Annotated in this window: 46 protein-coding genes; 31 read left to right on the top strand and 15 right to left on the bottom strand. The window is 68.3% G+C overall.

Going from position 1 to position 50,499, the window contains the following annotated elements; translation table 11 throughout:
- Positions 1–10 precede the first annotated feature (10 nt).
- Both ACKOQ4_RS04240 and ACKOQ4_RS04235 read right to left on the bottom strand, forming a co-directional pair.
- The gene (locus ACKOQ4_RS04240) at positions 11–499 is read right to left on the bottom strand and encodes a CAP domain-containing protein (protein WP_526289143.1); all 489 of its coding nucleotides are present in this window, start codon (positions 497–499) and stop codon (positions 11–13) included.
- The gene (locus ACKOQ4_RS04235) at positions 496–819 is read right to left on the bottom strand and encodes a DUF732 domain-containing protein (protein ID WP_526289153.1); all 324 of its coding nucleotides are present in this window, start codon (positions 817–819) and stop codon (positions 496–498) included. The genes ACKOQ4_RS04240 and ACKOQ4_RS04235 overlap by 4 nt, the downstream gene beginning before the upstream one ends.
- Before the next feature lie 178 nt (positions 820–997).
- Between ACKOQ4_RS04235 and ACKOQ4_RS04230 the strand changes: the two genes are divergently transcribed.
- The 16 genes from ACKOQ4_RS04230 to ACKOQ4_RS04155 all read left to right on the top strand — a co-directional run bounded on the left by ACKOQ4_RS04230 (position 998) and on the right by ACKOQ4_RS04155 (position 18,463).
- Positions 998–2,122 (top strand): LuxR C-terminal-related transcriptional regulator, encoded by a 1,125-nt coding sequence (locus tag ACKOQ4_RS04230; protein WP_526289141.1) that lies wholly within the window; start codon positions 998–1,000, stop codon positions 2,120–2,122.
- Positions 2,123–2,254: 132 nt separating this feature from the next.
- Positions 2,255–2,656 carry an SCP2 sterol-binding domain-containing protein gene (locus tag ACKOQ4_RS04225; protein WP_526289139.1) on the top strand — a complete coding sequence of 134 codons (402 nt, stop codon included), beginning with the start codon at positions 2,255–2,257 and terminating at the stop codon, positions 2,654–2,656.
- A complete protein-coding gene (locus ACKOQ4_RS04220) occupies positions 2,649–3,707 on the top strand; it encodes an alcohol dehydrogenase catalytic domain-containing protein (protein ID WP_526289137.1) in 1,059 nt (352 codons plus the stop codon). The genes ACKOQ4_RS04225 and ACKOQ4_RS04220 overlap by 8 nt, the downstream gene beginning before the upstream one ends.
- Before the next feature lies 1 nt (position 3,708).
- On the top strand, positions 3,709–5,217 hold the full coding sequence (locus ACKOQ4_RS04215) for an aldehyde dehydrogenase family protein (RefSeq protein ID WP_526289135.1): 1,509 nt from the start codon (positions 3,709–3,711) through the stop codon (positions 5,215–5,217).
- A 36-nt stretch (positions 5,218–5,253) separates the two neighbouring features.
- Complete coding sequence (locus ACKOQ4_RS04210) at positions 5,254–6,597, top strand: cytochrome P450 (RefSeq protein ID WP_526289133.1); 1,344 nt, start codon at positions 5,254–5,256, stop codon at positions 6,595–6,597.
- Positions 6,597–7,376 carry an MlaE family ABC transporter permease gene (locus ACKOQ4_RS04205; protein WP_526289151.1) on the top strand — a complete coding sequence of 260 codons (780 nt, stop codon included), beginning with the start codon at positions 6,597–6,599 and terminating at the stop codon, positions 7,374–7,376. Before ACKOQ4_RS04210 ends, ACKOQ4_RS04205 begins: the two co-directional genes overlap by 1 nt.
- A 61-nt stretch (positions 7,377–7,437) precedes the next feature.
- Complete coding sequence (locus ACKOQ4_RS04200; protein WP_526289149.1) at positions 7,438–8,247, top strand: MlaE family ABC transporter permease; 810 nt, start codon at positions 7,438–7,440, stop codon at positions 8,245–8,247.
- Positions 8,248–8,263: 16 nt separating this feature from the next.
- The gene (locus tag ACKOQ4_RS04195; protein WP_526289131.1) at positions 8,264–9,616 is read left to right on the top strand and encodes an MCE family protein; all 1,353 of its coding nucleotides are present in this window, start codon (positions 8,264–8,266) and stop codon (positions 9,614–9,616) included.
- A complete protein-coding gene (locus ACKOQ4_RS04190) occupies positions 9,613–10,644 on the top strand; it encodes an MCE family protein (RefSeq protein ID WP_526289129.1) in 1,032 nt (343 codons plus the stop codon). The genes ACKOQ4_RS04195 and ACKOQ4_RS04190 overlap by 4 nt, the downstream gene beginning before the upstream one ends.
- On the top strand, positions 10,641–11,975 hold the full coding sequence (locus ACKOQ4_RS04185; RefSeq protein ID WP_526289127.1) for an MCE family protein: 1,335 nt from the start codon (positions 10,641–10,643) through the stop codon (positions 11,973–11,975). Before ACKOQ4_RS04190 ends, ACKOQ4_RS04185 begins: the two co-directional genes overlap by 4 nt.
- Positions 11,976–11,998: 23 nt before the next feature.
- Positions 11,999–13,237, top strand: coding sequence for an MCE family protein (locus tag ACKOQ4_RS04180; protein WP_526289147.1), 1,239 nt, complete (start codon positions 11,999–12,001; stop codon positions 13,235–13,237).
- On the top strand, positions 13,234–14,382 hold the full coding sequence (locus ACKOQ4_RS04175; protein ID WP_526289125.1) for a virulence factor Mce family protein: 1,149 nt from the start codon (positions 13,234–13,236) through the stop codon (positions 14,380–14,382). Before ACKOQ4_RS04180 ends, ACKOQ4_RS04175 begins: the two co-directional genes overlap by 4 nt.
- A gap of 1 nt (position 14,383) precedes the next feature.
- Positions 14,384–15,826, top strand: a complete 1,443-nt coding sequence (locus ACKOQ4_RS04170; protein WP_526289123.1) for an MCE family protein — start codon at positions 14,384–14,386, stop codon at positions 15,824–15,826.
- A 35-nt stretch (positions 15,827–15,861) separates the two neighbouring features.
- On the top strand, positions 15,862–17,403 hold the full coding sequence (locus ACKOQ4_RS04165; protein WP_526289145.1) for an AMP-binding protein: 1,542 nt from the start codon (positions 15,862–15,864) through the stop codon (positions 17,401–17,403).
- Complete coding sequence (locus ACKOQ4_RS04160) at positions 17,400–17,921, top strand: Rv1363c family protein (protein WP_526289121.1); 522 nt, start codon at positions 17,400–17,402, stop codon at positions 17,919–17,921. Before ACKOQ4_RS04165 ends, ACKOQ4_RS04160 begins: the two co-directional genes overlap by 4 nt.
- A complete protein-coding gene (locus tag ACKOQ4_RS04155; protein ID WP_526289119.1) occupies positions 17,918–18,463 on the top strand; it encodes an Rv1363c family protein in 546 nt (181 codons plus the stop codon). The genes ACKOQ4_RS04160 and ACKOQ4_RS04155 overlap by 4 nt, the downstream gene beginning before the upstream one ends.
- 10 nt (positions 18,464–18,473) lie before the next feature.
- Here ACKOQ4_RS04155 and ACKOQ4_RS04150 read toward each other — a convergent pair whose 3' ends face one another.
- The 3 genes from ACKOQ4_RS04150 to ACKOQ4_RS04140 are packed head-to-tail and all read right to left on the bottom strand — an operon-like array spanning position 18,474 to position 21,036.
- The gene (locus ACKOQ4_RS04150) at positions 18,474–19,325 is read right to left on the bottom strand and encodes a class I SAM-dependent methyltransferase (protein ID WP_526289117.1); all 852 of its coding nucleotides are present in this window, start codon (positions 19,323–19,325) and stop codon (positions 18,474–18,476) included.
- Positions 19,326–19,341: 16 nt separating this feature from the next.
- Positions 19,342–20,262: an alpha/beta fold hydrolase gene (locus ACKOQ4_RS04145; RefSeq protein ID WP_526289115.1), complete on the bottom strand. Its 921-nt coding sequence runs from the start codon at positions 20,260–20,262 to the stop codon at positions 19,342–19,344.
- Positions 20,263–20,277: 15 nt separating this feature from the next.
- Positions 20,278–21,036 (bottom strand): glycosyltransferase family protein, encoded by a 759-nt coding sequence (locus tag ACKOQ4_RS04140; protein WP_526289113.1) that lies wholly within the window; start codon positions 21,034–21,036, stop codon positions 20,278–20,280.
- 119 nt (positions 21,037–21,155) lie between these two features.
- Here ACKOQ4_RS04140 and ACKOQ4_RS04135 point away from each other — a divergent pair, with 119 nt between their 5' ends.
- The 3 genes from ACKOQ4_RS04135 to ACKOQ4_RS04125 are packed head-to-tail and all read left to right on the top strand — an operon-like array spanning position 21,156 to position 25,155.
- Positions 21,156–22,919 (top strand): amidase, encoded by a 1,764-nt coding sequence (locus tag ACKOQ4_RS04135; protein WP_526289111.1) that lies wholly within the window; start codon positions 21,156–21,158, stop codon positions 22,917–22,919.
- Positions 22,920–22,927: 8 nt separating this feature from the next.
- The gene (locus tag ACKOQ4_RS04130; RefSeq protein ID WP_526289109.1) at positions 22,928–23,956 is read left to right on the top strand and encodes an agmatine deiminase family protein; all 1,029 of its coding nucleotides are present in this window, start codon (positions 22,928–22,930) and stop codon (positions 23,954–23,956) included.
- 20 nt (positions 23,957–23,976) lie between these two features.
- On the top strand, positions 23,977–25,155 hold the full coding sequence (locus tag ACKOQ4_RS04125; protein ID WP_526289107.1) for an alpha/beta hydrolase: 1,179 nt from the start codon (positions 23,977–23,979) through the stop codon (positions 25,153–25,155).
- Here ACKOQ4_RS04125 and ACKOQ4_RS04120 read toward each other — a convergent pair.
- Complete coding sequence (locus ACKOQ4_RS04120) at positions 25,152–25,535, bottom strand: DUF1330 domain-containing protein (RefSeq protein WP_526289105.1); 384 nt, start codon at positions 25,533–25,535, stop codon at positions 25,152–25,154. The two genes, ACKOQ4_RS04125 and ACKOQ4_RS04120, sit on opposite strands and share 4 nt — an antisense overlap.
- Positions 25,536–25,547: 12 nt before the next feature.
- Positions 25,548–26,918, bottom strand: a complete 1,371-nt coding sequence (locus ACKOQ4_RS04115) for an amino acid permease (RefSeq protein WP_526289103.1) — start codon at positions 26,916–26,918, stop codon at positions 25,548–25,550.
- Positions 26,919–27,062: 144 nt separating this feature from the next.
- Here ACKOQ4_RS04115 and ACKOQ4_RS04110 point away from each other — a divergent pair, with 144 nt between their 5' ends.
- The 6 genes from ACKOQ4_RS04110 to ACKOQ4_RS04085 all read left to right on the top strand — a co-directional run bounded on the left by ACKOQ4_RS04110 (position 27,063) and on the right by ACKOQ4_RS04085 (position 31,501).
- Positions 27,063–27,926: a universal stress protein gene (locus tag ACKOQ4_RS04110; protein WP_526289101.1), complete on the top strand. Its 864-nt coding sequence runs from the start codon at positions 27,063–27,065 to the stop codon at positions 27,924–27,926.
- Between the two features lie 96 nt (positions 27,927–28,022).
- On the top strand, positions 28,023–29,111 hold the full coding sequence (locus tag ACKOQ4_RS04105) for an alpha/beta fold hydrolase (RefSeq protein WP_526289099.1): 1,089 nt from the start codon (positions 28,023–28,025) through the stop codon (positions 29,109–29,111).
- Between the two features lie 4 nt (positions 29,112–29,115).
- Positions 29,116–29,835, top strand: a complete 720-nt coding sequence (locus ACKOQ4_RS04100) for a glycosyltransferase (protein WP_526289097.1) — start codon at positions 29,116–29,118, stop codon at positions 29,833–29,835.
- A 24-nt stretch (positions 29,836–29,859) separates the two neighbouring features.
- The gene (locus ACKOQ4_RS04095) at positions 29,860–30,378 is read left to right on the top strand and encodes a hypothetical protein (RefSeq protein WP_526289095.1); all 519 of its coding nucleotides are present in this window, start codon (positions 29,860–29,862) and stop codon (positions 30,376–30,378) included.
- A 147-nt stretch (positions 30,379–30,525) separates the two neighbouring features.
- Positions 30,526–30,726, top strand: coding sequence for a hypothetical protein (locus ACKOQ4_RS04090; protein WP_526289093.1), 201 nt, complete (start codon positions 30,526–30,528; stop codon positions 30,724–30,726).
- Between the two features lie 46 nt (positions 30,727–30,772).
- Entirely contained in the window at positions 30,773–31,501 is a 729-nt protein-coding gene (locus tag ACKOQ4_RS04085; RefSeq protein WP_526289090.1) for a carbonic anhydrase, read from the top strand.
- Positions 31,502–31,512: 11 nt separating this feature from the next.
- On the opposite strand, the gene ACKOQ4_RS04080 is transcribed toward ACKOQ4_RS04085, so the two are convergent.
- The 5 genes from ACKOQ4_RS04080 to ACKOQ4_RS04060 form a co-directional block, all read right to left on the bottom strand.
- The gene (locus tag ACKOQ4_RS04080; protein WP_526289088.1) at positions 31,513–32,022 is read right to left on the bottom strand and encodes an SET domain-containing protein; all 510 of its coding nucleotides are present in this window, start codon (positions 32,020–32,022) and stop codon (positions 31,513–31,515) included.
- A gap of 71 nt (positions 32,023–32,093) precedes the next feature.
- Positions 32,094–33,563, bottom strand: coding sequence for a DUF1254 domain-containing protein (locus ACKOQ4_RS04075; RefSeq protein WP_526289086.1), 1,470 nt, complete (start codon positions 33,561–33,563; stop codon positions 32,094–32,096).
- 36 nt (positions 33,564–33,599) lie between these two features.
- The gene (locus tag ACKOQ4_RS04070; protein ID WP_526289084.1) at positions 33,600–34,292 is read right to left on the bottom strand and encodes a peptidoglycan recognition protein family protein; all 693 of its coding nucleotides are present in this window, start codon (positions 34,290–34,292) and stop codon (positions 33,600–33,602) included.
- Between the two features lie 2 nt (positions 34,293–34,294).
- On the bottom strand, positions 34,295–35,569 hold the full coding sequence (locus ACKOQ4_RS04065; RefSeq protein WP_526289082.1) for an oxygenase MpaB family protein: 1,275 nt from the start codon (positions 35,567–35,569) through the stop codon (positions 34,295–34,297).
- Positions 35,569–36,030 carry a hypothetical protein gene (locus tag ACKOQ4_RS04060; protein ID WP_526289080.1) on the bottom strand — a complete coding sequence of 154 codons (462 nt, stop codon included), beginning with the start codon at positions 36,028–36,030 and terminating at the stop codon, positions 35,569–35,571. Before ACKOQ4_RS04060 ends, ACKOQ4_RS04065 begins: the two co-directional genes overlap by 1 nt.
- 153 nt (positions 36,031–36,183) lie before the next feature.
- Between ACKOQ4_RS04060 and ACKOQ4_RS04055 the strand changes: the two genes are divergently transcribed.
- The gene (locus tag ACKOQ4_RS04055) at positions 36,184–37,032 is read left to right on the top strand and encodes a DUF3097 family protein (RefSeq protein ID WP_526289078.1); all 849 of its coding nucleotides are present in this window, start codon (positions 36,184–36,186) and stop codon (positions 37,030–37,032) included.
- On the opposite strand, the gene ACKOQ4_RS04050 is transcribed toward ACKOQ4_RS04055, so the two are convergent.
- From ACKOQ4_RS04050 to ACKOQ4_RS04040, 3 genes are all read right to left on the bottom strand, one after another.
- Complete coding sequence (locus tag ACKOQ4_RS04050) at positions 37,029–38,465, bottom strand: aldehyde dehydrogenase family protein (RefSeq protein WP_526289076.1); 1,437 nt, start codon at positions 38,463–38,465, stop codon at positions 37,029–37,031. The two genes, ACKOQ4_RS04055 and ACKOQ4_RS04050, sit on opposite strands and share 4 nt — an antisense overlap.
- A gap of 8 nt (positions 38,466–38,473) precedes the next feature.
- On the bottom strand, positions 38,474–40,444 hold the full coding sequence (locus tag ACKOQ4_RS04045) for an FAD-dependent oxidoreductase (RefSeq protein WP_526289074.1): 1,971 nt from the start codon (positions 40,442–40,444) through the stop codon (positions 38,474–38,476).
- 129 nt (positions 40,445–40,573) lie between these two features.
- Positions 40,574–41,806, bottom strand: coding sequence for a PucR family transcriptional regulator (locus ACKOQ4_RS04040; RefSeq protein WP_526289072.1), 1,233 nt, complete (start codon positions 41,804–41,806; stop codon positions 40,574–40,576).
- Between the two features lie 130 nt (positions 41,807–41,936).
- Here ACKOQ4_RS04040 and ACKOQ4_RS04035 point away from each other — a divergent pair, with 130 nt between their 5' ends.
- From ACKOQ4_RS04035 to ACKOQ4_RS04015, 5 genes are all read left to right on the top strand, one after another.
- Positions 41,937–43,298 carry a WS/DGAT/MGAT family O-acyltransferase gene (locus tag ACKOQ4_RS04035; protein ID WP_526289070.1) on the top strand — a complete coding sequence of 454 codons (1,362 nt, stop codon included), beginning with the start codon at positions 41,937–41,939 and terminating at the stop codon, positions 43,296–43,298.
- Between the two features lie 46 nt (positions 43,299–43,344).
- The gene (locus ACKOQ4_RS04030; RefSeq protein ID WP_526289068.1) at positions 43,345–45,870 is read left to right on the top strand and encodes an arylsulfatase; all 2,526 of its coding nucleotides are present in this window, start codon (positions 43,345–43,347) and stop codon (positions 45,868–45,870) included.
- 19 nt (positions 45,871–45,889) lie between these two features.
- Complete coding sequence (locus ACKOQ4_RS04025) at positions 45,890–46,591, top strand: thioesterase II family protein (RefSeq protein WP_526289066.1); 702 nt, start codon at positions 45,890–45,892, stop codon at positions 46,589–46,591.
- A gap of 153 nt (positions 46,592–46,744) precedes the next feature.
- Positions 46,745–48,454: a fatty-acid--AMP ligase gene (locus ACKOQ4_RS04020; RefSeq protein WP_526289064.1), complete on the top strand. Its 1,710-nt coding sequence runs from the start codon at positions 46,745–46,747 to the stop codon at positions 48,452–48,454.
- Positions 48,451–50,499, top strand: a 2,049-nt coding sequence (locus ACKOQ4_RS04015) for a type I polyketide synthase (RefSeq protein WP_526289062.1), incomplete at its 3' end; no start/stop codon positions are given. The genes ACKOQ4_RS04020 and ACKOQ4_RS04015, both read left to right, overlap by 4 nt.

Here is a 50,499-nt window from a genome sequence, read left to right as displayed (position 1 = left end):
GCCGGGCGCGTCAGGCCGGCTGGCCGTAGACGGCCACCACCACCGATCGGTCCAGGCTGTTCTCCGACCAAACCCCGATGGCGGTGTTGCGGCAGTCGGACATGATCGCGAACGCCCGTGGGTCGTTGTACCACTGGTTGATGACGTCGACGTTGTTGATCGCCAGCGCCGGATTGATCGCCACGGTCTGGCTGACCACACCGCGGAATCCCGCAGCGGCGGCGCGGCTTTGGGGCGTCGAGCCGTCAGAGCCCAGGTCGCCGTCCAGGGCGCGGTTGGCGAGAACGTCGCGGGCCTGCCACTGCGCGGCCACGCCCAGGGCGATGTTGGGCTTGATGTCGGTCGTACAACCCGCCTGATGCTGGATGGTGTACACGTTGGCCACCACGCCGTTGTTGAGTCGTGAGTTGTCGGCGCCGGCCGGAGCCGCGGCCGCGGCCGACGCGGTGAGGATCCCCGCCAGCGCGAGCGTGCCGGTGCGGAGTGGCACGTGGCTCATCCCGCGGCACTCCGCCCGGCTGTGTAGTGCGCGGCGGACTGGCGCAACTGCCAGATCAGTGCCGGGCACAGTTCGTTGACGGCCTGGTTGATCAGATAGGCCGCCTGGTAGTCGTCGTCGGTCCCGAAGTCCGCCTTCACCGTGGCGATCCCCGCGGTGTAGGAGATGCCCGCACCCACCCGGTCGCAGATGCCCTGACCGTAGGCCAGCGCGGCGTCGGCACTGGGAAAGCCGTACCCGGGCCGCACGGTCACGTTGACGAGGTAGGCGACCGCGTCGGCGTGGGCGACGGTCGGTGCGCTGAGCACGCCCGCGACCATGACCGCCACCGCGGGCTTGGCCACTCGGAGCAAGGCGCGCCTCCTGATCTCGGGTCCGGTGACATCACACCCCGGATCGGACCGCCGGGAAAGCCCCCTGCGGGAGGTTTCGCTGACCCGATGGGGATATCGGCGATCCATTGGTGCAGCTAGACGCAGCCCCGGTATCGTTTCAGGGATGGGGCTTGGGCCTGGTCCGGAGCAGGAGGCGTCGCCGGGAGACGCCGCCGGGGACCGCCTGCGCGACGTGCTCGACGGGCTGCGGTCAATCGCCGAGCCCACCTCCCCGGCCTGGCGGCCCAAGCTGGCCGACGCCAAGGCCATCGTCGACGGAGCCTGGTCGGCGCTCGCCGAAGCCCTGGACGACAAACCGCAAGCCGGAGCGGTGCTGGATCTGCTGCGCCGGTTGAGCCTCGCCGACGACGCCATGGTCCGGGCGACGAAACGGCCCCGTCTGCTCGGTGACGTGCTCGGCATGCTGGAAGCGGCCCCCTCGACGGTGGCCGAACTGGTCAAGCTCGCGCCGCAGTTGCCCTGCCGCCTCGGCTTCGACCGCGCGATTCTGTCGCACGTGGTCGACGGGGTCTGGATCTCGGAAGTCGTGTACGTCGTCGACGATCCGAAGTGGGCCGACGAGATCAACCGGATCGGCCAGGAACACCCGCAACCCCTGGTGCCGGGTCTGCACGAGACGGAGATCGTGCGCCGCCGCGAAGCGATGATCGTCACCGATGTGCAGCACGATGCCAACGTGCACCGCCGGATCGCCGACGCGTCGCGCTCGCGGTCCTACGTCGGTGCCCCGATCATGTCCGGCAACCACGTGGTGGGGCTGCTGCACAGCGACTGCTATGTCCAGGGCCGCGACCCCGACGCGGAGGATTGCGAGACCTTGGCCACCTACGCGAGAGGTCTGCAGATCGCGCTGACCCGGGCCCATCTCGCCGAGCAGCTGCACAGCGTCGGTTCCACGCTCCGCGGGATGGCCAACGACTGTCAGGAGGGTGCCGCCGCGGTGAGCGGACTGACCGTCTGGCCGTCGCGCAGTGTCGGAAGCGCCGACTTCACCCTCGCCGCGCGCGCGACCAAGCAGGCGGTCCACTCGGTGCGTGACGTGCTGACCGGCCGGGAATCACAGATCCTGGAGCTGATGGCCGAGGGGATGAGCAACGGCCGGATCGCCACCCAGCTGGTGATCTCCGAGGGGACCGTCAAACAGCACGTCAAGCGCATTCTGCGCAAACTGCGGGCCGGCAACCGGGTCGAGGCCGTCTCCATGCTGTACCAGTCCGACCGCGCCTGAACCCCGACGGCGTCCTGAGGGGATCAATCCGTATTCCCTAAGGGGTATTCCTGGCCGGTGCTGGACGTCAGTGCCGGTTTCTGATGCTTGCATGGCCCTAACTGTCATCGAACGCCCCGGGAGTGGACCACAATGGGATTCTTCAAAGACCCCGCCGAACTGGACGAATACATCGGCGGCGTGTTCCGCGACGCCGGTGAGCATCCCGAGTCGGGACCGAAACTCAAAGCCGCCAACATCGTCATGCGGGTGCTCTACAACGACCCCGACTGCGAGATGACCCTCGTCTTCCGCGACGACTACCAGGTGATCCCCGGCCCGACCGACGTCAAGCCCGACGTCACCCTGCTGATGCGCGGCGACACCGCCGACCAGTTCTGGCGCGGGGACTACAACCTGGCCCTCGGGCTGGCCAAGGGACAGGTCAAGGCCAAGGGGCCGGTCAACAAGATCCTCAAGCTGGTGCCCCTGACCAAGCCGCTGTTCCCGATGTACCGCGACAAGGTCGCCGCCAAGGACGCCGCGGGTGGCTGACACGATGCGGGCCGCGGTGCTGCGCGGCCCGCACCAGGTCGAGGTCGCCGAGGTCCCCAGACCGGGGATCTCGAGTCCGACCGACATCCTGCTACGGGTCGAGATGACCGCTATCTGCGGCACCGACCTGCACCCCTACGAGGGACGCCTGGAACTCGAGCCCGACATCATTCTCGGTCACGAGTTCATCGGCACGGTCACCGACGCCGGCGACGCGGTCACCCAGTTCACCGACGGGGACCGAGTGGTCAGCAGCTGCGTTGTCAGCTGCGGCGCCTGCTACCAGTGCCGGCGCCATCAGCCCGGGAACTGCGCGGGCTCAAGGATTTTCGGTCTGGGCCTGGCGCTGGGCGACCTCGACGGCGGACAGGCCGAGTACGTCGTCGTCCCGACCGCCGATCTGAGCGCCCGGAAGATTCCCGACGGCAGCGCCGCCGGCGACGAGGACATCCTGTTCGCCGGCGACATCATGACAACCGGCTACGAATCGGTGGCACGAGCGATGCGCCCGGGAGACACCGTGGCGATCGTCGGGGCCGGGCCCGTCGGGTTGTGCGCGGCGATGGCCGCCGCCGCCCTGGGCGCCGGCCAGGTCATCGTGGTCGACAAGGTGGCCGCCCGGCTCGCCGAGGCCGCCAGGTACGGCGCGGTGCCGGTCAACGCCTCCGAGACCGACCCGGCCGACGCCGTGCTCGACCTCACCGACTGGCGAGGCGCGGACGTCGTCGTCGACGCCGTCGGCCACGAGTCCGCGCTGGTGTCGGCCATCTCCCTGGTCCGTGCCGCCGGAATCCTTTCCATCCCGGGCGTCTACACCGAGGACGCGATCACCATCCCGTTCGGGGAGCTGTACCTCAAGGGCGTCACCGTCCAGATGGGTGTCGCCCACATCACCGAATACATCGACGAGGTCATCGCGCTGATGGCGGCCGGCAAGTTGCGTCCGGGCGGCATCGTCTCGCACCGGATGGGACTGTCCGAGGCGGCCGAGGCCTACAAGCTGTTCGCCTCCCACCAGGCCACCAAGGTCGTGCTGGACCCGAGGAAGTGACATGACCAGTGTTGACGTGCGCCACCACCTGATGCTCATCGGGGGTCACGATGTGGACTCCGGCAGTCGGTTTCAGATCATCGACCCCGGTGACGAGACCGTCGTGGCCACCGTGGCCAAGGGCGACGCCAGCCATATCGACGCGGCCGTGGCCGCGGCCAAAGCGGCGTTCGAAGCCGGGGACTGGTCGCGGCGCACACCCCAGGAGCGGGCCGCGGTGATGCGCCGTATCGCCGCGGCGGCCAACGACGTCGCCGATGAACTCGTGGAACTGGAGATGGCGGCCAACGGTGCCACCGTCCGCCAGGCCACCGGCTTCCACATCGGTTATGCGCTGGCGCATTTCAGCTACTTCGCCGACCTGGCCGAGACCTACGCCTGGCAGCGCCCGGCGCCCATCGCGACCTTCCCGGCGCTGAGCCAGAGCGTCGTGCACCGCGAGCCGATCGGGGTCGTCGGCGCCATCGCTCCGTGGAACTTCCCGCTGCTGCTGACTTTGTGGAAGGTCGGGCCCGCGCTGGCCGCCGGGAACAGTGTCGTGGTCAAACCCGACGAGCACACCCCGCTGTCGATCCTGGAGTTCGCCCGCATCGCCGAGCGCAGCGGTCTGCCCCCAGGTGTGCTCAACGTGGTACCCGGCGACGGACCCGACGCCGGCGCACGGCTGGCCAGCCACCCCGACGTGGGCAAGATCGCGTTCACCGGTTCGACTGCGGTGGGCCGCGAGATCATGCGACTGGCCTCGGGCACCGTCAAACAGGTCACCCTCGAACTCGGCGGCAAGGGCCCCTCGATCGTCCTTGACGACGCCGACCTGGACATGGCCGCCGACGGTGTCCTCTACGGCTGCTTCGTCTACTCCGGCCAGGTGTGCGAATCGGGCACCCGCGCACTGGTTCCCGCCGATCTCCACGATGAGTTCGTCGCCCGTCTGGTGCAGCGGGCCTCGACCATCCGGCTGGGCGCCACCCGTGACTGGGACACCGACATGGGTCCGGTGATCGACGCCAACCAGCAGGCCCGCATCGCCGACTACGTGCGCGGCGCGGTGGGGGAGGGCGCCGCGGTGGCTCTGGGCGGAAACACCCTGCCCGGCCCGGGTTTCTGGGTGGAGCCGACGATCCTGACCGGCGTGCGCAACGATATGACCATCGCCCGGGAAGAGGTCTTCGGTCCGGTTCTGGTGGTGATCCCGTACCGCGACGACGACGAAGCCGTGGCGATCGCCAACGACAGCGAGTACGGACTGGCCGCGAGCATCTGGACCACCGACAACTCCCGCGCCCTGGACATGGCCGACAGGATCCAGGCCGGCAGCGTCTGGATCAACGATTCCCACCAGATCAACTGCCAGGTTCCCTTCGGCGGCTACAAGCAGAGCGGGGTGGGCCGTGAACTGGGCCCCGACGCCCTCGACGCCTACACCGAGGTCAAGACCGTCCACCTGGATCTGTCCGGTGGCCGCGCGGCCAAGCCCTACGACATCCTGCTCAGCCACGCCGACGACTGAGCCCCGACTGAGCCGACCGACAAGCGAGGAACCACCATGACGACTTTCGAAGACGCCGACCTCTCCTTCGACGACGACAGCGACGTCGACCTGGCGCCCACCAACGAGGTCGCGGCCACCCGCAGCTTCGATCCGCTCAACGTCTCCAGCGACGCCTTCTGGGACCTCGATCTGCCCGAACGGGAACCGGTCTTCGCCGAACTGCGCCGGGACCGCCCGATCAGCTGGCAACCCCCGATCGAGACCGCCGTCATGCCCGACCCGGACGACCTCGGATTCTGGGCTGCGGTGCGGCACAAGGACATCGTCGAGGTGAGCCAGAACGCCGACGTGTTCGTGTCCCGCTACGGGGTCATGTTCGACACCCTGCCGCCGGTCTTCCTGCAGATGGCGATGTCCTTCCTGGCGATGGACAACCCGCAGCACCAGAAGGTCCGCCGGCTGGTGAGTTCGGCCTTCACCGCTCGCCAGATCGCCCGCATCGAGCACGACATCGCGACGCGGGCCCAGCGGATCGTCGCGGCGGCTGCTGAAAAGGCCGCAGACGGGGCTGAGGTCGACTTCGTCACCGACATCTCCAAGGACCTCCCCGTGGAGATGTTCGGCGACATGTTCGGCGTGCCCGCGGACCTGCGCGCGGCCTATTCGCACGCCGCCGACGAGACCCAGGCGTGGGCCGATCCGGAACTGCTCGCCGGGCGAGACCCGGCCGAGGTACAGGTCGAGGCGGCGCTGGCGATCCACGACATGACCGAGGAACTCCTCGCGCTGCGCCGCGCCAACCCCACCGAGGACCTGCTGAGCAGCCTGGTGCACGCCGAAGTCGACGGCGAACAGCTCACCGACTTCGAGATCGGCGCCACCATGGTGCTGTTCTCGGTCGCCGCAACCGACACCACCCGGCACACCTCGAGCTTCGCGGCCAAGGCGCTCAACGACTTCCCCGATCAGCGGGCCTGGTTGTGGGAGGACTTCGAGGGCCGGATCGCCAAGTCGGTCGAGGAGTTCCTGCGCTGGGGATCGGTGGTGCAGAACTTCCGTCGGACCTGCGTCCGGGAGTACGAGCTCGGCGGTCAGAAGATCCTGCCCGGCGACAAGGTCGTGATGATGTACTCATCCGGCAACCGCGACGAGACGGTGTTCGACAAGCCGGGTGAGTTCATCCTGGCGCGCGAGAAGAACCCGCACATGGCCTTCGGGGGCGGAGGCATCCACTTCTGCCTCGGCGCTCAGTTGGCCCGGACGATGCTCAAGACCCTCTTCCGCGAACTGCATTCGCAGATGCCGAACTTCAGCACCGGCGAGCCCACACTGGTCCGGACCAACTTCATCCGGGGCGTCGTCACCATGCCGTTCGACCCGGGTGGTCCGCCGTGGTGATGTCGCTTCCGGCCTACGCGGCACCGCTGTTCCGGCCGGTGCGGTCCATCGGCTACTTCATCGGCATGTCACTGGACGTGCTGGTCGGGATTTTCACGACGAAACTCGCGTGGCGGGAGTACCTGTCGCAGTCCTGGTTCGTCGCACGGGTCTCGTTCCTGCCCGCCGTGCTGATGATGATTCCCTACTCGCTGATCAACACCTTCATCTTCAACATCCTGCTCACCGAATTCGGGGCGGCGGACTTCTCCGGCGCCGGGGCGGCGTTCTTCAATGTCAACCAGATCGGGCCGCTGGTGACCGTCCTGGTGACCGCCGGCGCCAGTGCCACCGCGATGTGCGCGGATCTGGGCGCCCGGACGATCCGGGAGGAACTAGACGCTCAACGCGTGATGGGGATCGATCCGATCCAATCCCTGGTGATCCCGCGCGTGCTGGCCGCGACCACCGTGTCGGTGGCGCTCATGGGCCTGGTCGTCATGGTCGGCATGGTCGCCTCATTCCTGTTCTGCGTACACGCCCTGCACGTCTCGCCCGGGGTGTTCGTGGCGGGCATGACCGTCGTCACCGGACTGGGCGACGTGATCGTTTCGCTGGTCAAGGCGTTCCTGTTCGGATTGGGGGCGGGGCTGATCGCCTGCTACAAGGGGATATCGGTGGGGGGCGGACCGGCCGGCGTCGGAAACGCGGTCAACGAGACCGTGGTCTTCGCGTTCATGTTGCTGTTCACCATCAACATCATCGTCACCGCCGTCGGCGTTCAGTTCACCCTCAAATGAGGCGGCGATGACCGAGACGACGGCTGCGGTTCCCCCGCAGCAAGACGCACGCCTGTCGCGCATGAAGAAGAAGATCGTCGCCGAGTGGCTGCGGATCGGTGACCAGACCCGCTTCTACTTCCTCACGCTGGCGGCGATTCCTGATGCCGCGATCCACTACCGCAGCGAGGTGCTGCGGCTGATCGCTCAAATGGGTTTGGGCAGCGGGGCTCTGGCGACCATCGGCGGGACGATCGTGATCGTCGGATTCATGACGACGAGCACCGGCGCGGTGGTCGCCGCCCAGGGATATACCCAGTTCCAGTCCATCGGGGTGGAGGCGCTGACCGGCTTCGCCTCCGCCTTCTTCATACCGCGGCTCATCGTTCCCGGAACCGCCCAGGTCACCCTCACCGCCACCGTCGGCGCGGGCGCCACCGCCCAGATCGGTGCGATGCGGATCAACGAGGAAGTCGACGCCCTGGAAGTCATCGGCATCCGCAGCGTGACGTACCTGGCGGCAACCCGCGTGCTCGCCGGAACCATCGTCGTCATCCCGCTCTACGCCGTCGCACTGATCATGGGGTTCACCGCGGCCCGGGTGGGAACCACCCTGATCTACGGCCAGGCCGCCGGGGTCTACGACCACTACTTCGACACCTTCCTCAACACCACGGACCTGGCCTGGTCGTTCTTCCAGACCATCGTGATGATCGTCGTGGTCATGCTGGTCTCCACCTACTACGGCTACAACGCATCCGGCGGCCCGGCCGGGGTGGGAGAGGCCGTCGGCCGCGCGGTGCGCGCCTCCATGGTGGTCGGGGCCTTCGTCCTGGTGGCCGTCACGCTGGCCGTCTACGGTCAGTCCGGCAACTTCCGCCTCGCCGGATAGCTGCCCGGATAGCCGTATGGAGTCCCACCGAGTCGACCACCGCATACCGACCAAGTTCTGGCCGCTGTTCCTCATCGCACTCGTGGCGGTCTTCGTCTTCGCCACCGCGACCGCGTTCCTCGGAACGTTCCGGTCGGCGGTGCCGGTGACGCTGACCGCCGATCGCTCCGGTCTGGTGCTGGAGACCGGTGCCAAAGTCAAGCTGCGCGGCGTCGACGTCGGCCGGGTGCGCGAAATCGAGGGCGGCCAGGGCGCTGCCCGCATGTTGCTGGACATCGACACCGACCAGGTCCGCTACATCCCCGCCAACATCGGGGCGCGGATCAACGTCACCACCGTCTTCGGAGCCAAGTTCGTCGACCTGGTCTACCCGGACGACCCCCGGGCCGAGCGCCTGTCCGCAGGCGCGGTCCTGCAGGCCACCAACGTGACCACCGAGGTCAACACCGTCTTCGAGAACGTCGTCGATCTGCTCGACATGGTCGACCCGATGAAACTCAACGCGGTTCTGGCCGCGGTCGCCGAGGCGGTGCGCGGCCGGGGCGAGCGGATCGGGTCGGCGACCACCGCGCTGAACGACGTCCTGACCGCGCTCAACTCCCGCAACGACGTCTTCCGCGACGACGTGCGGTCCCTGCGGAGCCTCAGCGACACCTACAGCGCCGCCGCCCAGGACATCCTGAGCATCCTCGACTCGGCGGCCACCGTCAGCACCACCGTGGTCAGCAGTCGCAACGAACTGGACAGCCTGCTGCTCAACACGATCGGCGTGTCCCGGGAGGGAACCGCCCTGCTCGGATCGAGCCGGGAGAACATCGTCGCGGCCATCAACAGCCTCGAGCCGACCACCCGGCTGCTGCAGACCTACAGTCCGTCCTACACCTGCCTGCTGCAGGGCGCGCAATGGGTGGTCGACCACTCCGACCCCGTATTCGGAGGCGACGGCAGGACCTTCGTCGTCGACGTGACCCTGCTGCCGGGCAACGACCCGTATGTGTTCCCCGACAACCTGCCCGTCGTGGCGGCCAGGGGCGGACCGGGCGGCAGGCCCGGGTGCGGTTCGCTACCCGACGCGACCAAGAACTTCCCGGTCCGCCAACTGATCACCAACACCGGGTGGGGGACCGGACTGGACATCCGCCCCAACCCCGGCATCGGCCACCCCTGCTGGGCGGACTACTTCCCCGTCACGCGGGCGGTCCCCGAGGGGCCGAGCATCCGGCAGTGCCTGCCCGGCCCGGCGGTCGGACCGGAGCCCTATCCGGGTTCGCCCCCGTACGGCGCCGCACTGTACGGGCCGGGGGGTCAACCGCTGTGGCCAGGCGTCCCGCCGGCGCTCCCGCCCGACGGTGGGACGAGTCCGCCGTGAGCCGCAACCTGCGCGGCACCGCCGTGCGACTGGGCCTCTTCCTCACCGTCTGCGCGCTGGCGCTGGCGGCCACCATGATCGTGTTCGGACAGGCCCGCTTCGCGCGGGATGCCAGGGCCTACAACGCTGAGTTCAGCGATGTCTCCGGTCTGCGGGAAGGAAACATGGTCCGTGTCGCCGGCGTGGAGGTCGGCAAGGTCACCCGTATCGCCGTCAACGACGACTCGACCGTGCACGTGGAATTCACCGCCGCCGCGGCCGCGGTGATCACCGAGGGAACCCGCGCCGAAGTCCGCTATGACGACCTGATCGGCGGCCGCTTCATGGCGTTCGTGGACGGGCCCGGTGGCACCGCGGTGCTCAACCCGGGGCAGACCATCCCGCGCTCCCGCCCCCAGCCCGCGCTGGATCTGGACTCCGTCACCGGCGGCTTCCGTCCGCTGTTCCGCGCGCTGGAACCCGAGCAGGTCAACGACCTGAGCGGACAGCTGCTCCAGGCGCTGCAGGGCGAGGGCCCCACGATCGCGTCGTTCCTCAGCCGGGCGGCGGCGGTGAGCAACACCCTGGCCGACCGGGACGCGCTGATCGGGCAGGTCGTCGACAACCTCAACGCGCTGCTGGGGACGCTGGGCTCGCAGAGCGATCAGCTCGACAAGGCGGTGACGTCGCTGTCGGACCTGGTTCGCGGACTGGCCGAGCGCAGGACCGACATCACCAACGCCGTGGCCTACACCAACGCGGCTAGCCGAACCGTCGCCGACCTGCTCGGCCAGGCCCGGGAGCCGGCACGCACGGCGGTCAGTCAGGCCGGCCGGGTCAGCGACATCGTCCTGGCCGACCGGGAATACCTCGACACGCTGCTGGAGACGCTGCCGGAGAAGTACCGGATGCTCGGCCGGCAGGGCATCTACGGCGACTACTTCAGTTTCTACTTCTGCGACATCGTGCTGAAGCTGAACGGCAAGGGCGGGCAGCCGGTCTTCGTCAAGGTGGCCGGGCAGAGCTCGGGACGGTGCGCACCGAAATGAGGCTGAAGAAGACCTTCTCGGAGCGAAACCCGTTGGTGCTGGGCGCCGTCGGGATCCTGGTGATCCTGGGGCTGGTGGCCGCCGCTCTGGGCAACCAGAAGCTGCCGTTCCTCAACGACAGAAAGAGCTACACCGCCTACTTCGCCGACGCGGGCGGGCTTTTCGAAGGCGCGATCGTCCAGGTCTCGGGTTACCCGGTGGGCAAGGTGTCGGGCATCGCCCTCGACGACACCGGCGTCCTGGTCACCTTCACCGTGCCGAAGAACATTCGGCTCGGCCAGAGCACACGCGCCGCGATCAGGACCAAGGGACTGTTGGGCACCAAGGAACTCGACGTCATGCCCAACGGGGAAGGTCGGCTCGGCGGCGCCATCCCGATGGACCGTACCCAGTCGCCCTATCAGCTGCCGGATGCGTTGGGGGAGTTGGCCACAACGATCAGCGGGGTGAACACCGGCCAGCTGTCGGAATCCCTGGCGGCACTCGCCCAAACCTTCGCCGACACCCCGCCCCAGCTGCGCAGCGCGGTGCAGGGTGTGGCCCGCTTCGCCGACACCCTCAACACGCGTGACGCCCAGTTGCGCACGCTGCTCGACAACGCGGCCAAGGCCACCGGGGTGCTGGCCAAGCGCACCGACCGGATCGTCACCCTGGTCCGCGACACCAATGCCCTCCTGGCCGCGCTGCGGACCCAGAGCGCGGCGCTCGATGAGATCACCGGGAACATCTCGGCCGTCGCGGGACAGCTGAAGCAGTTCATCGCGACCAACCGCGAGCAGCTCAAGCCGACCCTGGACAAGCTCAACGACGTTCTGGCGATCGTCGACACCCGCAGGGAACGGATCGCGCAGGCAATCAAGGGCCTGAACAACTACGCGATGGCGATGGGGGAGACCGTCTCGTCGGGACCGTTCTTCAAGGCCTATGTGGTGAACCTGCTTCCGGGCCAGTTCGTCCAGCCTTTCGTCGACGCCGCTTTCTCCGACCTCGGACTCGACCCGGCCACGATGCTGCCCTCGCAACTGGCCGACCCGCAGACCGGACAGCCCGGGACGCCGCCGCTCCCGGTTCCCTATCCGCGCACCGGCCAGGGCGGGGACCCGCGCCTGACGCTGCCGGACGCGATCACCGGCAACTCCGATCCGCACCTTCCCGTGCAGTACCCGGGCCGCTACCCTTACCGCCCCGAGCCGCCGGCACCCGCCCCCGGCGGACCGCCGCCCGGGCCGCCGGTGCCGTCGCCGGGCCAGGCGTCCACGCCGCTGCCCTCACCATCGCCGGTGTTCGTGCCGGCCCCCGGTGAGCCCGCACCGCAGGGGGAGCGCCCGTGACGGCGCCGACGGGCAGATCGCGCATGCTGATCGCGACGGTGCTCGCGTTGACGCTGCTGGGCGGGCTGGTCACGCTCAACCGCTTCGCCGAGCGGTCCGACCGCACGACCGTGGTCGGGTATTTCGACAACAGCACCGGGCTGTTCGTCGGTGACGACGTCCGCATCCGCGGGGTCAGCGTCGGCAAGGTCGCCAAGATCCAGCCCGAGGCGCTGCGGACGAAGATCACGTTCTGGTTCGAGCGCAGGTACAAGGTGCCCGCCGACGCCGGGGCCGTCATCCTGTCGCCCCAACTGGTGACCGGCCGTGCCGTCCAGCTCACTCCGCCGTACTCCGGCGGCCCGATCATGGTCAGCGGCGCCGTCATCGGTCAGGACCGCACCGCGGTTCCGGTGGAGTGGGACGACGTCCGCGCCCAACTCGAGCGGCTGACCGACCTGCTGCAGCCCAACGCGCCGGGCGGGGTCAGCTCGCTGGGCGCCCTGATCAACTCGACCGCGGGCAACCTGGCCGGACAGGGCGCCGGCATCCGCGACGCCATCGTCAAGCTGTCCACGACGGTGTCGGTGCTCAACGACCACAGCGCCGACGTGTTCGGCACGATCCGCAACCTGTCCACCCTGGTGTCGGGGTTGCGCGACAGCAGCGATTTACTCGCCGCCCTCAACATCAACCTCGCCGAGGTCTCGGCGCTGCTGGCCGACGACCCGAGTAAGGTCAGCCGGGCGGTCGAGGATCTCAACGGGGTCGTCGGCGACGTGCAGAGCTTCGTCGCCGAGAACCGCGAGCCGATCGGAACGGCGTCGGACAGACTCCGGTCCATCAGCGACGCGGTCGCCGGCAGTCTCGATGACATCAAGCAGTTGCTGCACGTCGCACCGAACGTCGCGGTGAACTTCAACAACATCTACGAGCCCGCGAACGGCTCGCTGACGGGGGCGCTGCAGGTCAACAACTTCGCCAACCCCATCTCGTTCCTGTGCGGCGCGATCGAGGCGGCCTCGCGGATGGGCGCGGAGCAGGCCTCGAAGCTCTGCGTGCAATACCTGGCACCGATCGTGAAGAACCGTCAGTACAACTTTCCGCCGCTGGGAGAGAACCTCTTCGTGGGGGCCCAGGCCAGACCCAACGAGGTCACCTACAGCGAGGACTGGATGCGGCCTGATTTCGTTCCGCCGCAGCCGAACCCGGCTGCGGCGGTCGCCGTCGACCCGGCGTCGGGTCTGTCCGGCCTGATGACGCAACCCGGGAGCGGCTCATGACACGCGTAAGGTTCGCGGCGGTCTTGGTCACGGCGGCGATGGTGAGCACGGTGTCGGGCTGTGGCTGGCAGGGCCTGAACTCGCTGCCACTGCCCGGCACCGAGGGGAACGGTCCGGGATCCTTCGAGATTCGTGCCCAGATGCCCGACGTCAGCAACATCCAGCCCAATTCGCGGGTCCGCGTCGGCGACGTGACCGTCGGGCACGTCTCGAAAATCGAGTTGGAGGGCTCTCACGCGCTGGTGACCATGCAGCTCAACGGCGACGTCGAACTGCCGGCCAACGCCACCGCGAAGATCGGCTTGACGACCATCTTCGGTTCGCTGCACATCGAACTGGCCGCTCCGGCCGACCAGGCGCCGCAGGGCAGGCTGGGTAACGGCGCACTGATACCGCTGTCCCGTACCACCGCGTCGCCGACCCCCGAGCAGACCCTGGCGGCGCTTTCGCTGGTGCTCAACGGCGGGGGCATCGGTCAGGCCGGTGACATCACCGAGGCCTTCAGCACCGCATTCCGCGGCCGGGAACAGGATCTGCGCAGTCTCATCGAGCAGTCCGAGACCTTCACCGCCAATGTCGATGAGCAGAGCGGGGACATCATCGCCGCCACCGAGAGTCTGAACAATCTGGTCGGGAAGTTCGCCGCGCAACAACCGGTGCTCGACCGGGCGATCCAGACCATTCCCGACGCACTCGCGGTACTCGACGGCCAGCAGAGCAATCTGGTGGAGGCGGCCGACCAACTCAGCCAGTTCGGCGCCCTGACCACCGACACCGTCAACCGGAGCAAGGAGAACCTGGTCAAGGAACTGCAGCAGACCGGACCGGTGCTCGAGTCGTTGGCGAATGCCGGACCCGCGCTGACCCGCTCACTCGGCCTGCTGCCGACCTATCCCTTCCCCAACGCCAACATCGACAAGTGGCAGCGGGGCGATTCGGCCAATCTCACCGCCGTCATCGACCTGACCCTGAGCCGGCTGGACGCCGGGCTCTTCACCGGGACGCGCTGGGAGTGCAACCTGACCCAGCTGGAGTTGCAGTGGGGTCGCACCATCGGGCAATTCCCCAGCCCATGCCTGGACGGGCGGGCCTCGGCGCCGGCCAACCCGCTCACCGCGCCCTACCGCTGGGATCAGGGGCCCTGAGGTGCTACTGAACCGCCAGGCCCGCATCCAGCTGGTCATCTTCACGGTGATCGCTCTGATAGCGCTGACCGTGATGGGCCTGCGCTACATGAAGCTGCCCGTGAAGCTGTTCGGGGTCGGTCATTACATGGTGACGATGGAGTTGCCGAGCACCGGGGGACTCTACGAGACCAGCAACGTCACCTACCGCGGCTCGGAGGTCGGGCGGGTGCGGGCGGTGCGCCTGACCGACTCCGGTGTCGTCGCCGAGCTGTTGCTGAAGTCGGGGATCGACATTCCCAGTGACCTCAGGGCCGAGGTGCACAGCCAGTCTGCGATCGGGGAGCAGTACGTCGAACTGCTCCCGCGCACCGACACCGCGCCGCCACTGAGGGACGGCGACGTCATCCCGGTCGAGGACACCTCGGTGCCGCGGGACATCAACACCGTCCTCGACGCGGTCCGGACCGGCCTTCAGGCCATACCCCGCGGCAACCTCAAGACGGTGATCGACGAGTCCTACACCGCGGTAGGCGGTTTGGGTCCGCAGCTGTCGACCATCGTCGACGGCGCCACCAGACTGTCGTTGGACGCCCGGGAAAACCTCGACCCGCTGCTGGCGCTGATCGACAACTCCCGACCGGTGATGGAAGCGCAGATCCGCACTTCGCAGTCGATCAGCGCATGGGCGGCTCAGGTCGCCTCCGTCACGCGGCAGCTCAAGGACCACGACGAGGCGGTCGCGGGCATCATCCGAAGCGGAGGCCCGGCGCTCGACGAGGCCCGCCGACTGCTCGCCCGGCTGCAGCCGACCCTGCCGGTCCTGATGGCCAACCTGGTCAGCGTCGGTCAGGTGGGGCTGGCCTACCGCAACGACATCGAACAGCTGCTGGTGCTCTTCCCGCAACTGGTCGCCATCGAACAGGGCTCGATGCTGGCCAACGTCAACACCAATCAGGACTACCGCGGCGCCTATCTGAGCTTCAATCTCAATCTCAACCTGCCACCCACCTGTACGACCGGCTTCCTCCCGGCCCAGCAGACCCGACCGCAGGCGCTCCAGGACTACCCCGAACGCGCCCCCGGCGATCTCTACTGCCGGATCCCGCAGGAGGCGCAGTTCAACGTCCGCGGGGCCCGCAACATCCCGTGTGAGACCCGGCCCGGGAAACGCGCAGCGACGGTGAAGCTGTGCGAGAGCGACGAACCCTACGTGCCGCTCAACGACGGCTTCAACTGGAAAGGCGACCCCAACGCCACCGTGACCGGGCAGGACGTCCCGCACCTACCGCCGGGTTCCCCGCCGCAAGCCCCGCCGCCGCCGCCGATTGCCGGGGTGCTGTACGACCCGGCCACCGGGGGCTACGTCGGCCCGGACGGGCGGCAGTACACCCAGTCGGACCTGGCCCGCACCGCGCCGGCCGGGAAAAGCTGGCAGTCGATGCTGCTGCCCCCGGGAAACTGATCGACACGAGTGACACTGATGTGAGAGAGGCACTGATGTACCCAGGTCTGCACGCCCGCGCCACACCGGACAAGCCGGCAGTCATCCTCGCTGAGACCGGCGAGGTCGTGACCTACCGGCAACTCGATGACAATTCCGCCGCCCTGGCCAGGGTGCTGCACGATGCCGGCCTGCGGCCCGGCGATGTGGTGGCGGTGCTGTCCGACAACGGCGCGTCGGTGTTCGACGTGTACTGGGCGGCGCACCGGTCCGGCCTCTACATCACCGCGGTCAACCATCACCTGACCGCCGCCGAGGCGTCCTACATCATCAACGACTCCGGCGCTCGCGCCCTGGTCGTGTCGGCGGCGCTGGCCGAGCTCGCCGTCGACGTGGCCGGACGGCTCGAGTCCACCGCGGCGCTACTGGCCTTCGGCGGGGATGTTCCGGGTTTCACCTGCTATGAGGATGCGCTGGCCTCCGCGGGACGACCGCTGACGGAGCAGCCCTGCGGTGCGGTCATGCTCTACTCCTCGGGCACGACCGGTTTTCCCAAGGGTGTCAAACCACCGCTGCCGCAACGCAATGTCGACGAACCCGGCGACCCGATCGCCGTCATCGCCGGCAAGCTCTACGGGCTGGGGCCGACCGACGTCTATCTCTCGCCGGCGCCGATCTATCACGCGGCACCGCTTCGGTGGTGCGGGATGATCCAGGCGCTCGGCGGCACCGTCGTGCTGATGAAGAGGTTCGATGCCGAGGCGACCCTTAAATACATCGAGCAGTACCGGGTGACAGCGGCCCAGATGGTGCCGACGATGTTCGTCCGCCTGCTCAAACTCGATGACGACGTCTGCGACCGTTACGACCTGTCGAGTCTGCGGGTCCTCATTCACGCCGCCGCGCCCTGCCCGGTGGAGGTGAAGCAGGCGATGATCGAATGGGTCGGGCCGGTGCTCTACGAGTACTACAGCTCCACGGAGGCGCACGGCATGACGTTCATCGACTCCACCGACTGGCTCAGCCACCCGGGCTCGGTGGGTCGCAGTGTCCTGGGCGTGCTGCATATCTGCGACGACGACGGCAACGAGTTGCCGACCGGCGAGATCGGCACCGTCTACTTCGAGCGGGACCTGCTGCCGTTCGAATACCACAACGATCCGGAGAAGACCGCCGAGGCGCGGCATCCCGTGCACCCGACCTGGACGACTGTGGGTGACCTCGGCTACGCCGATGCCGACGGGTACCTCTACCTGGCCGACCGCAAGTCGTTCATGATCATCTCCGGCGGGGTCAACATCTACCCTCAGGAGGTGGAGAACGCCATGATCCTGCACCCCGCCGTCCAGGACGTCGCGGTGATCGGCGTGCCGAACCAGGAGATGGGCGAGGAGGTCAAAGCCGTCGTGCAACTCGTGCCGGGGCAGGCCGGATCGGACTCTCTGGCAACCGAACTCATCGACTATGTCCGCGACCGGATCGCCCACTTCAAGGCTCCGCGCTCGGTGGACTTCGTCGAGGAACTGCCCCGCACCCCCACCGGGAAACTCGTGAAGAACAAGCTCAAGGAACAGTTCCGGACCGGGGCGGCCCAGTGAGCGAACCGGTGGAGCCCGCAGACGCCGCGCCCGGACCAGCGGCGCGGCGCCTCGGGATGGTCACCGCCCTCGGTTTCGTGGCCGCCCTGGCCGTGCTGTGCGGATGGCTGGGGTGGCGGGCCGGTGAGGATCGCCGGGATGACCAGATGCGGGCGCAGATAGTCCAGGTGGCCAGACAGGGCGCGGTTAATCTCACGACGATCGACTACGAGCACGCCGAGAGCGACGTGCAACGCATCATCGACTCGACGACCGGTGCGTTCCGCGACGATTTCCAATCGAGATCCGCGCCCTTCGTCGACGTCGTGAAGAAGGCGAAGTCCAAGTCGGTCGGCACGGTCACCGAGGCCGGACTGGAGTCACTCAGCGGTCAACAGGGCACCGTCCTGGTGTCGGTCACCGTCAACACGACCAGTGACGGCAAGCCCGAGGAGCAACCCCGGTACTGGCGGATGCGGATGACCGTCGATCATCGGGCTGACGGGGCCAAGGTGTCGAACGTGGACTTCGTGCCGTGAGTGCCGAGGACCTTCTCGAATCGGCGGAGCCGACCGTTGTCGCCGGGTCTGCGAGCGCCGGCGAGCGTCGGCGGAGACTGGTCTTCGTCGGCCTTCCGGTTCTCGCCCTGGCCCTTGGCGGCTTGGCGGGGTTCCTCGGTTGGCAGAACGCATCCCACCGCGCGGCGGGCATCGCCGCCGCGGAGTCTGTGACAGCGGCCCGGGAAGCCGCGACGGCCATGCTCAGCTATCGCACCGAGAGCGTCGAGCAGGACCTCAACGCCGCTCGGGACCGCCTCACCGGGTCATTCCTGGATGAGTACACCAAGCTGGTGAACGACGTCGTCATACCGGGCTCCAAGGAGAAGAAGATCTCCGCGGTCGCACAGGTGCCGGCCGCGGCGTCGGTGTCTGCCGGACCGGACCATGCCGTGGCTCTGGTCTTCGTCGATCAGAAGGTCACCATAGGCGCGGACGCGCCCACCGACACCGCCTCCAGCGTGCGGGTGACACTGGACAGAATCGGTGGGCGCTGGCTGGTGTCCGGCTTCGAACCGGTGTAGCCGGTCGGTCCTACTGCTCGGGCTTGCAGGCCCGGATCACGGCCGCATGCGAACATCCCGCGGGGTGACCCGAGATGATGTAGGGATCCCAGAAGCCCGGATCCGGGCCGGGTGGCGCTGAGAGGTTCTCGATTGTAAGTCCGGTGAGTCCCGCGGCTTCCACAGCGGCCGACCAGGAATGGACGTCGTGGAAATAGTCCTCGACCGTCAGTTCGCCCCCGGGGGTGACGAACGTGGTCCGGATCTTCGTGAACGCGGGAACCACGCCCGTGTGGCCGTCCGGCAGGACGAATCTCTTGATGACCCCGTACTGGTCGCAGCGGGGAAAGGGCGCAAGGTCGAGCGCGGGGTGAGCGTCGATGACGATCAGTCGACCCCCCGGATTCAGGAACGCCGCGGCCGCCCGCAGCATCGCGTCGAGTTCGTCCTGGGTCGCGGCATGGCTGGTCACGAACCCCATCACGGCCACATCGAAGCTGCCGAGCAGATCCGCAACGGCGTCCGCACCTGCGGCCCAGTCGCCGTCTCCCGCACCGAGCGCAACGAGATCGCCGAAGTAGAACCGGCAGTCCTCCGAGCCCGCCGCCGCTCGGGCGAGCGCCAGTTGGTCACGGCTGCGGTCGACGCCGACGGTGATCGCCGCTTCCGGCATTGATGCGATCTGGCGGGTCCGTGTGCCGGGTCCGCAGCCCAGATCCACGATCCGCAACCCTGAGCGTCCCGAGACCGCCTGCTCCACTGCCGCCATCGCGTTCCAGTCGTCGGCTACGGAGGTCGAGGCGGGCATGGCGCGGAATGCGGCGTATATGTCAGCCGCCGCGACGGTGTATCCCGCGGCGTCTTCGACGATCTCGTTGGTCATGGACCGAGTACCCGTGTCACTTCAGAAACACCTCCACCGTCTCGGCGAACTTCTGATGCTGCTGGAACAGGAAGGCGTGGCCGCCGTCGAAGAACGCCAGCCAGGAGAACGGGATCTGGCCGGCGATGATCACCGAGTTCACCGGCTTGTCGATGATGTCGTAACGCCCGTCGGTCAGCAGCACCGGATTCTTGATGTTCTTCAGCTCGTTGAAGTTCGACTCGTCGGCATCCCACAGCGTGGTGCGGGCCCGGTCCTGGCGCAGCGTGGTCTCCTTGGACACGGCGAAATCGTCGGGCGCTGTTCCTTTCTTGCCGGCCTCCAGGATGCGGGAGTAAACCTCCTCGGCCTCACGCTCTTCGCCGGGACCTGACGGGAACAGCAGGGCGAGTTTCTGGTCGTCGGAAATGCCGGGATCGTTGAGCTTGTCCTCCACCGCCTTGTCGGCGGGAACACCCCGGCTGCCGCCCGGGTTGGCGGCGGCCAGCACGGCCTTGTCGACCACGTCGGGGTGGCGGATCAGCAACTGCTGGCCGATCCGGGCACCCATCGACCAGCCGAGGATGTCGGTCTTGCCCAGGCCGAGAGCCTTGATCAGTCCGGCCGCGTCGTCGGCCATCTGCGGGATGGTGGTGTTGTCGGCCGCAGTGTCGCTGGAGAGTCCCACGCCCCGGTTGTCGAAGACGATCAGCCGGCGTTGTTTGGACAGTTCCTCGATGAGCAGCGGGTCCCACAGGCTCATGGTCGAGATGAAGCCGTTGATCATCAGCAGCGGCTTGCCCTCGCCCCTGGTGTAGTAGGCCAGTTTCACGTCGCCGACCTGGGCGTACTTGACCTCGGCCTTGAACGTCGCCGGAGCGGGTGACCCCGAACACGCGGCGCAGAGCCAGACCGCGACCAGGGTGAGGAAGCTGCGTTTGAGCGGGACGAGTCTCATGAGTACGGATCCTTGTCAGCCTTGATCGGGATTGGCCCGATTCTGTCTGATTCTGCTGATCTCTTCCTGCAGAGGCTGGACAACCTCGCCTTTGAAGTCCTTGGTGAGTTCCTGGGTGCTCGAATGAGGCAGGCTTATCTCCACGTCGAGCCATACTTTGAACCCCTCGGCACCGGCCTTGTCGCAAAACGCGTAGTCCTCGCCGACGAATTGGCCCTCCCGGATGGTGAAGTCGAAAACGTTGGGCACCTGTGTCAGGGCGGAGTTGGCGACGTACCTCTGGGCCTTCTGGGCAAGGGTCTCAATCACGTGGCGGCGGATCAACATGAAGCCCGTGCCGAAACGGTGCACCCGCATCAACGAGCCGTCGAATTCAAGCTCACCATTGTCGTCGAGATAGGGGTAGAAGACGAGTTTCTCGTCATCCGAACGGCCGGGGTAGTAGCCGGCCGTGATGTCCTTGTCCCCGCCTTGGGCCACCAGGCGCAGAATGTCCTCGGGTGCGGCACAGATGTCGGAATCGATGAAAAGCAATTCGGTGCAGTCGGTCTTGAGGAACTGGTCGACCAGGATGTTCCGCGCCAGCGTGATGATGGAGCATCCGGAGATCTGGCTGAGTTTGACCGAGACGCCGTGGTTCACAGCCATGGGCATGAGGGCGGCCAGCGAGAAAGCGAGCTTGACGCTCAGTCGCCCGTCGTAGGTGGGGATCGCGATGAACAGCCGGCGGCCGTCGAGGCTTACCTGTCTGTCGTCGGCCATGAACTCACTCACCGGTCGCGCGAAGGCCCTGGTCGAAGCGAGTGCACCACGGAGCGACATGCAGTGTCAAGGCGGGGCCGAACGGCACATCCGGCCTCCGCGAGGGGCGGCGGCGACGCCGCGTCCGTGGAATGATTCCTGAATCGCGCGAGCCAGGGAAGGTGTTCGTGAGTTCGTTCGAGGTCACCGAAGCCGGAGTCGGGGAACTTCGCCGGGCGCTGGAGGACGGCCGGGTCACCAGCGTGCGACTGGTCGAGGCCTACCTGAGCCGGATCGAGGCCTACGACCGCGGCGGTCCGCGGCTGAACTCGGTGATCGTCGACAACCCCGCTGCCCTCGCCGAGGCGGCCGCCGCGGACCGCCGCCGCGCGCGCGGCGACCTGCTGGGCCCGCTGGACGGCATCCCCTACACCGCCAAGGACAGTTACCTGGCCAAGGGCCTGACCGCCGCGGCGGGGTCGCACGCGTTCGAGAACCTGGTGGCCTACCGGGACGCGTTCGCCATCGAAAGGCTCCGCAGCGGCGGTGCGATCCTCCTCGGGCTGACGAACATGCCGCCGATGGCCAATGGCGGTATGCAGCGTGGGCTGTACGGCCGCGCGGAAAGTCCCTACCAGGAGGCGTATTTGACCTCCGCTTTCGGATCGGGCTCGTCGAACGGATCCGGAACCGCGACCGCGGCGAGCTTCGCGGCCTTCGGGCTGGGGGAGGAGACCTGGTCCAGTGGCAGGGCGCCGGCGACCAACAACGCACTGTGCGCCTACACCCCGTCCCGCGGCGTGATTTCGGTGCGCGGCAACTGGCCGCTGGTGCCCACCATGGACGTCGTCGTCCCGCACACCCGCAGCATGACCGATATGTTCGAGGTGCTCGACGTGCTCGTCGCCGACGATCCGGAGTCGCGCGGGGACCTGTGGCGATCCCAGCCGTGGGTGAAGATTCCGCGGGCATCGTCGGTGCGACCGCGCTCATATCTCGACCTGCTGCCCGCCGATTCCGCCGCGGCCGGGCAGGTGTTGGCCGGCAGGCGATTCGGTGTCCCGCGCATGTACGTCAACGCCGATCCCAAAGCCGGAGTCGGGCAGGGTCTGGGTATCGGCGGATCGACGGGCCGGCCCATTCAGACCCGGCCGTCCGTGATCGAGTTGTTCCGCGCCGCGGGATCAGACCTGATCGCCGCGGGCGCCGACGTCGAGCTCGTCGACTTCCCGGTGGTCTCCAACTACGAGCATGACCGGCCCGGAACCCCGTCGATCAGAACCCGCGGACTGGTCAGCCCGGAGTTCCTCGACCGCGAGATCATGGACCTGTCCGCCTGGTCCTGGGACGACTTCCTGCGCGCCAACGCAGACCCGCAACTGCCCAGTCTGGATCGGGTCGAGGGAAGTCTGATCTGGGTGAATCCTCCTGGCGCGCTGCCGGACCGGGTGCAGGGCTTCGGCGAGGGCAGCGACGACATCAACGTCTACCCCGACTTCATCCGCGAGCACCCCATCGGATCCTTCCGGGACATCCCGCACATGGAGGAGGGACTGCGCGGGCTGGAGCGGACCCGCCGGGTGGACCTCGAGGAGTGGATGCGCCGCCGGGGCCTGGACGCGGTGATCTTCCCCACCGTCGCCGACGTCGGGCCGGCCGACATGGACGTCAACCCCGCCTCGGCGGACCTCGGCTGGCGCAACGGGGTGTGGGTGGCCAACGGCAATCTGGTCCCGCGGCATCTGGGCATACCCACAGTGACCGTTCCGATGGGCACCATGGCCGACATCGGCATGCCCGTCGGGCTCACCTTCGCCGGGCGCGCCTATGACGACACCGCGCTGCTGACCCTCGCGGCGGCGTTCGAGGCCACCGGCGCGCGACGAACCGCGCCGCCACGCACACCACCCTTATGAGGTCATCGATGAACGGTTACCGGATGCCGGCCGAAACCCATCCGCAGGAACGGATCTGGATGGCGTTCCCGTGCAGCGGCTACACCCTGGGCGACACCGAGGAAGCCCGCCGCGAAGCCCGTGCCACCTGGGCGGCGGTGGCCCACGCCATCGCGGACTTCGAACCCGTCACCATGATCGTGCATCCGGGCGAACGCGCCATCGCCGACCGCTACCTCTCCTCGTCCATCGACATCGTCGAGGCGCCGCTCAACGACGCCTGGATGCGCGACATCGGACCGACGTTCGTTCATGCCGCCGACGGCTCGGTGGCCGCGGTGGACTGGGTGTTCAACGGGTGGGGCGCCCAGGACTGGGCGCAGTGGGACCTCGACTCGGCCATCGGCCGGGTGGTGGCAGAGACCGCGGGCACGCCGATCGTCGACTCGCCACTGGTGAACGAGGGCGGCGGTATCCACGTCGACGGCGAGGGGACCGTTCTGCTCACCGACACGGTCCAACTCGACCCCGGCCGCAACCCGGGTCTGACCCGGGCCGGCGTCGAGAAGGAGTTGGCCCGCACCATCGGGGTAACCCACGCCGTATGGTTGCCGCGCGGCCTGACCCGGGATTTCGAGCGCTTCGGCACCCGCGGACACGTCGACATCGTCGCCGCCATCACCTCGCCGGGACGGGTGCTGCTGCACACCCAGACCGACGACTCCCATCCGGACTTCGCGGTGTGCCGGGAGATCCGGGCCGCACTGGAGGCCACGCACGACGCGGCGGGCCGCGAGTGGGAGATCACCGAGATGCCCGCGCCGAAGACGCTGACCGACGACGAGGGGTTCGTGGACTACAGCTACATCAACCACCTGGTGGTCAACGGCGGAGTGATCGCCTGCGGCTTCGACGACCCCAATGACACTGTCGCGGCGGCGATTCTGGCCGAACAGTACCCCGGTCGCAGGGTCGTGACCGTCGATGCCCGCCCGCTGTTCGAGCGCGGCGGCGGAGTGCACTGCATCACCCAGCAGCAGCCCCTGCCGCTCGGTTAAGCGATTACGGAGGAGCAGCCATGCGGTGGCCATCTCTTGATCGACGCGGGTTCCTGATCTACGGCGCAGGTGCTGCGGCGGCGGCCGGACTCGGCGGGTGTTCCCGTCCCGGCGACGGCGGGGCCGAGACCGTGCGGCCAACGGCCGCGCCGGCTGCGCAGCCGCCCCCGGACGGGCGGCCGCCCCGCCGTCTGAGCTACACCTTCCCCCGGCAGGCCGAGCCACTCGCTGAGCGCCTCCGGGACGCCGGTATCGAAATCGTCTACGGGCCGAACTCCGTTCCGGCCCCCGCGGGGATCAGTCCCGCGGCCCGCGAAGGCTGGGCCGCGCTTCCGCAGATGCCGCTGCCCGCCGGCGAACCGGCCAAGCTCGCCGCAGTCCGCGAGTTCAGCGCCGCCACCGAGGACGCCGAGTATGCCAAGTGGTCGGCCACCCATGCGATGGGGGACCGCACCGTCAATGGGATCACCACCCTGTGGGTGACGCCGCGCGACCTCGTGAACCCCGACAAACTCATGGTGTTCGTCCACGGCGGAGCCTGGATCATCAACTCCCGCAGGACCCAGCTCGCGCTGCAGTGCGCGGTGGCCGACACCCTGGGAGTGCGGGTGGTTTCACTCGAGTACCGGCTTGCACCCGAACATCCCTACCCCGCGGGACTCGACGACATCGTGGCGGCCTACTCCGGACTGGCCGAGCAGTTCCGGCCGGGCGATATCGGGATGTACGGCATCTCGGCCGGCGGCGGTCTCACCCTGGCCGCGCTGCTGCGTCTTAAGGCGAGCGGCGGCCCCCTGCCGGGGGCTGCCGCGGCGCTGTGCCCGGGAGCCGACATGACCCACAGCGGCTATCTGTTCGGGGCGGTGGGCCTCAACGACCCGGTCCTGTCGCCGTACGACATCGACGTCTCGATGCGGGCCTACGTCGACAACGCCGATCCCGAAGATCCCCTGGTGTCACCGGTTTTCGGCGACTACACCGGATCTCCGCCGCTGTTCCTGATGGCGACCACCGCCGAGATCATCGGCTCGGACGCCGTCCGGGTGGCCCAGAGGGCCCGTGTGCAGGGCGTGGACACGACGCTGAGCGTCAGCGACGGAATGTGGCACGTCCCGATAGCCGACGGCTCCGGGATTCCCGAACTGCAGGGCGCCTACGACCAGATGATCGGCTTCTTCCGCCGGCACCTGCGGATCTAGGTGGACGCCGTGCTGCCGGCCATCGGGGTCGTGGCCTGCAGCACGGCCTCGGTCAGCGCCAGCGTGCGCAGGTGTCCGATCGCCTGGTAGTCGGGGTCGGCCACCATGCGGCAGAACGCCTCCCTGCTGGGGTAGCGGATCAGCAGCACCGCGTCCCACTCCTGGCCCGGTTCAGCGGCAAGGACCGTGGAACCCGTTCCTGCGTAGACGGTTTCGACGCCGTAGCGCTCCGGGAAGACCTCCAGGAATCGTCGCATGTACTCGTCGTAGCTCTCCCGCCCGCCGTCGGCGAACCGCAGCAGATTCAGCATCACCACCGGGGTTCCGGAATCCTCGTCGAGGAAGCGCTTGAGATCGGCTCCGGTCGGATTGACGGCCATGGGCTGTCGGTCTCAATGTCCGTCGCCCATATTGACCGAGAGCGGCCGGCGGAACATCTGGGTGATCCACAACAGCACGGCGATCCCGATGCAGAACCAGATGATGCCGTACCGGGTCGACTCGGCCGAGAGATGCAACCACATCACCACCGTCAGCATGACGCCGATACCGGGCAGGATGACGTTGCGCAGGATCTGCTTCGGGGTGTGGATCTCCCGGCGCCGGTAGGCGAAGTAGATGATCACCGTCAGGTTGACGGAGGTGAAGGCGATCAGGGCGCCGAAGTTGATCAGGGAGGCCACGAAGTCGAGGTTGAACTCGATCGCCAGTAGCGAGACCAGGCCCACGAAAAGGATCGCATAGGCCGGGGTCTGGAAGCTCGGGTGCAGGAAGCCGAAGAACCGGGCGATCGGACCCTGGCCGTTTCGCCCCATCACGTAAAGCAGCCGGGACACCGAGGCATGCGAGGCCAGACTCGACGCCGTGGTGGCCGCGAATGCGGCCGAGGTGAGAAGGATCTTGAACAGGTGACCGCCGACGTTGTAGGCGATCTCGGGCAGCGCGCTGTTCTCCAGTGACTCCTCGCTGAAACCGGAGACGTCCGGGAACAGCGACTGGGTGAACCAGGCGGCGACGAAGAAGATGGCACCGCCGATCGCCAGTGACAGCAGGATCGCTCTCGGCACGATCGAGGCGTCCTTGGCCTCCTCGGTGTACATGGTGATCGCGTCGAAACCGATGAAGGAGAAGGCCACGATCGTCGCGCCGGTGAGCACAAGCTTGGGGTCGACACCCTCATGCCACAGCGGCTTGGTAGAGAAGATGGTCCCGTTGCCCATGCCGTCCATCAGCGACTTACCGGCCAGGATCAGGAACACCCCGATCAGCACGATCTCGAAGACCACCAGCACCATGTTCACCCGCGAGGTGTTGGTCATGCTGAACAGGCACAGTGCGGTGACCGCCGCGACGTAGATCCCGACCCAGATCCACGGTGGCACCTCCGGAAAGAACGAGTACATGTAGCTGCGGATGATCAGCGCGTTGACCAGTGGCAGCAGCAGGTAGTCCAGCAGCGCTGCCCAGCCGACCAGGAACCCGACATTGGGGTTGATGGTTGCCGAGGTGTAGGTGTAAGCCGAACCGGCGGACGGAAAGATCACGGTCATGCGGCCGTAGCTGACCGCGGTGAACAACATGACGATCAGCGCCAGCAGGTAGGCGGCCGGGACGACGTTCCTGGTCTCGGTGGAGACGATTCCGAAGGTGTCGAAAATGACGGTCGGCGTCATGTAGCCCAGGCCCAGCCCCACGATCGACCACAGGCCGAGCGTGCGGGCCAGATGGGTTGTCCCCGCCGACCCCGGGGCAACCTCGGTCATCGCCGTCCGGCCATTGTCAAAACCTCCCAGTGCGTACCCTGTGGCTTACCACAATGATGCTGTCTCCAAGGCCATTTGGCGGGCACCGATCAGGCGCTTTGAGTCGGCTGTCGGGCGCCGGTCCAGCGTGTAGCGTGACCAGCCATGCGGTATGTCGTCGGTTACGGACCTCGTCAGCGCGGTATTCACGGGATCAACCTCGCCGCAACCCTGGCCCACTCGTCAGGGGCGACGCTCGATCTCGTCTCGGTGCTGCCCAGTGCCGCGCCCACATTCCACATGTACTCACCCGACCACGCCTATAACGCCGAAGTCGAGGAGCAGGGCCGGGAGTGGCTTGCCGACGGGCTGGCCCGCGTTCCCGAGGGCGTGCACGCCGAAAGCCATCTGCGCCATGCCGAGTCGATCACCCAGGGGATGCTGGACGCGGCCAGTGATCCCGACCGCGGAGAAGCGGACATGATCGTCGTCGGCACCCACCACCGGGTGCGCGCCGGGAAGTTCCGGCTCGGAAGTCTGGCCGACGCCCTGCTGCACGCGTCGCCGGTGCCGGTGGCCCTGGCCCCAGCGAGCTACCAGTACCACCCGGGTGTCAGCCGGATCACCTGCGCGACGGGGATGCAGCCGGGCGCCGAGCATCTGCTGCGTACCGCGATCCGGCTGGCAGGCGACTGGAAGGTTCCGTTGCGGCTGATGTCGCTGGTGGCCGTCGGCGGTGAGGGGTCGGACGAACAGCACCGGGAATGGACCGCGCTGGCCGAACAGCACGCCGCGACGCTGGTGGCAACGGCGACCGCCGCGCTACCGGCCGATTGCCCGGTGACCAGCGTTGTCGGCCACGGCAAGTCACTGAAGAAGGCCGTGCAGGGTCTGGACTTCGCCGACAGCGAGGTGGTGGTGATCGGCTCCAGCCGGCTGGCCCATCCGAGGCGGCTTTTCGTCGGCAACTCGGCGAGCAAGATCATGCGGGCGCTGCCAGTGCCGATCATCGTGTTCCCGCGGGACTGACACCGGCGGTCCACGCGCGCAACCTGCGGTGACGGATCTGCCGGGCAGCCCGGCGAAAGACGGACCCGGCGTCGTGTCGGCCCGTATCCTCGGCACATGGGCTCGAAACCGGAATTCAGAAACCGCACGATGGAGCAGCGCCGTCAGGCGGTGGCAAACCTCTATGACTTCCTCGTCAAGGGCGGTATGGCCGACACCACCCGGATGCCCTCGGAGGTGATCGAGGTGACCGGCCAGGGGATGCACGAGTGCGTCCTGCACCGCTACACCCCGACCAACGGAACGGCGAACGGCGATCCGATCCTGTTCGTGCCGCCGCTGGGGTCGCAGGCGGCGTGTTTCGATCTGCGGCGCGGATGTTCACTCGCCGAGCACTTCGTGGCGGCGGGGCGCCCGACCTACCTGGTGGACTACGGCGAGATGAGCCTGTCCGACCGCGATCTGGGGATCGAGTTCTGGGTCTCCGACGTGATACCGGCCGCGATCAAGAAGGTCTCCGAGGACGCCGGCGGGAAGCCGGTGCATCTGGTGGGGTGGTGTCTGGGCGGGGTGATCTCGATCCTGACCGCCGCCGCGTACCAGGATCTGCCGATCAAATCGGTGGTCATGGTCGCCAGCCCGTTCGACGTGAGCAAGAATCCGATGGTCGCCCCCGTGCGTTCGATCGGCAAGTACACCGGCGGCCGCATCTTCGGCACCACCTTGAAAGTGCTCGGCGGACTGCCCTCCCAGATCGTCGGGCCGGCATTCAAGGCGACGTCGCTGTCCACCTACCTCAAGAAGCCGGTCACCCTGGTCAAATATCGTGACGACCGGGACTTCCTTGCCCAGATCGAAGCGGTCGACGGTCTGATGAACAGCATGCTCGCCTATCCGGGACGGGCTACGTTGCAGGTCTACCAGAGGCTCGTGCAGCGCAACGAACTGGCGACCGGCAAGGTCCAGGGGCCGAACAAGACGGTCGACCTGGCCGACGTGCGGGTTCCGGTGATGAACGTCGCCGGCAAGAGCGACGTGCTGGTGCCCGTCGCAGTCGCCCTGCACGTCGGCGAATTGCTGCCCAACTCACCGGAGGTCCGGCTGGAGACCGCTCCGGGTGGGCATCTGGGGGTCTTGACCGGTCGCTCGGCCCCGGCCACGACCTGGGTGATGATCGACGATTTCCTCGACAAGCAATCGGCGTGAACACGTGGACCTGTCGATCGTCGTCCCCGCCTACAACGAGGAGCGGCGGCTCACGCCGACCCTCCAGGGCTGGGCGTCCTGGATGGACGGATTCGACGGGTCGGTCGAGCTGGTGGTATCCGACGACGGCAGCCGCGACGGCACCGCCGATCTGGTGGACGCCGCCTCGGCCCGTGACCCGCGCATCCGGCTGAACCGGTTGCCGCAGAACCGCGGCAAGGGTGCGGCCGTCCGCTCCGGCATGCTCGCCGCGGTGGGTGACTACCGGTTCTACATGGACGCCGATATGAACATCGCTCCGACCCACGTCGAGCCCGCCCTGGCCATGCTGCGGGGGGGCGTGGCCGACATGGTCACCGGCAAGCGCAGCCTGACCGCCTATGCCGAGACCGAGCGCAGTTTCTCCCGGCTCGCTGCCGGCGCCGCAGTGCAGGCCACCCGGCGCGGACTGCTGCTGCCGGTGATCAGGGACACCCAGGCCGGATTCAAGGGTTTCACCGCGCTGTGGGCCGAGCGGGTCTTCCGGAAGGCGACCGTCGACGGGTTCGCCTTCGACATCGAGGTGCTCTACCTGGCCAGGCGTTTGGGTGCCCGGATCGTCGAGATGCCGGTCGAGGTCGAGTTCCGCGACGAGTCGACCTTCGACGTCTCCCGCCACCTCAAGCCGTTCCTCGGCGACATCTGGCGGGTCCGCAAGAACGCCTGGCGCGGCCGCTATTCCTGAGGCTCTGCCCTAGCATCGCTAGCTATGGACACCAATCGGTCATGGCCGCCGCCGGCGGGCCCGCCCCCGCCGGGTTACGGACGGCGGATCCCACGCTCCGGGCGGTCATGGTTGCCCGCCGCCATCATCGGGTCGGCGATCGTGATCGCCGCGGGTCTGGTGGCGGGCGCTCTGATCCTCAACGGCAAGAAAGACGCCACGGCCGACGGCACGACCTGCCAGGCCTGGACCGAGACGCGGCAGACCCTGCAGGCCATTCCCGCCCTTCCCGGCGACTGGACCTGGCAGACGCCGAACATCGACACCTACATCCGGCTGCAGAACGCCCCGGTGGGAACCGCCCTGGACCTTTTCGAACCCAAGATCGCCGCCGAACCGGCCGACGTGGCCCAGGCGGCCCGGGATTACGTGGCGGTGCGGCGCAAGCAGATGCAGGCGCTTCGTGACCGCTCCTACACCGCGCCGGTCGGCGCGGAGGTCGACGCCGCGCTGGAACACCTCGATCAGTTGTGCGGGACCAGCACCGGCGCCCGGCCGGTCTGAATCGCGGCCAGGTCAGCCTTGCTGTCAGCTTCCCGTGTATGCGGTGCCGATGCTCTGTGAAAAATGTTGCAGCGCAGTCTGATTGAAGCGCGGCACGCCTGATCACTCGGGGCACCTCCGATCGCCGCAGCGACGGGAACGCCCAATATGAACATCACCGCCTCCGGCGGGGACGGCACCGCCGTCGACCACGACGGCACCCAGGGCAGCTTCACCGACTCGGTGCAGGGTGCTGCCGACAGCGACGGCGACCAGGACGCGCGCGACCTGACCCCGTCCGAGATCGCGACGGACGGGATGTTGAAATCCCCGAACAACGATGACGAAGTAGGGGCGCATCGGGCCTGACCCGACCACGTACCCTCTGGGATTACCCGCTGATTCCGGAGGACAGATGTCTGCACCCACCCGCCGTGCCCTGCTCGCCACCGCCGCGGTGGCCGGACTGGGAGCCGCTCTCTCCGCCGGCTGTGCCAAGGCGGGGCAGGCGGTCCACGGCGACCACGGAATCGACGAGGACATTGCGAACCTGACACCCGATCAGGCGCTGGCCAAGCTCACCGAGGGCAACGCCCGGTTCGTGGCGATGACCGAGGTCGAACCCAACCTCAGCACGATGCGCCTGATGGCGGTAGCCAAAGGCCAGCGGCCGTTCGTCGGTGTCCTGGGCTGCGTCGATTCCCGGGTGCCCCCGGAACTGGTGTTCGACAGGGGGCTCGGCGACGTCTTCGACACGCGCATCGCCGGTGCGATCGCCGACGACGCCGCGATCGGCTCGCTGGAATTCGGAGTCGACGAATTCGAGGTGCCGCTGGTGGTGGTGCTCGGCCACTCCCGCTGCGGCGCTGTCACCGCGGCGGTCACGACGAGCCGGGGCGGGCCGCGGCCACCGGGCAGGATCGGGGCGGTCGTCGATCCGATCATTCCGGCGGTCAAGGCGGTTCAGGGGCAGGGTATCGCCGCTGACGCCCTGGTCAACGCGTCGGCCAGGGAAGTGGTCCGTCGCAGTGTGGCGGCGCTGCGCGACAGCCCGGTGCTAACGGAGCGACTCGAGTCTGGACGGCTGAAAGTCGTTGGGGCGTTTTACGATCTGGACACCGGCAAGGTCGAGTTCGTCGACTGAGTCCGGCTCTCCTAGTGCCGTCGGGTCGGCAGCGCGGCGATCCGGCGCGCCAGGTAGGGAGAGAACCAGCCGGCATACCTGTCTTGAATCTCCGGGTCACGCCAGTCCGAGCCGGTGACGATTTCCCGACACGTCGGCACGCCGCACAGGCAGCGGAACTCGTCGTAGTCACCGGCGTCGCACATGGCGTAGTCGAAGGCCAGTTCCTCCCCGGGCTGGATGTCGCGCATCGCCACGAGCAGCATCTGCCCGAGCAGCCCGCAGTTGGGTTCGCACGAGTGGTTGAGCATGTCGCCCGGTTCCGGGGTCTCCGCGGAGACCAGGTAGAGGTCGGCGTCCACCTGGATCGACCGGCTCTGCCGGTCGTGGCTGAGCGTCTCCAGCACGGCCAGCGGGACGATCCAGCCGCCGAACGCCGCCACGGTCTCTCCGGCGGGAATGGGCTCCACGGCGAAAGCGCCCCAGCCCTTCTCGCCGGCCGGTCGAGCCTCCGCTCTGGGGCTCAGCCAGTTGTAGTCCATCCGCACGTACCTCCCGTTGTCCGCCCCGATGTTAAGGCCATCCCGCCGCGATGCCCGCAACCGGCGAGCCTTCAGCTGGTTGGCACCACCGGCGGCAGGTACTTGACCAGACGTTCGGGATCCTTGGCGTCGCCTTCGGGCAGATAGATCCGGTAGTTCAACCGGAACAACCCGTCCGGCGGTGAGGGCAGCCAGTTGCCGGCATGCCCCGCCGGCTCGGCGCTCTGGATGTAGATGTCCAGGGAGCCGTCGGCGTTCCTGGTCAGCCCGGGTGTGCGGTCGCCGATCGAGAACCGGTTGATCGGGTTCTTCACCAACTGAAAGTCAGTGCCGTACATCGTGATTGACCAGAAGCCCCCCGGCAGTGTCGGTGGAATCCGGTCCGCGTCGAAGTGCAGCCTGTAGGTCTGCCTGCCGTCGAACAACTGGCCTGAGCCGTCCTCGTAGGTGCTGAAATACTCCGCCTCGTCGCGGTCGTGGACGAATAAACCCTCCAGGGCGCCCGCAGCGCGGTCGAAGTAGTCCACGCCGTAGTCGCCGGGCCGGAGGTTGTTCCACCGGGTGGGGTAGGGGGTGCCGCGGTATTTCACCTTCCACTTCATGATCTCGGGTCCGTCGGCGGCGGCCCGGGCCAGGCCCGCGCGCATCGGCTCGCTGAGGGTGTTGACGTCCATCGGCTTTCCGACGGTGATCCCGCCGCGGCGCAGCACCTCCACCGCCGCCTCGTTGCCGGGCGGCGGAGGGTTCTCGGTCAGCAGGTCGGCGAGGGTCTGAAAGTAGGCCAGCTCACCGGTGTAGTGCGGGCGCGCCTGTTTGGGAGCCACTGCCTGGCCGTGCTTGGCAGGGTCGCTCCAGTTCGACAGCGAGGTCAGCGTGAACTGCTCCTGCAGCGCGTTGACCCTGGACAGGTCGGCGGTATCGCCGGGGATCACCCCGATGCGGATCGCCGCCATCACGCCATCGGTCGGCACCCGGTGCTCTCTCACCCCCGCCGGCAGCGTGCCCTGCCAGCTCGGCCCGACGAACGCGTGGTCCCCGCCCATTCCGCCGGTGGCGCGGGTGCCCAGATAGAACAGGTTGTTGGTGTAGGCGTCTGCGACCTCCACCGACCAGTACCGGTCGGTGATGGTCGGGACGGTCAGGATCACCGGTTGGTCCCGCACATCCAGCACCGCGCCGCTGTAGACGGTGTCGTTGTTGGGGGTATAGGGCATGACGTCGTCGGCGGTGGCGAGAGCCTTCATGTGTCCGACCTGATTGAGCGGCGCGGCCGGAGCGTACTTCTTGGCCTTCTCGACCTCGGCCGGATCCAGCCGAAGGCTGTACTCGCGCTCGAAGACCGTCAGCGGCAGGCCGAAGACGTAGTTCTGCACACCCACCGAGTACGCCCAGTTCTCCTCGGACTTCGCGTCGGTGGCGCGGGTTTCGGACTGGGCGGATCCGCCGTCGGTGCCCCGCGGAGCGCATCCCGTCAGCGAGGCCAGCAGGGTGGCGGCGACAGATGCGGCGAGCACCCGGCGTGGGGTCCGGTATCGGTTCACCCGGGGATCTTCTCATGCCTCGATCGAGGTTCGGCCCTAGCCCGATTCGATGCCGGCCACGATCGCCGCGGCCTGCGGCCCGGAGACCGGGGTCAATTGGAAGCCGCCCGCGATCAGCGTGTCGATCCGGCTCTTGAGGTCACCGGAGGCCACGTGTTCCTCGAGGTTCCGGCCTGGACATGAGGTGACCGCGGTGACCTCGCGATGGCTTGCCAGCGTGGCCGACGAAATCCCGAATTGTCTTGTGGCCCAGGCGCCAACCAGTGCGGCACCCTCGAGTTGCGCCTCGGTGACGGTCTCGTCGTCGAAGTCTCCCTCGCACAGGATGAGGAAGTGGCCGGTAGTGTCGTAATCGGTGGCGGTGTCTCCGGCGATCGCGGTGCTGCGCAGCGCGAAGATGTTCCCGCGCCTGTCGACCGCCGCGTGATAGGCGATGTCGACCCAGCCCTTGTCGTCCTGGTGGTAGCGCTGGTGTTGGCGCAGGCGCGCGGCGATGACGCGGTTGTCGGGGAGCGCCACGGCCGAGGGGTGGATCGTCATGCGGTCGATGGTGTGCGGCCGGCCGCCGGACCGGGGCGGCCGCGCGCCCCAGGCGTCCCGGCCGAGCATGACGCCGGAAACCGTTGTGGGCGCCGCGGATGCGACCGTCGGCAGAGCGGTCTGCGTCATCGCCGCCAGTCCCAGGCCGCCGGCCAGCCTCAGGGTGTCCCTGCGGGTCAGATCGGCCATGCTCAGCGGGATCCGGGGCGTGCGGACCCCGCTCGTCGAGAGCGGGCGGCGGGAGCGGCCAGCCCGTCATGGCGACGGAAGCTGCGATCGCCGCGGTGCTGCGCCATCGCGTGGGCGGCGAGGGCCTCGATATTGCGCCGGCCGACGAGTTCCCGCACCCGGGTCAGACCCGGAACCATCCGCAGCGGATAGCGCACAGCGAATCCGGTGGTTGCCGCGCCTGCGACGATTAGTTGCGCGGCCTTGTTGTCGGGGAGCCTCAGGGCGTCGGCATTGGCGCCGCCCAGGATCAATCTGCTGTAGGCGCAGAGCAATTCGGTGGTCACCGCCCGGCCGGCCTGCGCCAGCGGATTGCTGCTGTTGCCGATCAGCAGCGGTCCGACTGCCGTGCGCAGCGCCTGCGCCAGCCGGGTGGAGTCCTGGTCGGGCCGGAACTCGTAGTCGGCCTGCAGCCACAGCAGCCGCCAGGTGTCTGCTTCGTCGGCCGGCAGCAACTCGGCGTCGACGCCGAGCAGGAAGCCGACGTAGCGCCAGAGGTGGTAGAGGGCGTCCTTGTCGCGGCGGTTGAACTGCACACCCAGCGCCTGCGAGCCCACGATGTTGCCGAGGGAGAACAGCATCAGCGTCCCCGCCATGGTGGACTGGTTCACCGGATGGTCCCAGTCGTCGAAGTCCCAGTCGGGCCGCCGGCTCATCCCCGCGCGCACCATGGCGTGCATCAGACGTACCCGCATGGTGCCGGTGAATCCGCGGGCGAAGCGCTCCAGCGCCCCGGGGGCGGTGACGTCGACGGTCCAGGACAGCGTCTCGGCCAGTCGGCGCGGCGCCATGCCCTCCAGGTCCCCGGTGGCCACCAGCGCCTTGTCCGCGCGTGACGCCAGATACCCGCCCATCAGGGACAGCATCGCCATCGAGGTGAAGCCCGCGACCGCCCCGATGCGGGCCGCGACCCGGGTGGCGTGGTCGAGCTTGTCCTGGTCCACCCAGTACGGCCGGGCGTCGACCTGATCGAAGAGCGCCACCAGTTCGGGCAGCGGCTCGGCGACGGCGCCGATCCCGTGCTCGAGGGCATCCTCGAACTGGGCCCGGCCGGCCCCGGCGGGTAGCCGCCGGAAGGCCGCGACCAGGTCGTCGGCCGGCGGGTCGCCCATCTCGGTGAACCGCCGGTAGCGCTCGCGCTGCTCCGGTGTCGGCCGGACGTCGCCGGGTGCCAGCAGGCGCAGGCCGAGGTTGAACGGAAACTCCCGGAACAGCGGCGGGTCGACGACCGCGGTCATCAGCCGGCCGCGCACCCGGGCAGGTAGAGCGCCGCCGGGATCTGCGCGTCGGCGGGCGCGGTGGTGGTGGTCGGGTTGGTGCCGCAGACCTGGGCCTTGTCCTTGGGAACCCAGAACTGCCCCTCCTGCTCGAAGACGAAGGAGGTGGGCGCGCCCATGTCGGGGTTGCCCTTGCCGGCCAGGACCCCGCCGGTGACCGCCCAGCCGTCGGCGCAGTTCAACTGATCGACGGTGTAGAGGTTGTCCGGGCCCAGGGCCTGGGCGGCCGCCAGAGCCGGCCCGGCGAGCGCGGCCTTCGTGCACTCCGTCATTCCGCCGACCATGGGACTGCTGGACGTGGCGGGACTGGCCGGGAACGGCGCTCCCACCGCCGCCGGCGTCGCCTTGTCGGCGGAGCATCCCGCCAGTGTGGCTACGGTGATCGTGGCAAATCCGGCGATGGCGCTGACGCTGCGGTTCATGGCTTCCCAGCGTACCGGTGGTTGGGCCCGGCGAGGCGCTTCCCGGCGCGGCGCGTGTGCGGCCGTCCTCGGGAGCGAACGACGCCGAATCGGTGTGAACCCCGGCGGCGTGGGCCGCCCGCGACGGCTCCGGTGTTGCCCTACCATCGCCGGGTGCCCGACCGCTATGGCGCCGACGTGCTCGCCTCCAACCCGCACCGTCCCGCAAAGCCCCGACCGGTCGAGTGCTGCGCCGAGCCTGGACTGGTCGTGGAGGAATCGGTCTGCGGCTACGTCGGGGCCGTCATCCGGGTCGAGGGCGGCCGCGTCGAACTCGAGGACCGCCGTGGCCGTGTTCGGGTGTTCCCGCTCGGCCCCGGGTTTCTGGTCGACGGTAAGCCGGTGATCCTGACCGCTCCGCGCCGCCCGGCCCGAGCGGGCCGCCAGCAGCGCACCGCCTCCGGTTCGGTGAAAGTCGTCGGCGCCGAGGCCCGTACAGCTCTTGCCGGACGGATCTACGTCGAGGGCCGCCACGACGCCGAACTGGTCGAGCAGGTATGGGGCGACGACCTTCGGGTCGAAGGCGTGGTCGTGGAGTACCTCGGCGGCGTCGACGACCTGGCCGAGGTTGTGCGGGAGTTCCGGCCGGGGCCCGGCAGGCGCCTCGGCGTGCTGGTCGACCACCTGGTCCCGGGTTCCAAGGAGGCCCGGATCGCCGAGGCGGTGCGCCGCGTCCCCGGCGGCGTGCACACCCTGGTGGTCGGGCACCCGTTCGTCGACATCTGGCAGGCCGTCAAGCCGGCCCGGGTGGGACTGGCGGCGTGGCCGGCGGTGCCCCGAACGACGGAGTGGAAGACCGGAATCTGTCAGGCGCTGGGCTGGCCGCACCGCGACCGGGCCGACATCGCGCGGGCCTGGCGGCGGATCCGCGGTTCGGTGCGGGACTGGAACGATCTGGCGCCGGAACTGATCGGCCGGGTCGAGGAGCTGATCGACTTCGTGACCGGTGCCGAATCCGACTAGCGCTGAATGGACTTCAGGTAGAAGAACTCCTCGAGCCCGTGCGGGCCCAACTCCCGGCCGTGCCCGGACGCGCCGACCCCGCCGAACGGGGCGCACGGGTTGAACGCCCCGCCGTTGACGTCGATCTGTCCGGTGCGAATGCGGCGGGCCACCCGCATGGCGCGGTCCTCGTCGCCGGACCACACCGCCCCGGACAGGCCGAAGCGGGTGTCGTTGGCTATGCGAACGGCGTCGTCCTCGTCGTCGTAGGCCAGGATCACCAGCACCGGTCCGAACACCTCTTCCTGGGCGATCTTCATGTCCGAGGTCACATCGGAGAAGATCGTCGGCGCCACGAAGAAACCCGTGCTCAAACCCTCCGGCGCGTCCGGTCCGCCGAGGATCAGCCGAGCGCCGTCGTCGATGGCGCCTCGGATATGTTGGCGGACCCGTTCCCGGTGCTGGGCGGTCACCATCGGACCCAGCAGCGTTGCCGGGTCGGACGGGTCGCCCATGGTGTGGGCCTGCGCCACCGCCGTGGCGATCGCCTCGGCTTCGGCGAGTCTGGATCGGGGGACCAGCAGTCGGGTCTGCGCGATGCAGGTCTGCCCGGAGTTCAGCAGACAGCGGGTCATGCCCGAGGAGATGGCCAGTTCGAGGTCGGCGTCGTCGAGGACGATGCAGGCCGACTTGCCGCCCAGTTCCAGCGAGGACGGCACCAGGTTGCGGCCGGTCACCTCGCCGATGTGCCGGCCGACCCCCTCCGAACCGGTGAAGGTCACCATGTCCACACCCGGGTGGCCGATCATCGCCTCGCCGATGACGGTGCCCAGGCCGGTCACCATGTTCACCACACCCGGCGGCAGGCCGACCTCGTCGAGGATCTCCATCAACACGTACGTCGATAGCGGGGTGACCTCGGACGGTTTGATCACCGCCGTGCAGCCGGCGGCCAGAGCCGGGGCGAGCTTGGCGGCCATCTGGTGCAGCGGGTAGTTCCACGGTGCGATCGCCGCGACCACCCCGACCGGCTCGCGGACCACCAGCGAGTTGCCGATCTCCTCCTCGAACGCCATGTCGCTCACCAGACCCCGCATCGAGGCAAAGGACATCGTGGGCAGGCCGACCTGGATGAGACGGGCCAGCGTTATCGGCGTGCCGACCTCACTGCAGATGACGGCGGCCAGTTCGTCGCCGCGGTCGGACAGCCGGGCGGCCACCGCGTCGAGCAGGTCGATCCGCTCCGCGACCGGCGTGGCCGTCCACCCCGGGAACGCTTCCCTGGCGGCGGCGACGGCCCGATCCACGTCGGTGGCGTCGCCGGCCGGAATGGTGCCGATCACTTCCTCGGTGTAGGGATTGATCACCGAGAGGGTCTCGGGTGTACTGGCCGGGACCCATTGCCCGCCGATGTAGAGGCGGTCATGAACCGCGTTGGACAGGGTTGACGTCATGATGCTCCTCAGGCGTTGACGGCGGACTTGGCTTCGTCGGCGATGTGTGTGGCGGTGCGATGCGCCAGCGACATCGCCGAGATCATCGGATTGGTGCCGCTGGCGGTCGGCATGCCGCTGGCGTCGCCGATGTAAACCCCGGGGGTGTCGTGCAATTCGCCGGACGGGTCGGCCACCGAGGTCTGCGGATCGCTGCCCAGCCGGCAACTGCTCATCTGGTGCGCCGAGAAGAGCTGCAAGCCCCCGGCCCGCAGCGGCACGTTCTGTATCGCCGTGATGAACGCCTCAAGGTCCTCCCCGCGCCTCCAGCGCCGGGTGATCGACCCGAACGGGATGATCTCGTCGGCGCCGGCGGCGTGGTGCAGCCGGATCTGCTTCTCGATGGAGGTGTGAGCGACCAGTAGATCTACCTCGTCGGTCATCGAGTAGTTGACCACCGCGTTGCCGTGGTCGTCGATGGTGACCGTGCCGTGCCCGCGGTCGCGCGGGAAGGCGATCAGGAACGCCGCACGGCCGAGCTTGGCGACGGTTTCCTTGTGCTCGGCGCCGGAGCCCCGCGCCATGCCGGCGACGATGACCGACGGCGACCATTGCGCGTTCTGGATCAGGAAACCGTGCCCGTCTTTGACGTTGGCGAACTCGTCGACCATGGCGGTCATCGGCGCCCCCCACCACGGGTTGGTCTCGTCCGGGTAGATGCCGAGGAAACCGACCACCGGATGCAGGTGCAGGTACTTGCCCACCGCCGGGCCGCCGATCCCGGAACGCAGCAGCAGCGCGGGGGATTCCAGCGAGCCGCACGCGACCACCACCCGTGGGGCCTTGACGGTCAGCTCGCTCGTCGTGCCCGTCGCGGGGTCGGTGTATACGGCCTCGACGCCGGCGGCGCGGCCGTTCTCGACCAGCACCCGCTTGGCCGCGCAGCCGACGATCACCTTCCCGCCGGCCTCGACGGCATCGCGCAGATAGGTGTGCCGGACGTCGCGTTTGGAACCGGAGCGGTCACCGAAGCCGATGTGGCCGGCCGAGTCCGGCGAATAGGTCTGAGGGTCTGCGTTGCGGGTCAGGGTCTTGAACGACCAGCCCAGTGCCTCGGCGCCGGCGCGCATCCGCAGATGCGGGCCGTTCAGATCCGAGCAGTCGCCGTTGACGCCCAGACGCTGCCAGACCGCGTCGATGTGATCGTCGAATTCCGATGTCGCGACGTCCTTGAGCCCGAATTCCTCTGCCCACTGACTGCGTACCCACTCCGGCGTGCGCAGGCAGTTGGACCAGTTGACCGTGGGGCCGCCGCCCAGGGTCGAGGCGGCGAGCACGCTGACGTTCATGTCCGCGGTGGTGTTGACCCCGCCGCGCCAGAACAGTTGCTGATAGGCGAGTAGCTCGTACCCCGCGAAGTCGGCCTCGTTGCGCGACTGGCCGGCTTCCAGCACGACGACGTTCAGGCCCGCCTCGGCCAGCACTCCCGCGATCAGGCCGCCGCCGGCCCCGGAGCCGACGATGCACACGTCGGCCGACAGGGAGGACTCGGTGGGCGTGAAGGTCGGCAGCGGCTCGGGGCCGCCGGGTGCTGTCCGCGGCGGCCCGTCGTAGCCGAACACCCGCCAGGCCGGGTTGACGCCGGTGTCGGGGTTCGGGGCGGCGTAGGCCATGGCCGCGGTCAGCGAGGTCAGGGCTTTGATCCCCGCGGCCGGGGCGGCGCCCATCAGCGCGACGTTGCGGATCACCTGCTCGCGGGATCGCTGCGACCCGGTGGCGAAGCCCATCACATGCATTCCGTCGAGCAGGCTGAGCAGCCCGATCCGGTGCTCGTCGGGCAGCCCGCCGATCACCTCGGCGACAGCCGCGTCGGCCCCCAGATCGCTGCCGCTGGCAGCCCAGAACCCGGTGGGGTCGTCGTCGCGCGGCAGCGACGGCACCACGGCGTCTGCCAGTGCCCGCAGGACGGCCCGTTGGTTGTCGGAAAGTTGCGCTGCCATGGTTGTTCCTCCCTCGCCCGAGGCCGGTCGTCCGCGGTGAGCCGCGACGCGGTAGCCGGTAACGCTTCGCCCGGATCGCGGCGGGGTCAATGTCGGGCGGAACAAAAAGGAAAAGCCGGATTGTCGGCGTCAGTGCTCGATTCCCAGGACGTTCATGATTTCCAGTGCCAGTTCGATCTGGACGCGGCGGTGCTGGATCGGATGGCCCAGCTTCTTCTCGGCCTGCCGGACGCGGTAGCGCACGGTGTTGGGATGCAGGCTCAGCAGGTCACCGGTGATCGCCGCGTCGCCGCCCTGCCTGAGATAGATCTGCAGCGTCTCGCGAATCCGCTCGGTGGCCTCGTCGGATTCGGCGAGGTGCGCCAACTCCCGTCTGACGAAGGCCGACCTGCCCTCGTGGCTGACGACTCCGGCTGCCAGGCAGGCCAGTTCGACATCGGCGAAGCGCACCACGTCGGCGTCGATGCGTTCCGCGACCGCCAGCGCGGCGACGGCCTCGCTGTGACTGAGCCGGAAGCCCGCCAGCCCGCGGTGGGTGTTCCCGACGGTCGCCCGGACGAACCGGGGAAGGTCGTCGTACTGCCAGGCGGCCGCGGGCTCGGTGCCGCACGGGCTGGCGGTCCAGCACCACGCGGCGCGCGCGGCGCTTGAGACGATGAGGGGCTGGCCGCCCGACAGGGTGGCGGCCATCGTCCGGGCGGCGACCTCTATCAGGTGCTGGACTTCGGACTCCGGAATCTTCTCATCCACCAGCAGCGTGAACGCGGTGTGAAACTGGCGCAGCGGGTAGGCCAGCGCGGTGATCGAGGCGTCCAGGTCGACCGACTGCCCGGCCAGGATGGATTTCACGATCGCGGCCCGCCGGGCCAGCGCCCCGCGCTGCCACTGTTCGCGTTCCGCGGTGAACGTGACGATCAGCGACTCCACGGTGGAGTCGATCCAGTAGGCCGCCTGCGTCCAGAACCGCAGCAGGACCGCCGAACGCAGGGCCGGGTCGGACACCTCGGTCTGCAGCAGACCGGTGATGTACTGCCACGTCGCGCGCTGTCCGATCCGGTACACCGACAGCAGCAGCGGAAGTTCGAATCCGCGGCGGGCCAGGGTCCGGGCCAGGTCGTGGATTTGCGGAGCGGGCCGGACCTCGATGGATTCCCGGGTGATCAGGGGAAGGAAGCCCTTCCAGTGCGCCCGCGTGCTGGCGTGCAGGTCGGCCCGCAGGGCCGGGTCGGCGAACTCGGGCAATTCGCCGACGATGTCGTCGTCGATGGCCTTGACGAGCAGGTCGAGCGCGTCCGAACTTTCGGCGGCGCGGGCGAACTCGCGAAGCCACTTCTCGGCGGCGGCTGCTTCGGGACCGGTCAACCGTCCACCCCCCTTTGTCCGGTGCGACAAGGGCACCGGATTACTTCTCTTTCTTAGCCAAGACGCGGGCTCCGGCGCACACCACTCTGTCTAGCAGGCCGACCAGTGCGATGAAAGGCAAACCCCGAAGATGGGCATGATCGCGCCGCTGGATGCGGCCTTCCTGATCCAGGAGGCCCGTGAACACCCGATGCACGTCGGGGGGCTGCAACTATTCCGTCCGCCCGCGGGCAGCGACGAGGAGTACGTCGGCACCCTCTACCGCGAGTTGCTGACCTACACCGCGGTGTCGCCGATCTTCGCCCGCCGGCCCCGCGACCCGGTGGAGTCGCTGGGCAACCTGTGGTGGAAGACCGAGACCGACGTCGACATCGAATATCACGTGCGCCGCTCGGCGCTGCCGCGCCCGGGCCGGGTGCGGGAATTGCTGGAACTGATCTCGCGCCTGCACGGCAGCCTGCTCGACCGGCACCGCCCGCTGTGGGAGTACCACCTGATCGAGGGGCTGGCCGACGGGCGCTTCGCGTCATACGCCAAGTGCCATCACGCGCTCGCCGACGGCATCACCCTGACCAGAAAGGTGCTGGGGTCCTGCAGCGCCGATCCGGACGCGCGGGGCCGCCCGCCGATGTGGTCTCCGGACGGGCAGGCGCCTCGGCCGGCGGCGAAGCGGCGGGTCGGCAACCCGATCGAGACGTTCCGCCACGCCGGCCGGTCGTTGATGGGATTTCGCGGGATGGGGTCGATGCTGGCCGAATACGGCCGGGCTGCGCTGAAGGACCAGACAGCGGTGCTGCCCTACGCGGCGCCGCGCAGCATGCTCAACAAGCCGATCAGCGGATCGCGCCGGGTGGCGACACAGTCCTGGGACATCGCGCGGGTGCTCAAGGTGGCCAAGGCGCGCGGGGTCACCCTCAACGACGTCGTGCTGGCGATGAGCGCAGGCGCGCTGCGCCGGTACCTGATCGCCAATGACGCGCTGCCGGACGATCCGCTGATCGCGTCGGTTCCGGTGTCGATGCGAACCGGGGGCAGCGGCGACGGGGAGGGCAACGCGATCACGTTCGTGCTGTGCAATCTCGCCACCCACCTGGACGACGCTGACGACCGGCTGGAGGCGATCAACTCTTCGATGCGCGCCACCAAAGAGGTGATGGCCGATCGGCCGGGACTGCAGCTGGCCGCGCTGGGTGTGCTCACCGCCGTGGGGCCGTCAGCGCTGACCAGGATTCCGGGATCCTCGGCCGCACCGCCGCCCTACAACGTGCTGATCTCCAATGTGCCCGGTCCGCGTGAGCGGCTGTACTGGAACGGCGCCGAACTGGAGGCGATCTATCCGCTGTCGATCCCGACCGAGAACCAGGCGCTGAACATCACCTGCCTGAGCTATGCCAACCATCTGGAGTTCGGTCTGGTGGGATGCCGGCTCGCGGTCCCGAAACTGCAGCGGCTTCTCGACTATCTCGAGGACAGCCTGGCTGAACTCGAGTAAGTTCCGTTGCGCGACAACAAGAGCAAACCAGGAAAGAGACATCTGCATGGAAGACACCGGGACCGATAGCGTCGACACCGGGAGCGAGCAACCAGGCAGCGGGGGGCTGTCCAGGCGCAAAGTCCTCGGCGGCCTGGCCGCCGGTGTGGGTGCTGCCGCGGCGTCGGCACTGGCCGCCGGATGCGACAAGAAGAGCGGCGGCGGCGGTGCGGCCAGCGGCGGCGACGGCCCCCCGGGCTACGGCACCGGTATCAACGAGGGTTTCGACGGCAAGATCGAACTCGACATCCGCGACTCCACCGCCGACTGGAAGCCCTTCGAACTGAAGAAGGCCCCCGAGGGTGCGCCCAACATCCTGGTGGTGCTCTACGACGACACCGGCCTGGCGGCGTGGTCGCCCTACGGCGGGCGGATCAACATGCCGGTCATGCAGAAGCTGGCCGACAACGGGATCATGTACACCCAGTGGCACACCACCGCGCTGTGCTCGCCCACGCGTTCGTGCTTCCTGACCGGGCGAAGCCAGCACGTCAATCGCTCCGGCTCGATCACCGAGGGCTCCAACGGTTTTCCGGGCATGGCCGCGCGGCTGCCGGCGCAGTGCGCCACCGTCGGGCAGGTGCTGCAGGACAACGGCTACAGCACCTTCTGGATCGGCAAGAACCACAACGTGCCCGAGGAGGACGTCTCCAGCGGCGGCAGCAAGTCGGAGTGGCCGCTGCAGAAGGGCTTCGACCGGTTCTACGGGTTCCTGGGCGGGGAGACCAACCAGTGGTTCCCGGACCTGGTCGAGGACAACCGCTTCGTCGAGCAGCCCTACGGGCCCGAGGAGGGTTACCACCTGTCAAAGGACCTGACCGACCAGGCGATCCGGATGCTGCGCGACCAGAAGGCGACCAACCCGTCCAAACCGTGGTACATGTGGTTCTGCCCCGGCGCCAATCACGCGCCGCACCACTCTCCGCAGGAGTACATCGACAAGTACACGGGCAAGTTCGACGACGGCTATGAGGCCTACCGGGACTGGGTGCTGCCCAGGATGATCGAGAAGGGGATCTTCCCCAAGGACACCAAGCTCACCCCGATCAACCCGCTGCCCGAGGATGTCGCGGCGGCCAACGACGCTGTGCGGCCGTGGGATTCGCTCAACGCCGACGAGAAGAAATTGTTCTCCCGGATGGCCGAGGTGTACGCCGGGTTCTCGGAGTACACCGACGCCCAGGTCGGCCGGATCGTCGACTACCTGGAGCAGACCGGGCAGTTGGACAACACGATCATCTTCTACTGCGCCGACAACGGCGCCTCGGGGGAGGGCTCGCCGAACGGGTCGGTGAATGAGAACAAGTTCTTCAACGGCTACCCCGACGAACTGTCGGAGAACATGAAGTATCTGGCGACGCTGGGCAGCCCGGACACCTACAACCACTACCCGACGGGCTGGGCGACGGCGTTCTCCACCCCGTTCCAGATGTTCAAGCGCTACGCGCAGTTCGCCGGCGGCACCTGCGACCCGATGGTGATCTCCTGGCCCAAGGGCATCAAGGCCAGAGGTGAAGTGCGCCAGCAGTATCACCACGCCACCGATGTCGCCGCCACCGTGCTCGACGTGGCCGGCCTGCAGATGCCCGAGGAGTACAAGGGCATCAAGCAGTACCCGCTCAACGGGGTCTCGATGCGCTACAGCTTCGACGACGCCAATGCCGCCACCACCCGCAAACGGCAGTACTACGCGATGCTGGGCACTCGCGGCATCTGGCAGGACGGCTGGAAGGCGGCGGCGCTGCACGCGCCGCTGAGCAACAAGGGCAACTTCGACGCCGACCGCTGGGAGCTCTACCACGTCGAGGAGGACCGCTCGGAGTCCACCAACGTCGCCGACCAGCATCCCGACAAGCTCAAGGAACTGATCGACGCCTGGTTCGAGGAGGCCCGGGACAACTTCGTGCTGCCCCTCGACGACCGCTCGGCGGTCGAGCAGGCCGGCACCCCGCGGCCTCAGTCAGAGCCTCCGCGGGATCGCTACACGTACTTCCCGGACACCGCTCCGGTGCCGGAGGGCGTGGCCGTCAGCGTTCGGGGTCGGTCGTACAAGATCGCCGCCAACGTCGAGTTGAACAACGACGCCGACGGGGTGATCTTCGCCCACGGCTCGCGGTTCGGCGGCCACACCATGTTCATCAAGGGCGGGCAACTGCACTACGTCTACAACTTCCTGGGCATCAAGCCCGAGCAGGACTTCGTCTCCCCGCCCCTGTCGCCCGGCAAGCACACTCTCGGCATGGAGTTCAAGCGGGAGCGGGCCGGCGAGCACGGTGAGTCGCTGGGCACCGCGACGCTCTACGTCGACGGCAAGCCGGTGACCAACGGCCCGATGCGGGCGCAGATCGGCAAGTTCACGCTGGCCGGCGACGGGTTGTGCGTGGGTTACGACAGCGGCGACAACGTCTCGGCGCAGTACAAGAATCCGGGCACCTTCACCGGCGGGACCATCCAGGGCGTCGCCTTCGACGTCAGCGACAAGGCCTACGTCGACCTCAACCGGGACGCGGAGGCCGCCTTCGCCACCGACTGAGCGGCGGTAACCTAGGACGGTGCCAGGCGAGACGACGCTCTACATCTTCCCCCACGCGGGTGGGTCGCCGAAGTACTACGTGCCCTTCGCCAAAGCCTTCACCGGCGAGCTCAAGCGCGTTGCCGTGCAATACCCCGGCAAAGGCGGCACCCACGATCTGACGTCGTTCTCCAGCATCCCCGAGCTGGCCGACCGGGTGGTCAAGCTGCTGCCGGCCGAGCCGGGTGGGAAGGTCGCGTTCTTCGGGCACAGCATGGGCGGACTGGTGGCCTTCGAGGTCGCCCGCCGGTTCGAACAGGCCGGCCGCCCGATCGAGGTCCTTTTCGTGTCGGCTTCCGCCGCGCCCGGCGGAATCGCCGAGGAGTACATCCCGGAGACCGACCGGGGTCTGCTTGAAGCGGTAGCCGAGATGGTCGGGGTGAAACCCGAATTTCTGGACAACGAGGAGTTCGCGGCCCGGATTCTGCCGACATTGCGGGGATTCAAAGCGATCATGGCCTACGACTGCGAGCCGGAGGCGACGCTGTCCAGCCCCATCGTGGCCTACCGCGGCGAGGAGGACCCGGTCGCGACCGCCGAACGGGTGATGCCGTGGTCGAAGCGGACGACGGGGGAGTACACCGTCCGGGCGTTCCCGGGTCACCACTTCTACGTCAACGACAACCTGCCGGAACTCGCCGCCGATATCGAGGCGCGGATCCGGGAGTACGGCCAGGGCTGATCCGCCGACTTCACGTTAAGGATTTTGGCGGGTCTGTGTTAAGCTTCCTCTCAGGAAAGCATGTCGGGTTGCAAGAGGTAGCCCGAAAGTTTGTTAGCCTTCGATGCCGAGAACGCTTGGCCTTGGGGGCTCACTAGCGATGGCGGAGAACAGATGTTGTCTATTCCTGAACTGCTGAAACTCAGGGCAGAAGAGCGGCCGGACTACGTTGCGTACCGGTTCATCGACTACGACGTCGATCCCGCAGGTTTCATCGAGACCTACACCTGGGATCAGCTCTACCAGCGTGTTCAGGCAGTCGCCGCACAGCTTGCGGTGAGCGGTTCGCCGGGAGACCGCGCCGCGGTGCTGGCGCCCCAGGGCATGGACTACATCGTGGCCTTCCTCGGCGCCCTGCACGCCGGGTTCATCGCCGTTCCGCTGCCGGTACCCGCCCCCGGCGGGCTGGACGAGAGGGTGGTCGGCGCGCTGCGCGACTCCGCGCCGTCAGTGATCTTGACCACTACGGGTTCGGTCAACGACGTCCTGCCCTACGCCGGTGCCGACGTCACGGTCATCGAGGTCGACGCGCTGGCGCCGGCCCCCGGGCCGGTTCCGATCGGCCCCGCCTCGAAGACCGCCTACCTCCAGTACACCTCCGGCTCGACGCGTCAGCCCGCCGGTGTCGCCCTGACGTACAAGAACGTCATCACCAACATCAAGCAGATCACCACCGACTACGCCTCCCACGTCGGTGGCGAGGCTCCGGAGAAGTTCACGCTGGTCTCCTGGCTGCCCTTCTACCACGACATGGGGCTCGTCATCGGTGTGCTCGGGCCCGTCGTGGCCGACCGGCCCGCCGTCCTGATGAGTCCGATGGCCTTCCTGCTCAAGCCCGCCCGCTGGGTCCAGCAGTTGGCCATCCACGAGGGCACATTCAGTGCCGCGCCGAATTTCGGCTATGAGCTGGCGGCCCGCCGCACCTCCGACGCCGACATGGAAGGACTCGACCTCAGCGATTGCCTCGGCCTGATCAGCGGCGCCGAACGCGTCCACCCGAGCACCCTGGACCGCTTCAACGACCGGTTCGCACAGTTCGGTCTGGCCAGGGAGACCCTGCGGTCGTCCTACGGCCTGGCCGAGGCGACGGTGTACGTGCTCACCTCACCGGGCGACCGCACGCCCACCGAGGTGCGCTTCGACTCCGAGAAGCTGGCCGCCGGTCACGCCGAGGTGTGCGCCGCGGGAGGTTCGGTGCTGGTGGGTTGCGGCGCGCCGCGCTCCTGCGAGCTGCGGATCGTCGACCCTGAGACGCTGATGGAAAAGCCGGCCCGCGAGGTCGGTGAGATCTGGGTTCGCGGCGACCAGGTGGCGACCGGCTACTGGCGCAACCCGGACCTGACCGCCAAGACCTTCGGTGGCCAGCTGGCGAAGGCGTCGGAGGGCACCCCGAAGGGCCCCTGGCTGCGGACCGGGGACCTCGGCGTCGTCTTCGAGGGCGAGGTTTTCATCATCGGCCGGATCAAGGATCTGCTGATCATCGACGGGCGCAACCACTACCCCGAGGACATCGAGTTCACCGTTTCGGAGATCACCTCGGGCCGGGTGGCCGCGGTGTCCATCGAGGACGGCACCACCGAAAAGCTGGTCGCCGTCGCGGAGATCAAGCAGCCCGGTGGCACGCCGCAGGAGGTCGCCGAGAAACTGCGGGACCTCAAGAAGCGGGTCGGTGCGGCGGTCCGGTCCGTGCACGGGATCCGGGTCGGCGACCTGGTGCTGGTGGGCCCGGGGTCCCTTCCCATTACGACCAGTGGCAAGGTTCGACGGGCCGCGACCGCGGACCGCTACCGACTGGGGGAGTTCGGCCGGCTGGACACTCCGTGAGTTCAGGGCTGGACGAGGACGGCCTACGGGACTGGCTGGTCGACTACCTGGTCAACACGGTCGGCCTGAGTCCCGCCGAAATCGACTGCGACGCAATGCTCAACGACCTCGCGGTGGGGTCTGCGGACGCGGTCGTCCTCACCGGCGAACTTTCGGAGCTGCTCGACCGCGCGGTGTCGCCGGTGGACTTCTGGCAGTACCCCACGGTCAACATGCTGGCCAAATATCTGACCGGCGGAGACGTGGAACCGCTCTGGGTGCCTGAGACCCCCGGCAGCGCCCGCGTGCCGGGCGAGCGCGAACCGATTGCGGTGATCGGCATAGGCTGCCGTTTCCCGGGCGGGGTCTCGGGCCCGGATGCGTTGTGGGACTTCATGGTTGACCAGCGCTCGGGGGTCGGGGAGGTGCCGGCGGATCGCTGGGAGGTGTTCGAGGGCGGACCCGCTCAGGAGTCCGCGGCGCTGGCGGCCACGACCCGCTGGGGCGGATTCCTCGACGACGTCGCCGGCTTCGACGCCGAGTTCTTCGAGATCGCGGCCGGGGAGGCCGACAAGATGGATCCCCAGCAGCGCCTGCTGCTGGAGGTCACCCAGGAAGCCCTCGACCATGCCGGGATCCCGGCCCAGGCGCTGCGGCACACCCAGACCGGCGTGTTCGCCGGCGCCTGCCTGGGCGAGTACGGGTACATGTCCGGTGCGGACCTGTCGGCGGTGGACGCCTGGTCGGGCACCGGCGGTGCGCTGAGCATCATCGCCAACCGGGTGTCGTACTTCTACGACTTGCGCGGACCGTCGGTGACGGTGGACACCGCCTGCTCGTCGTCGCTGGTGGCGGTGCACATGGCCTGCCAGAGCCTGCGTTCGGGGGAGTCGGACATGGCGCTGGCGGCAGGCGTCAACGTGCTGCTCACCCCCGCTCCGACCCGCAGTTTCGACGTCGCCGAGGTGATGTCGCGCTCAGGGGCGTGCCACGCCTTCGACGCGGCGGCCGACGGGTTCGTACGCGCCGAGGGCGCCGGGGTGGTCGTCCTCAAGCGCCTCGCCGACGCGGTGCGCGACGGAGACCGGGTGCTTGCGGTGCTGCGCGGGTCGGCGGTCAACCAGGACGGCCGGTCCAACGGTCTGATGGCGCCGAACCCGGCTGCGCAGATGGCGGTGCTGCGCTCGGCCTACACCGATGCGGGTGTCGACGTGCGCGAGGTCGACTACATCGAGGCGCACGGGACCGGGACGCTGCTGGGCGATCCGATCGAGGCGCGGGCGCTGGGGTCGGTGCTGGGCCGCGGGCGCGCGGCCGACGAGCCATTGCTGATCGGTTCGGTGAAGTCGAACCTGGGCCACATGGAGGCCGCCGCGGGCGTCGCCGGCCTGGCCAAGGCGGTGCTGGCCGTCCAGCGCGGATCCATTCCGGCGACGGTCGGCTATCAGAACCCCAACCCGCACATCCAGTTCGACAGTTTGCGGCTGAAAGTCGTTGATGCGCAGACTGATTGGCCGGATTACGGCCGGCCGAGACGTGCCGGGGTGTCCTCGTTCGGCTTCGGCGGAACCAACGCCCACGTCGTCGTCGAGCAGGCGCCGGCACCGGCGCCGGTGGCCGAGGAGCCCGTCGAGCACGCGGCGGTGACCACGCTGGTGGTCTCGGGCAAGACACCGGAGCGGGTGGCCTCGCTGGCCGGGATGCTCTCCGAGTGGCTCGACGCCGGCGGAGCGGGGGTGTCGCTGGAACAGCTGGCGCACACCCTCAACCACCACCGGGGCGGGCACCGGGTGTTCGCCACCGTGTGCGCCCGCGATCGGGCGGCCGCCGTGGAGGGTCTGCGGGCGCTGGCCGCCGGCCAGTCCGCGCCCGGTGTGGCCGGTCCGCATCCCGGTCCGTGCCGGTCGGGAACGGTGTTCGTGTACTCCGGTCAGGGTTCGCAGTGGGCGGGCATGGGCCGGCGGCTGCTGGCCGAGGAGCCGGCGTTCGCCGCGGCGGTGGAGGAGTTGGAGCCGGCGTTCCTCGAGCGGGTGGGGTTCTCGCTGCGCGAGGTGCTGGCCTCCGGT

Origin of the sequence: Mycobacterium sp. (genome assembly GCF_046095365.1) — a bacterium.
Classification (GTDB): domain Bacteria; phylum Actinomycetota; class Actinomycetes; order Mycobacteriales; family Mycobacteriaceae; genus Mycobacterium.
Note: the sequence above shows the minus strand (reverse complement) of the source record. Positions and strands in the feature narration are given on the sequence as shown.

Coding starts and splice junctions, on each gene's coding strand:
- ACKOQ4_RS04175 (WP_526289125.1), top strand. CDS start 13,234: ATGACACGCGTAAGGTTCGCGGCGGTCTTGGTCACGGCGGCGATGGTG.
- ACKOQ4_RS04105 (WP_526289099.1), top strand. CDS start 28,023: ATGGGCTCGAAACCGGAATTCAGAAACCGCACGATGGAGCAGCGCCGT.
- ACKOQ4_RS04185 (WP_526289127.1), top strand. CDS start 10,641: ATGAGGCTGAAGAAGACCTTCTCGGAGCGAAACCCGTTGGTGCTGGGC.
- ACKOQ4_RS04200 (WP_526289149.1), top strand. CDS start 7,438: ATGAAGAAGAAGATCGTCGCCGAGTGGCTGCGGATCGGTGACCAGACC.
- ACKOQ4_RS04125 (WP_526289107.1), top strand. CDS start 23,977: ATGCGGTGGCCATCTCTTGATCGACGCGGGTTCCTGATCTACGGCGCA.
- ACKOQ4_RS04020 (WP_526289064.1), top strand. CDS start 46,745: ATGTTGTCTATTCCTGAACTGCTGAAACTCAGGGCAGAAGAGCGGCCG.
- ACKOQ4_RS04080 (WP_526289088.1), bottom strand. CDS start 32,022: ATGGACTACAACTGGCTGAGCCCCAGAGCGGAGGCTCGACCGGCCGGC.
- ACKOQ4_RS04210 (WP_526289133.1), top strand. CDS start 5,254: ATGACGACTTTCGAAGACGCCGACCTCTCCTTCGACGACGACAGCGAC.
- ACKOQ4_RS04120 (WP_526289105.1), bottom strand. CDS start 25,535: ATGGCCGTCAATCCGACCGGAGCCGATCTCAAGCGCTTCCTCGACGAG.
- ACKOQ4_RS04240 (WP_526289143.1), bottom strand. CDS start 499: ATGAGCCACGTGCCACTCCGCACCGGCACGCTCGCGCTGGCGGGGATC.
- ACKOQ4_RS04030 (WP_526289068.1), top strand. CDS start 43,345: ATGGAAGACACCGGGACCGATAGCGTCGACACCGGGAGCGAGCAACCA.
- ACKOQ4_RS04230 (WP_526289141.1), top strand. CDS start 998: ATGGGGCTTGGGCCTGGTCCGGAGCAGGAGGCGTCGCCGGGAGACGCC.
- ACKOQ4_RS04045 (WP_526289074.1), bottom strand. CDS start 40,444: ATGGCAGCGCAACTTTCCGACAACCAACGGGCCGTCCTGCGGGCACTG.
- ACKOQ4_RS04180 (WP_526289147.1), top strand. CDS start 11,999: ATGCTGATCGCGACGGTGCTCGCGTTGACGCTGCTGGGCGGGCTGGTC.
- ACKOQ4_RS04135 (WP_526289111.1), top strand. CDS start 21,156: ATGATTCCTGAATCGCGCGAGCCAGGGAAGGTGTTCGTGAGTTCGTTC.
- ACKOQ4_RS04110 (WP_526289101.1), top strand. CDS start 27,063: ATGCGGTATGTCGTCGGTTACGGACCTCGTCAGCGCGGTATTCACGGG.
- ACKOQ4_RS04225 (WP_526289139.1), top strand. CDS start 2,255: ATGGGATTCTTCAAAGACCCCGCCGAACTGGACGAATACATCGGCGGC.
- ACKOQ4_RS04235 (WP_526289153.1), bottom strand. CDS start 819: ATGGTCGCGGGCGTGCTCAGCGCACCGACCGTCGCCCACGCCGACGCG.
- ACKOQ4_RS04085 (WP_526289090.1), top strand. CDS start 30,773: ATGTCTGCACCCACCCGCCGTGCCCTGCTCGCCACCGCCGCGGTGGCC.
- ACKOQ4_RS04150 (WP_526289117.1), bottom strand. CDS start 19,325: ATGACCAACGAGATCGTCGAAGACGCCGCGGGATACACCGTCGCGGCG.
- ACKOQ4_RS04195 (WP_526289131.1), top strand. CDS start 8,264: ATGGAGTCCCACCGAGTCGACCACCGCATACCGACCAAGTTCTGGCCG.
- ACKOQ4_RS04065 (WP_526289082.1), bottom strand. CDS start 35,569: ATGACCGCGGTCGTCGACCCGCCGCTGTTCCGGGAGTTTCCGTTCAAC.
- ACKOQ4_RS04095 (WP_526289095.1), top strand. CDS start 29,860: ATGGACACCAATCGGTCATGGCCGCCGCCGGCGGGCCCGCCCCCGCCG.
- ACKOQ4_RS04165 (WP_526289145.1), top strand. CDS start 15,862: ATGTACCCAGGTCTGCACGCCCGCGCCACACCGGACAAGCCGGCAGTC.
- ACKOQ4_RS04115 (WP_526289103.1), bottom strand. CDS start 26,918: ATGACCGAGGTTGCCCCGGGGTCGGCGGGGACAACCCATCTGGCCCGC.
- ACKOQ4_RS04215 (WP_526289135.1), top strand. CDS start 3,709: ATGACCAGTGTTGACGTGCGCCACCACCTGATGCTCATCGGGGGTCAC.
- ACKOQ4_RS04035 (WP_526289070.1), top strand. CDS start 41,937: ATGGGCATGATCGCGCCGCTGGATGCGGCCTTCCTGATCCAGGAGGCC.
- ACKOQ4_RS04060 (WP_526289080.1), bottom strand. CDS start 36,030: ATGAACCGCAGCGTCAGCGCCATCGCCGGATTTGCCACGATCACCGTA.
- ACKOQ4_RS04070 (WP_526289084.1), bottom strand. CDS start 34,292: ATGGCCGATCTGACCCGCAGGGACACCCTGAGGCTGGCCGGCGGCCTG.
- ACKOQ4_RS04130 (WP_526289109.1), top strand. CDS start 22,928: ATGAACGGTTACCGGATGCCGGCCGAAACCCATCCGCAGGAACGGATC.
- ACKOQ4_RS04050 (WP_526289076.1), bottom strand. CDS start 38,465: ATGACGTCAACCCTGTCCAACGCGGTTCATGACCGCCTCTACATCGGC.
- ACKOQ4_RS04090 (WP_526289093.1), top strand. CDS start 30,526: ATGAACATCACCGCCTCCGGCGGGGACGGCACCGCCGTCGACCACGAC.
- ACKOQ4_RS04205 (WP_526289151.1), top strand. CDS start 6,597: ATGTCGCTTCCGGCCTACGCGGCACCGCTGTTCCGGCCGGTGCGGTCC.
- ACKOQ4_RS04145 (WP_526289115.1), bottom strand. CDS start 20,262: ATGAGACTCGTCCCGCTCAAACGCAGCTTCCTCACCCTGGTCGCGGTC.